Origin of the sequence: Streptomyces sp. NPDC088817 (assembly GCF_044750345.1) — a bacterium.
Lineage (GTDB): Bacteria > Actinomycetota > Actinomycetes > Streptomycetales > Streptomycetaceae > Streptomyces.
The window spans coordinates 112,375-169,052 of sequence record NZ_JBIVJN010000012.1 but is presented as its reverse complement, the minus strand read 5'-3'; the positions used below and the strand labels follow the sequence as shown (position 1 = coordinate 169,052).

At 72.4% G+C, this 56,678-nt stretch carries 47 protein-coding genes and 4 pseudogenes (2 of these 51 only partly in view); 20 read left to right on the top strand and 31 right to left on the bottom strand.

What is annotated here, in order from left to right; all coding sequences use genetic code 11:
* Positions 1-2,226: the 5' portion of a malto-oligosyltrehalose synthase gene (gene treY, locus ACIP4X_RS22825; RefSeq protein ID WP_358734515.1), read on the bottom strand. 129 nt of this gene lie to the left of the window's left edge; only the first 2,226 of its 2,355 coding nucleotides appear in the window; it begins with the start codon at positions 2,224-2,226; the stop codon falls past the left edge of the window.
* A 126-nt stretch (positions 2,227-2,352) separates the two neighbouring features.
* Positions 2,353-4,470 carry a glycogen debranching protein GlgX gene (glgX, locus tag ACIP4X_RS22820; RefSeq protein ID WP_358734513.1) on the bottom strand — a complete coding sequence of 706 codons (2,118 nt, stop codon included), beginning with the start codon at positions 4,468-4,470 and terminating at the stop codon, positions 2,353-2,355.
* Between the two features lie 399 nt (positions 4,471-4,869).
* Here glgX and ACIP4X_RS22815 point away from each other — a divergent pair, with 399 nt between their 5' ends.
* Together ACIP4X_RS22815 and ACIP4X_RS22810 are read left to right on the top strand one after the other, a co-directional pair.
* Positions 4,870-6,108, top strand: coding sequence for an SAV2148 family HEPN domain-containing protein (locus ACIP4X_RS22815; RefSeq protein ID WP_358734511.1), 1,239 nt, complete (start codon positions 4,870-4,872; stop codon positions 6,106-6,108).
* A 108-nt stretch (positions 6,109-6,216) separates the two neighbouring features.
* Complete coding sequence (locus tag ACIP4X_RS22810; protein ID WP_401350236.1) at positions 6,217-6,939, top strand: 3'-5' exonuclease; 723 nt, start codon at positions 6,217-6,219, stop codon at positions 6,937-6,939.
* A 457-nt stretch (positions 6,940-7,396) separates the two neighbouring features.
* Here the strand turns inward: ACIP4X_RS22810 and ACIP4X_RS22805 are convergent, their stop codons facing one another.
* Complete coding sequence (locus tag ACIP4X_RS22805; protein ID WP_358734507.1) at positions 7,397-8,260, bottom strand: aminoglycoside phosphotransferase family protein; 864 nt, start codon at positions 8,258-8,260, stop codon at positions 7,397-7,399.
* A gap of 144 nt (positions 8,261-8,404) precedes the next feature.
* On the opposite strand from ACIP4X_RS22805, the pseudogene mgt reads away from it, so the two are divergent.
* A pseudogene (mgt, locus tag ACIP4X_RS22800) lies at positions 8,405-9,644 on the top strand (macrolide-inactivating glycosyltransferase).
* A 21-nt stretch (positions 9,645-9,665) separates the two neighbouring features.
* Here mgt and ACIP4X_RS22795 read toward each other — a convergent pair.
* On the bottom strand, positions 9,666-11,918 hold the full coding sequence (locus tag ACIP4X_RS22795; protein ID WP_401350232.1) for an MMPL family transporter: 2,253 nt from the start codon (positions 11,916-11,918) through the stop codon (positions 9,666-9,668).
* A 260-nt stretch (positions 11,919-12,178) separates the two neighbouring features.
* On the opposite strand from ACIP4X_RS22795, the gene ACIP4X_RS22790 reads away from it, so the two are divergent.
* Entirely contained in the window at positions 12,179-12,742 is a 564-nt protein-coding gene (locus tag ACIP4X_RS22790; RefSeq protein WP_358734504.1) for a DUF1697 domain-containing protein, read from the top strand.
* Positions 12,743-12,772: 30 nt separating this feature from the next.
* Here the strand turns inward: ACIP4X_RS22790 and ACIP4X_RS22785 are convergent, their stop codons facing one another.
* Positions 12,773-13,600 carry an aldo/keto reductase gene (locus ACIP4X_RS22785; protein WP_401350361.1) on the bottom strand — a complete coding sequence of 276 codons (828 nt, stop codon included), beginning with the start codon at positions 13,598-13,600 and terminating at the stop codon, positions 12,773-12,775.
* 66 nt (positions 13,601-13,666) lie between these two features.
* Between ACIP4X_RS22785 and ACIP4X_RS22780 the strand changes: the two genes are divergently transcribed.
* Complete coding sequence (locus tag ACIP4X_RS22780; protein ID WP_401350229.1) at positions 13,667-14,680, top strand: ketopantoate reductase family protein; 1,014 nt, start codon at positions 13,667-13,669, stop codon at positions 14,678-14,680.
* A 198-nt stretch (positions 14,681-14,878) separates the two neighbouring features.
* On the opposite strand, the gene ACIP4X_RS22775 is transcribed toward ACIP4X_RS22780, so the two are convergent.
* The 13 genes and pseudogenes from ACIP4X_RS22775 to ACIP4X_RS22715 all read right to left on the bottom strand — a co-directional run.
* Complete coding sequence (locus ACIP4X_RS22775; RefSeq protein WP_358734500.1) at positions 14,879-15,625, bottom strand: sirohydrochlorin chelatase; 747 nt, start codon at positions 15,623-15,625, stop codon at positions 14,879-14,881.
* A gap of 6 nt (positions 15,626-15,631) precedes the next feature.
* Positions 15,632-16,522, bottom strand: a complete 891-nt coding sequence (locus ACIP4X_RS22770) for an ABC transporter permease (RefSeq protein ID WP_358734499.1) — start codon at positions 16,520-16,522, stop codon at positions 15,632-15,634.
* Positions 16,509-17,288, bottom strand: coding sequence for an ABC transporter ATP-binding protein (locus tag ACIP4X_RS22765; RefSeq protein ID WP_358734498.1), 780 nt, complete (start codon positions 17,286-17,288; stop codon positions 16,509-16,511). The genes ACIP4X_RS22770 and ACIP4X_RS22765 overlap by 14 nt, the downstream gene beginning before the upstream one ends.
* Positions 17,289-17,323: 35 nt before the next feature.
* Complete coding sequence (locus tag ACIP4X_RS22760) at positions 17,324-18,472, bottom strand: aliphatic sulfonate ABC transporter substrate-binding protein (RefSeq protein ID WP_391459523.1); 1,149 nt, start codon at positions 18,470-18,472, stop codon at positions 17,324-17,326.
* A gap of 222 nt (positions 18,473-18,694) precedes the next feature.
* Positions 18,695-20,023 (bottom strand): GTP-binding protein, encoded by a 1,329-nt coding sequence (locus ACIP4X_RS22755; protein ID WP_358734496.1) that lies wholly within the window; start codon positions 20,021-20,023, stop codon positions 18,695-18,697.
* 2 nt (positions 20,024-20,025) lie between these two features.
* Positions 20,026-20,970, bottom strand: a complete 945-nt coding sequence (cysD, locus tag ACIP4X_RS22750) for a sulfate adenylyltransferase subunit CysD (RefSeq protein WP_358734494.1) — start codon at positions 20,968-20,970, stop codon at positions 20,026-20,028.
* The gene (cysC, locus tag ACIP4X_RS22745) at positions 20,967-21,566 is read right to left on the bottom strand and encodes an adenylyl-sulfate kinase (RefSeq protein WP_358734492.1); all 600 of its coding nucleotides are present in this window, start codon (positions 21,564-21,566) and stop codon (positions 20,967-20,969) included. The genes cysD and cysC overlap by 4 nt, the downstream gene beginning before the upstream one ends.
* A 2-nt stretch (positions 21,567-21,568) precedes the next feature.
* Positions 21,569-22,279 (bottom strand): phosphoadenylyl-sulfate reductase, encoded by a 711-nt coding sequence (locus tag ACIP4X_RS22740; RefSeq protein ID WP_401350223.1) that lies wholly within the window; start codon positions 22,277-22,279, stop codon positions 21,569-21,571.
* A complete protein-coding gene (locus ACIP4X_RS22735) occupies positions 22,276-22,497 on the bottom strand; it encodes a hypothetical protein (RefSeq protein ID WP_391459513.1) in 222 nt (73 codons plus the stop codon). Before ACIP4X_RS22735 ends, ACIP4X_RS22740 begins: the two co-directional genes overlap by 4 nt.
* Positions 22,494-24,185 carry a nitrite/sulfite reductase gene (locus ACIP4X_RS22730; RefSeq protein ID WP_358734487.1) on the bottom strand — a complete coding sequence of 564 codons (1,692 nt, stop codon included), beginning with the start codon at positions 24,183-24,185 and terminating at the stop codon, positions 22,494-22,496. The genes ACIP4X_RS22735 and ACIP4X_RS22730 overlap by 4 nt, the downstream gene beginning before the upstream one ends.
* Positions 24,186-24,582: 397 nt before the next feature.
* Positions 24,583-25,155 carry a GNAT family N-acetyltransferase gene (locus ACIP4X_RS22725; protein ID WP_401350219.1) on the bottom strand — a complete coding sequence of 191 codons (573 nt, stop codon included), beginning with the start codon at positions 25,153-25,155 and terminating at the stop codon, positions 24,583-24,585.
* Positions 25,156-25,284: 129 nt separating this feature from the next.
* Positions 25,285-26,622, bottom strand: a complete 1,338-nt coding sequence (locus ACIP4X_RS22720; RefSeq protein ID WP_401350216.1) for a hypothetical protein — start codon at positions 26,620-26,622, stop codon at positions 25,285-25,287.
* Positions 26,623-26,853: 231 nt separating this feature from the next.
* Positions 26,854-27,522, bottom strand: a pseudogene (locus ACIP4X_RS22715) (helix-turn-helix domain-containing protein); the annotation flags it as partial.
* Between ACIP4X_RS22715 and ACIP4X_RS22710 the strand changes: the two are divergent.
* Positions 27,519-28,712, top strand: a pseudogene (locus ACIP4X_RS22710) (IS200/IS605 family accessory protein TnpB-related protein); the annotation flags it as partial. The pseudogenes ACIP4X_RS22715 and ACIP4X_RS22710 sit on opposite strands and share 4 nt — an antisense overlap.
* Here ACIP4X_RS22710 and ACIP4X_RS22705 read toward each other — a convergent pair.
* Both ACIP4X_RS22705 and ACIP4X_RS22700 read right to left on the bottom strand, forming a co-directional pair.
* Positions 28,711-29,262: pseudogene (locus ACIP4X_RS22705) on the bottom strand (transcriptional regulator); the annotation flags it as partial. The pseudogenes ACIP4X_RS22710 and ACIP4X_RS22705 sit on opposite strands and share 2 nt — an antisense overlap.
* Before the next feature lie 269 nt (positions 29,263-29,531).
* Positions 29,532-31,166: an acyl-CoA dehydrogenase family protein gene (locus ACIP4X_RS22700; protein ID WP_401350213.1), complete on the bottom strand. Its 1,635-nt coding sequence runs from the start codon at positions 31,164-31,166 to the stop codon at positions 29,532-29,534.
* A 219-nt stretch (positions 31,167-31,385) separates the two neighbouring features.
* Here ACIP4X_RS22700 and ACIP4X_RS22695 point away from each other — a divergent pair, with 219 nt between their 5' ends.
* From ACIP4X_RS22695 to ACIP4X_RS22680, 4 genes are all read left to right on the top strand, one after another.
* Entirely contained in the window at positions 31,386-32,465 is a 1,080-nt protein-coding gene (locus ACIP4X_RS22695; protein ID WP_358734477.1) for a YihY/virulence factor BrkB family protein, read from the top strand.
* 52 nt (positions 32,466-32,517) lie between these two features.
* A complete protein-coding gene (locus ACIP4X_RS22690; protein WP_358734475.1) occupies positions 32,518-33,171 on the top strand; it encodes a ThuA domain-containing protein in 654 nt (217 codons plus the stop codon).
* 129 nt (positions 33,172-33,300) lie between these two features.
* Complete coding sequence (locus ACIP4X_RS22685) at positions 33,301-34,872, top strand: carboxylesterase/lipase family protein (RefSeq protein WP_401350209.1); 1,572 nt, start codon at positions 33,301-33,303, stop codon at positions 34,870-34,872.
* 441 nt (positions 34,873-35,313) lie between these two features.
* On the top strand, positions 35,314-35,556 hold the full coding sequence (locus ACIP4X_RS22680) for a hypothetical protein (protein ID WP_358734471.1): 243 nt from the start codon (positions 35,314-35,316) through the stop codon (positions 35,554-35,556).
* Between the two features lie 94 nt (positions 35,557-35,650).
* On the opposite strand, the gene mmuM is transcribed toward ACIP4X_RS22680, so the two are convergent.
* Both mmuM and ACIP4X_RS22670 read right to left on the bottom strand, forming a co-directional pair.
* Entirely contained in the window at positions 35,651-36,577 is a 927-nt protein-coding gene (gene mmuM / locus ACIP4X_RS22675) for a homocysteine S-methyltransferase (RefSeq protein ID WP_358734469.1), read from the bottom strand.
* Positions 36,578-36,704: 127 nt separating this feature from the next.
* Positions 36,705-37,097 (bottom strand): hypothetical protein, encoded by a 393-nt coding sequence (locus tag ACIP4X_RS22670; RefSeq protein ID WP_358734467.1) that lies wholly within the window; start codon positions 37,095-37,097, stop codon positions 36,705-36,707.
* Positions 37,098-37,170: 73 nt separating this feature from the next.
* On the opposite strand from ACIP4X_RS22670, the gene ACIP4X_RS22665 reads away from it, so the two are divergent.
* Entirely contained in the window at positions 37,171-38,397 is a 1,227-nt protein-coding gene (locus ACIP4X_RS22665) for an MFS transporter (protein ID WP_401350358.1), read from the top strand.
* A 40-nt stretch (positions 38,398-38,437) separates the two neighbouring features.
* Positions 38,438-38,731: a hypothetical protein gene (locus ACIP4X_RS22660; RefSeq protein WP_401350206.1), complete on the top strand. Its 294-nt coding sequence runs from the start codon at positions 38,438-38,440 to the stop codon at positions 38,729-38,731.
* 81 nt (positions 38,732-38,812) lie between these two features.
* Here the strand turns inward: ACIP4X_RS22660 and ACIP4X_RS22655 are convergent, their stop codons facing one another.
* The 7 genes from ACIP4X_RS22655 to ACIP4X_RS22625 all read right to left on the bottom strand — a co-directional run bounded on the left by ACIP4X_RS22655 (position 38,813) and on the right by ACIP4X_RS22625 (position 44,731).
* Complete coding sequence (locus ACIP4X_RS22655) at positions 38,813-39,250, bottom strand: hypothetical protein (RefSeq protein ID WP_391459496.1); 438 nt, start codon at positions 39,248-39,250, stop codon at positions 38,813-38,815.
* A gap of 125 nt (positions 39,251-39,375) precedes the next feature.
* The gene (locus tag ACIP4X_RS22650; protein ID WP_401350202.1) at positions 39,376-39,840 is read right to left on the bottom strand and encodes a GNAT family N-acetyltransferase; all 465 of its coding nucleotides are present in this window, start codon (positions 39,838-39,840) and stop codon (positions 39,376-39,378) included.
* 454 nt (positions 39,841-40,294) lie between these two features.
* The gene (locus ACIP4X_RS22645; RefSeq protein WP_358734459.1) at positions 40,295-41,422 is read right to left on the bottom strand and encodes a lytic polysaccharide monooxygenase; all 1,128 of its coding nucleotides are present in this window, start codon (positions 41,420-41,422) and stop codon (positions 40,295-40,297) included.
* 49 nt (positions 41,423-41,471) lie between these two features.
* Positions 41,472-42,623, bottom strand: coding sequence for a cellulose binding domain-containing protein (locus tag ACIP4X_RS22640; protein WP_401350199.1), 1,152 nt, complete (start codon positions 42,621-42,623; stop codon positions 41,472-41,474).
* A gap of 162 nt (positions 42,624-42,785) precedes the next feature.
* Positions 42,786-43,235, bottom strand: a complete 450-nt coding sequence (locus ACIP4X_RS22635) for a hypothetical protein (protein ID WP_401350197.1) — start codon at positions 43,233-43,235, stop codon at positions 42,786-42,788.
* Positions 43,236-43,574: 339 nt separating this feature from the next.
* A complete protein-coding gene (locus ACIP4X_RS22630) occupies positions 43,575-43,880 on the bottom strand; it encodes a DUF397 domain-containing protein (RefSeq protein WP_358734454.1) in 306 nt (101 codons plus the stop codon).
* Complete coding sequence (locus ACIP4X_RS22625) at positions 43,877-44,731, bottom strand: Scr1 family TA system antitoxin-like transcriptional regulator (RefSeq protein ID WP_391459489.1); 855 nt, start codon at positions 44,729-44,731, stop codon at positions 43,877-43,879. The genes ACIP4X_RS22630 and ACIP4X_RS22625 overlap by 4 nt, the downstream gene beginning before the upstream one ends.
* An 84-nt stretch (positions 44,732-44,815) precedes the next feature.
* Here ACIP4X_RS22625 and ACIP4X_RS22620 point away from each other — a divergent pair, with 84 nt between their 5' ends.
* A complete protein-coding gene (locus ACIP4X_RS22620; RefSeq protein ID WP_391459487.1) occupies positions 44,816-45,349 on the top strand; it encodes an ATP-binding protein in 534 nt (177 codons plus the stop codon).
* On the opposite strand, the gene ACIP4X_RS22615 is transcribed toward ACIP4X_RS22620, so the two are convergent.
* A complete protein-coding gene (locus ACIP4X_RS22615) occupies positions 45,312-46,562 on the bottom strand; it encodes a D-arabinono-1,4-lactone oxidase (RefSeq protein WP_391459485.1) in 1,251 nt (416 codons plus the stop codon). The two genes, ACIP4X_RS22620 and ACIP4X_RS22615, sit on opposite strands and share 38 nt — an antisense overlap.
* 169 nt (positions 46,563-46,731) lie before the next feature.
* Between ACIP4X_RS22615 and ACIP4X_RS22610 the strand changes: the two genes are divergently transcribed.
* The 6 genes from ACIP4X_RS22610 to ACIP4X_RS22585 all read left to right on the top strand — a co-directional run bounded on the left by ACIP4X_RS22610 (position 46,732) and on the right by ACIP4X_RS22585 (position 55,652).
* Positions 46,732-48,072: a radical SAM protein gene (locus ACIP4X_RS22610; RefSeq protein WP_391459483.1), complete on the top strand. Its 1,341-nt coding sequence runs from the start codon at positions 46,732-46,734 to the stop codon at positions 48,070-48,072.
* A 215-nt stretch (positions 48,073-48,287) separates the two neighbouring features.
* Positions 48,288-49,859: a cellulose binding domain-containing protein gene (locus ACIP4X_RS22605; protein ID WP_391459481.1), complete on the top strand. Its 1,572-nt coding sequence runs from the start codon at positions 48,288-48,290 to the stop codon at positions 49,857-49,859.
* 195 nt (positions 49,860-50,054) lie between these two features.
* Positions 50,055-52,439 carry a phosphoketolase gene (locus tag ACIP4X_RS22600; RefSeq protein ID WP_391459479.1) on the top strand — a complete coding sequence of 795 codons (2,385 nt, stop codon included), beginning with the start codon at positions 50,055-50,057 and terminating at the stop codon, positions 52,437-52,439.
* A 143-nt stretch (positions 52,440-52,582) separates the two neighbouring features.
* Entirely contained in the window at positions 52,583-53,272 is a 690-nt protein-coding gene (locus ACIP4X_RS22595) for a response regulator transcription factor (RefSeq protein ID WP_358734443.1), read from the top strand.
* Between the two features lie 95 nt (positions 53,273-53,367).
* A complete protein-coding gene (locus tag ACIP4X_RS22590; protein WP_358734441.1) occupies positions 53,368-54,258 on the top strand; it encodes a pyridoxamine 5'-phosphate oxidase family protein in 891 nt (296 codons plus the stop codon).
* A 416-nt stretch (positions 54,259-54,674) separates the two neighbouring features.
* Positions 54,675-55,652 carry an Acg family FMN-binding oxidoreductase gene (locus ACIP4X_RS22585; protein ID WP_358734439.1) on the top strand — a complete coding sequence of 326 codons (978 nt, stop codon included), beginning with the start codon at positions 54,675-54,677 and terminating at the stop codon, positions 55,650-55,652.
* An 83-nt stretch (positions 55,653-55,735) separates the two neighbouring features.
* Here ACIP4X_RS22585 and ACIP4X_RS22580 read toward each other — a convergent pair whose 3' ends face one another.
* Positions 55,736-56,158, bottom strand: a complete 423-nt coding sequence (locus tag ACIP4X_RS22580; RefSeq protein WP_391459476.1) for a pyridoxamine 5'-phosphate oxidase family protein — start codon at positions 56,156-56,158, stop codon at positions 55,736-55,738.
* A 457-nt stretch (positions 56,159-56,615) separates the two neighbouring features.
* On the opposite strand from ACIP4X_RS22580, the gene narI reads away from it, so the two are divergent.
* A protein-coding gene (narI, locus tag ACIP4X_RS22575; protein ID WP_358734436.1) for a respiratory nitrate reductase subunit gamma crosses the window boundary here: on the top strand, positions 56,616-56,678 show its 5' portion. 708 nt of this gene lie beyond the right edge of the window; the window shows 63 of its 771 coding nt (coding positions 1-63); the start codon lies at positions 56,616-56,618; its stop codon lies off the right edge, out of view.

The window sequence follows — 56,678 nt, the reverse complement described above, 5'->3', positions numbered from 1 at the left end:
CCGCCAGCCGCCCTCCTTCGCCAGCCGCAGCGACAGCCGGGTCACGGCCGTGACCACCTCCCCGGAGCGCTCGAACGCCGCGCAGTGGGCCACCGCCGGACCCTCGGCGAGCAGTGGCGCGTACGTCGCCGCCGCACCGAAGACCTCCGGCCGCCGGGCGCGCAGCCGCAGCGCCGCCATCGTCACCGCCCCCTTGTCGCCGGCGTCGGCGGGCGGGAACCGCGCCGGGCGCCGGTTGTCCGGGTCGACCAGGGCCCGGTACTCGGCCTCCGTGCCCTGGTACACGTCGGGCACGCCCGGCATCGTCAGATGCACCAGGGCCGTGCCCAGGACGTTCGCCCGGATGTGCGGCCGGAGCGCGGTGCGCAGCGCGGTCACCGGGCCGGCGGGCGCCCCGCACGGCCCCTCGGCGACGAACCGCGCCACCGCCTCCTCGTAGTCGGGCCGCTGCTCGGTCCAGCTCGTGCGCAGGCCCGCCTCCCGCACATGCTTCAGCAGGGCCTGCCGCACGCGCTCACCGTCCGCGGGGCCGAGGCCGAACACCGTCTGCCAGGCCGCCCACGCCAGTTGCCTGTCCGGCACGTCCCCGCCGCCGCCGGTCACCATGTCCAGCAGGTCGGCCCAGACCCGCGGGCACTCGGTGAGCACGGCCAGCGCCGCCCGTACGTCGGCGCTGCGCTTGGTGTCGTGCGTGGACACCACCGTGCCGGTGGCCGGCCAGTCGCGCTGCACCCGGGCGCAGTACGCGTGGAAGTCCTCCGGGGGCACCGCCGGGTGGCCGGGGTCGCCGCCCACCTCGTTGGCCGACAGCAGCGGCACGTACCGGTAATAGGCCGTGTCCTCGACGGACTTGGCGCGCAGCGCGGAGGCGGCCTGCGCGAACCGGGTGCGGAACTCCAGGGCGCCGGGCCCGGATCCGGCCCGCCCGACGACCAGGTCGCGCACCACGTCGACGGCCTCGCCCTCCTCCGGCACCGTGAAGGCGAGCCGGGCCTGCGCGGCGGCCTCCTCCGTGACGACGGACGCCGGGTCCACGGAGGTGTAGGGCCGGTAGACCCGGAGGCGGACCAGCAGCTCCCGCAGCGCGGTGCGCAGCGCCCAGGGAGCGCGGTCGCGCAGCGCCGGGTCCGGCGAGCCGGCGCACACCCGGCTCGCGACCCGGGTCAGCCGCTCCGTCTCGGCGGCCAGCTCGTGCGTGATCACCGTGTACGCCGCCCGCCGTACGGTCGCCTCCCAGTCGCCGCCCTCGTCGTCGTGCGGAGTGGCGAACCTCCGGTACAGCTCGGCCAGCTCGTCCGCTCCGGCCGGGTCGGTGAACAGGCCGTCGACGTGCCGCAGGGCGTCGTAGCCGGTGGTGCCCGCGACCGGCCAGGAGGCCGGCAGGTGCTCGCCGTCGGAGAGGATCTTCTCGACGACCGTCCAGCGCCCGCCGGTCGCCTCGTGCAGCTGCCGCAGGTAGGCGTCGGGGTCGGCGAGCCCGTCCGGGTGATCGACGCGCAGCCCGTCGACCACGCCCTCCGCCAGCAGCTGGAGGATCTTGGCGTGGGTCGCCCGGAACACCTCGGGGTCCTCCACCCGCACCCCGATCAGCTCCGAGATGCTGAAGAAGCGCCGGTAGTTCAGCTCCGTGCGGGCCAGCCGCCACCACACGGGGCGGTACCACTGCGCGTCCAGCAGTTCGGGCAGGGGCAGCCTTTCGGTGCCCTCGCGCAGCGGGAAGGCGTGGTCGTGGTAGCGCAGGACGTCGCCGTCCGCCTTCAGCTCGCCGGTCACCCGGCCGACCGGGTGACCGAGCACGGGCAGCAGCACCTTGCCGTCCTGGGCCTCCCAGTCGATGTCGAACCAGCGCGCGTACGGCGACGAGGGGCCCTCCCGCAGCACCTCCCACAGGGCGTGGTTGTGCCGCGGGGCCATGGCCATGTGGTTCGGCACGATGTCCACGACGAGGCCGAGCCCGTGCTCCCGGGCGGTGCGCGAAAGCCTCCGCAGGCCCTCCTCGCCGCCCAGCTCGTCGCGCACCCGGGTGGGGTCCACGACGTCGTAGCCGTGCGCGGAGCCCGGCACGGCCTCCAGGACGGGCGAGAGATGCAGATGCGAGACGCCGAGCGATGCCAGATACGGCACGGCCCGCTGCGCGGCCGCGAACGGGAACTCGGGCTGGAGCTGAAGCCGGTAGGTGGCCGTGGGCACGACGGGCTCGGGACGCCCGGATGTCTCGGATGTCATGAAGAACTACGTACCCACCCGACCACCTTCACCGCCCCCCACCCACCATGCGCCCCACACCTGGCCCGGCCGGGCGCCCGCGTGCCCCCGTCCGGCCGGGTCGGCTGTCGCTCGGGTGGGTGAGGGTTACGCCGGGCGGCGTAGGACTGTCAGGCTGCGGTCCGGCAGGGTGAGCCGGTCTCCGGCTTGCACCGTGGGGCCGGTGCCCGGGGGGACCGGGTCCGTGCGGGCGGTGTCCACCACCACCTGCCACTGGCGCCCGTGATCGACCGGCACGGCGAAGTCCAGCGGCTTCGGCGCGGCGTTGAACATCAGCAGGAAGGAGTCGTCGGCGATCCGCTCGCCGCGCGTGCCCGGCTCCGAGATCGCGTTGCCGTTGAGGAACACGGTCAGCGCGGAGGCCCGCGCCGAGTCCCAGTCCTGCTGGGTCATCTCCCGGCCCTCGGGAGTGAACCAGGCGATGTCGGACAGGTCGTCGTGCGTGCCCTCCACCGGCCGTCCGTGGAAGAAGCGGCGCCGCCGGAAGACCGGGTGGTCCCGCCGCAGCGCCGCCATCGCCCGGACGAAGTCCAGCAGCTCGCCGTCCGGTTCGCCGGGCTCGGGCCAGCGCACCCAGGACAGCTCGTTGTCCTGGCAGTAGGCGTTGTTGTTGCCCCGCTGGGTGCGCGCGAACTCGTCGCCGTGGCTGACCATGGGCACGCCCTGGGAGAGCATCAGGGTCGCGACGAAGTTCCGCGTCTGCCGCGCCCGCAGCCCGAGCACCTCGGGGTCGTCGCTCTCACCCTCGGCGCCGCAGTTCCAGGACCGGTTGTGGCTCTCGCCGTCCCGGTTGTCCTCGCCGTTGGCCTGGTTGTGCTTGTCGTTGTACGACACCAGGTCGCGCAGGGTGAAGCCGTCGTGGCAGGTGACGAAGTTGATCGAGGCCAGCGGGCGGCGGCCGTCGTCCTGGTAGAGGTCGGAGGAGCCGGTCAGCCGCGAGGCGAACTCGGCGAGCGCCCGGGGCTCCCCGCGCCACAGGTCCCGCACGGTGTCGCGGTACTTGCCGTTCCACTCGGTCCACAGCGGCGGGAAGTTCCCCACCTGGTAGCCGCCCTCGCCGACGTCCCAGGGCTCGGCGATCAGCTTCACCTGCGAGACCACCGGGTCCTGCTGCACCAGGTCGAAGAACGACGACAGCCGGTCCACCTCGTGGAACTGCCGCGCCAGGGTCGCCGCCAGGTCGAAGCGGAACCCGTCGACGTGCATCTCGGTGACCCAGTAGCGCAGCGAGTCCATGATCAGCTGGAGCACGTGCGGGGACCGCATGAGCAGGGAGTTCCCGGTGCCCGTCGTGTCCATGTAGTAGCGCGGGTCGTCGGTCAGCCGGTAGTAGCGCGGGTTGTCGATGCCCTTGAAGGACAGCGTCGGACCCAGGTGGTTGCCCTCGGCGGTGTGGTTGTAGACCACGTCGAGGATGACCTCGATACCGGCCTCGTGCAGCGCCCGGACCGCCGACTTGAACTCCAGGACCTGCTGGCCGCGGTCGCCCCAGGACGCGTAGGCGTTGTGCGGGGCGAAGAAGCCGATCGTGTTGTAGCCCCAGTAGTTGTTGAGGCCCAGGTCGACCAGACGGTGGTCGTTCACGAACTGGTGTACGGGCATCAGTTCGAGCGCGGTGACGCCGAGTTCGGTCAGATGCTCGATGAGCGCCGGGTGGGCGAGCCCCGCGTAGGTGCCGCGCAACTCCTCGGGCAGCCCCGGGTGCCGCATGGTGAGGCCCTTGACATGGGCCTCGTAGATCACCGTCTCGTGGTAGCCGCGGCGCGGCAGCCGGTCGTCGCCCCAGTCGAAGTACGGGTTGACCACGACGGACGTCATGGTGTGCGGCGCCGAGTCCAGGTCGTTGCGCCGGCCGGGGTCGTCGAAGTGGTAGCCGTACACCTCCTCCCCCCATCGGATCGAGCCGCTGATCGCACGCGCGTACGGGTCGAGGAGCAGCTTCGCCGAGTTGCAGAGCAGCCCGCGCTCCGGGGCGTACGGGCCGTGCACCCGGAACCCGTACCGCTGTCCCGGCATCACACCGGGCACGTACGCGTGCCGGACGAACGCGTCGCTCTCCCGTAGTTCCACCGCCGTCTCCGAGCCGTCGTCGTGCAGCAGACACAGCTCTGCTCGGTCCGCGGCCTCCGTGAAGACCGCGAAGTTGGTGCCGGCGCCGTCGTACGTGGCGCCGAGTGGGTACGCCTCTCCAGGCCAGACCTGCATGGACCAGACTCTTTCAGGTGTGGGGCGCCGCGGGTGGCGCCTTGACACCGAGTCTCCACAAAAGTCGGGGAAGCACCTGTGACACACGTGCGTGTGCCGAACAGGTGAGGTGCAGGGTGTCCGCGGGTCAACGGGCGGCCCCGGCGCTCACCCGGCGGGACGGCGGACAGGGCGGACAGGGCGGCGTACGGCACCGCCCGGGCCGCGGACGGCGGCCGGTGCCGGTCACCGGCTATGAATCAGCTCACTCGGCGGCGGCCCGGTCGACAGAACGCGCAAGTAGCGTGGGGAAGTTGAGAAAGGAGCTGTGCATCCGGCTGCGTCGCGCGCCGCTCCCGGAGTACCCTTCCTTGATCGTTGGGACGGGGAGTGCCCGGGGGAGCGGAAGGCGGTGCACGGGTGGGCTCGGGAGGCCTGGAGCTACCCCCTGGTGACGAGGGTCACGAGGGGCACTCCGCAGACGTCCCCTCCGGCGCGGTGTCCCTGGCCCGGCCGATGGACGCGGGTGCCATCGGGCCGGAGCTGGACTGGGACGCGGGCGCCTGGCGCGAGGTGCGTACACGCGCCCAGCGGGCCGGTCGCGCCTACATCTGGCTGAACCTCGTCGAACAGCGGCTGCGCGCCGTCGTGGCCGCCGTGCTGCGCCCCGTCTACGAGCCCGTCCACGGCGACGACTGGGTGGTGGCCGCCGCCGGACCGGCCGGCCAGGAGTGGGTGCAGCGGGCCGTCGCGGTACGCGAAGTCAGCCGCCGCAAGGGCTACTTGCTCGACCCGGCCGACGACAACGTGATCAGTTTCCTCACCCTGCCGCAGCTGCGTGAGCTGGTGGTGCAGCACTGGCCGTGCTTCGCGCCCTACATAGACGAGCGCCGGGACGTCGAACTCGCCCTGGACGAGCTGGAGGTGACCCGCAACGTCGTCTCCCGCAACCGGGCGCTGTCCGAGGCGGTGCTGAACCAGGCCGAGCGGGCCTCCGCGCGGCTGCTCGACATCCTCGGCACCGGCGGGGACGTGCCCTCCGCCCGGCGGCTGCCGGTCGACGCGGTCGAGGACCTGGTCGGCGACCGGTACGCGGACGTGGTCGCGGTGCATCCGGACCGGGTGCGGCTCATGCGCCAGTTCCCGGCCGAGGACATGTTCGGCGGCGCCCGCCGGCTGGACGCCATCGGCATCGGCCTGAACCTGCTCGTGCAGAACTTCTCCGGCCGCCGCCTGGTGCGGCTCGCCGAGTCCGGCTGCCGGGTGCGGCTGCTGTTCCTCAACCCGGCCTCCAGCGCGGTGAAGCGGCGCGAGCGCGAACTCGGGCTCAAGCGCGGGGAGCTGAGCCGCGCGGTGGAGATGAACATCCTGCACATGCGCCGGGTGCGCGGCCGGCTGCGCGACCCGGGCGCCTTCGAGATCCAGGTCTACGACGAGACCCCCCGCGTCACCGCGTACCTGATGGACGGCGACGGCTCGGACGGCGTCGCGGTCGTGCAGTCCTATCTGCGGCGCAGCCGGGGCATGGAGGCTCCCGTCTTCGTTCTACGGAACGGGAACAAGGTGGTCAAACCCGGCGAGATCGACGAAAGTGGCCTCTTCTCCGCCTATCGCGAGGAGTTCGAGCTGATGTGGGCGGATTCGCGCCCGGTGTCCTGAAACGACCTCAGTCCCCGGGCGGTAAGCGGAACGTGGTCCTCGGATTGTCAGTGGCGCGTGCGATCGTGGTGCTCACTGGGGGAACGCACCACCGAGAAGGGGGCCGCCATGGGCTGGCACCGGGAGCTGCTGATCGGCTTCGACCTGGAGACGACCGGGACGGATCCGCGCGAGGCGCGCATCGTCACGGGGGCCGTGATCGAGGTCAGGGGAGGGGAGCCGGAGGGACGCCGGGAGTGGCTGGCGGACCCCGGCGTGGAGATCCCGGCGGAGGCGGTCGCGGTGCACGGGATCAGCAACGAGCGCGCGACCGCCGAGGGCGAGCCGGCCGACCGGGTCGCGAACGCCATCGCGGACGTCCTGACCGGCCACTGGAAGGCGGGCGTGCCGGTCGTGGCGTACAACGCGGCCTTCGACCTGACCCTGCTCTCCGCCGAACTGCGCCGGTACGGACTGCCGTCCCTGAGCGACCGGCTGGGGGGAGCGGAGCCGGGGCCGGTCGTCGATCCGTACACCATCGACCGCTGGGCCGAGCGCTACCGCCCGGGCAAGCGCACCCTCGAGGCGGTCTGCGCGGAGTACGGCGTCGTCCTGGACGCCGCCCACGACGCGTCGGCCGACGCCCTCGCCGCGGCCCGGCTGGCCGTCGCGATAGCCGGCCGCCACTCCAAGGTCGCGACCCTCGGCCCGGCGGAGCTGCACCGCCGCCAGATAGGGTGGCACGCCGCCTGGGCGGCGGACTTCCAGGCCTTCCTGCGCCGCAAGGGCGACCCGACCGCGGTGATCGACGGCGCCTGGCCACTGAGGCAGCCGACGGCCGAGGCGGCCTGACACCCGCGCGCGGGTCAGGCGCCCCGACCAGCCGGCTTCGCCGCTCCGGCCCCGCTCGTCGCACCTGCGGCCCGGCGCCCGTTCGCGGCGGCCGGCTTGCCCTGTCCGTCAAGGTCGTTGTGGCGTGGGAGGGGTTCAGCTCGTCGCCGCCGCGGGTTCGCCGGGTCGGTCGCGGTCGCCGGGGACGTGGTCCGGGTGAGTGACCGGCTCACCGGCCCTGTACGGTCGTCGTGCCTGCGGTCCAGGGCCCGTTCGCAGCGGCCGACCGTCCGGCCGGTCCCGGTCGTCGCGCCCGGGGTCCGGCTCCCCTCGCAGTGGCCGACTTGCCCCGCCGGCCAGGGATGTTGCGGCGCGGGCCGGGTTCCGTTCGTCGCCGCGTCGCGGTCATCGGAGACGTGGTCCGGGCGGCCGGCTCGCCGGCCCCGTCACGGTCGTCGCGCCCGGGGCCGGGTGAGGGTCAGAACGGGTACCAGCGCACCGACGTGTCCCCGTCCCGTAGGGACGTCACCCGGCGTTCGAACTCGGTCAGGGCCTTGGGGTTGGTGGGGGCGTGCTGGGCGACCCAGGCGCAGCTGGCCGTCTCGCGGGCGCCGCGCAGTACGGCGCAGCCCTCCCACTCCCGGACGTCCCAGCCGTAGGTCCGCGTGAAGGTGTCGTAGGCCTCGGCGGGCAGGCCGTAGCGGTCCCGGGACAGGGCCATGACCACCAGGTCGTGCTCGCGCAGGTCCGCGGAGAAGGTCTCCAGGTCGACCAGGACCGGCCCGTCCGGACCGATGTGCACATTGCGCGGCAGCGCGTCGCCGTGGATCGGGCCCGCCGGCAGATGCGGGGTGAGCGCGGCGGCGGCCGTCGCGAAGCCGTCGCGGCGCTCGCGTAGATACGCAGCGTCGGCCGGGTCGATTGCGTCGCCCGCGAGCCGCAGCCACCGTTCCACGCCGCCGAGCAGCTCACGGGGCGGCAACTCGAAGTCGGGGGCGGGCAGGGCGTGGACCAGCCGCAGCAGCTCCGCCAGGTCCGCCGGTCCGGCGGGCCGTACCGGATCGGGCAGCCGGTGCCACACGGTCACCGGATGCCCCTCGACGAGGACCGCCTCCGCGGCGGCGGCCCGCACCGCGGGGACGCCGGCCTCGGCCAGCCACAGCGCGGTCCGCAGCTCGCGCCGCGCCCGGTCCCACAGCTCCGCGTCCCGGCCCACCTTGACGACGAGGTCCCCGGCGGCGAACACCGCGTTCTCGCCCAGCGCGAGCAGCCGCGCGTCGCGCACCGGACCGGCCAACACCCCCGCCCCGTCCAGTGCCTCCCGAGCCCGCGCCTCGTCCATCCTCAGCCTCCGTGTCCTCGTCCGGACCCCGGCAACCACACCGGAGCCCCGCACTTTCGCCGGGTCAGTGTCGCATCCGCACAGGTCGGGGCCGGTGTCCGGTGCCCGGGCCGGAGAGGGTCGCCCACCTTCACCGAAACCGCACTGCACGAGACGTATCGTCTCGCCTAGGGTCCGGGACATGCCCACTCGCGCCCACATCGCCATGTTCTCCGTCGCCACCCACGGACACGTGAACCCCAGCCTCGAAGTGATCCGGGAACTCGTCGCCCGTGGACACCGGGTGACGTACGCCATCCCGCCCGTCTTCGCGGAGAAGGTCGCCGAGACCGGCGCCGAGGTGAAGCCCTGGAACTCCACGCTGCCCTCGCCCGACGACGACCCCTCCGCCTGGGGATCCACGCTGCTCGACCACGTCGAACCGTTCCTGAACGACGCGATCCAGGCCCTGCCCCAGCTCATCGAGGCCTACCGCGACGACGAGCCGGACCTCGTCCTGCACGACATCACCTCCTACCCGGCCCGCGTCCTCGCCCACCGCTGGGGCGTGCCGGCGATCTCCCTCTCCCCGAACCTCGTGGCCTGGGACGGCTACGAGAAGGAGGTCGCCGAACCGCTGTGGGCCGAGCCCCGGAAGACGGAGCGCGGCCGGGCCTACTACGCCCGCTTCGAGGCGTGGCTCGCGGAGAACGGGATCACCCTGCACCCGGACCCGTTCGCCGGCCGCCCCGACCGCTCGATCGTCCTGATCCCCCGCGCACTGCAACCGCACGCCGACCGCGTCGACGAGCAGGTCCACAGCTTCGTGGGCGCCTGTCAGGGCGACCGCTCGGCGGAGGGCGGCTGGGAGCGGCCCGCCGCGGCCGGGAAGGTGGTCCTCGTCTCGCTCGGCTCCGCCTTCACCAAACAGGCCGCCTTCTACCGGGAGTGCGTCGAGGCCTTCGGCCCACTCCCGGGCTGGCACACGGTGCTCCAGGTGGGCAAGCACGTGCGCCCGGACGAACTCGGCGAGGTCCCCACGAACGTCGAAGTGCGTTCCTGGGTGCCGCAGTTGGCGATCCTGCGCCAGGCCGACCTGTTCGTCACGCACGCCGGGGCCGGCGGCAGCCAGGAGGGCCTGGCCACCGAGACGCCGATGATCGCCGTACCGCAGGCCGTCGACCAGTTCGGCAACGCGGACATGCGCCAGGACCTCGGAGTGGCCTGCCACCTCCCCACGGAGAAGGCGACCGCCGGGAACCTGCGCGCCACCGCGCTCGCCCTCGTCGACGACCCCGAGGTGGCCCGGCGGCTGAGGGACATCCGGGCCGCCATGGACCGGGAAGGCGGCACCCGGCGGGCCGCCGACCTCATCGAGGCCGAACTGCCCGCCGGGTGGAGGTGACAAGCGCCGCCCGCCGAGGGCTCACACGCCCAGCGGCTCGCCCTTGCTCAGAGCGGGCGGAGCGGGCGGGGCAGCCGCCGGCTCCAGGGGCTCGTCGTGGGAGAGGTCCGGGAGGCGGTGCAGCCATCGGGGCAGGTACCAGTTGCGCTCGCCCAGCAGGGACATCACCGAGGGCAGCAGCACCCCGCGGATGACCGTGGCGTCGATGAGCACCGCGGCCGCCAGGCCCACGCCCATCTGCTTCATCGACTGCATCGACAGCGTCCCGAAGATCGCGAACACGGCGACCATGATGACCGCGGCGCTGGTGACGACACCCGCCGTGGTGACCACACCGTGCTGGATGGCGTCCCTCGTGCTGCGACCGCGCAGCCGCGCCTCGCGGATCCGGGAGACCACGAAGACGTGGTAGTCCATCGACAGGCCGAACAGGATCACGAACAGGAACAGCGGCAGCCAGGTGACGATCGCGCCGACACCGTGGGCGCCCACCAGGGACGCGCCCCAGCCGTGCTGGAAGACCGCGACGAGGATGCCGTAGGCGGCGCCCACGGACAGCAGGTTCAGCACGATCGAGGTGATCGCGACGGTCAGCGAGCGGAACGACAGCAGCATCAGCAGGAAGGCGAACACCACGACGAAGACGAACACCGGCACGACGGAGCCGATGAGCTGCGCGTTGAAGTCGTGCGAGCCGGCGACCTGGCCGGTGATCGGCGCCTGGACGCCGTCGACCTTGCCCAGCGTGGCGGGCCGCACCTCGTCACGCAGCTTCTCCAGGCTCTTGCCCGCCTTGTCGAGGTCCGAGCCGCCGACCAGCGGGACGGAGACGAGGGCGACGTTGTGGTCCTCGTGCAGCCGGATGTCGACCGGGCCGCGAGAGGCGCCCGAGGCGACGGCGCGCTCCTTGAACGCGGCCAGCGCCTGCCGCACCTCCGGGGCGTTGATGTCGTTCGCCTTCACGACCACCCGGGCCGGCTCGGAACCGCCGGGGAAGGCCTCGTTGAGCCGCTGGTACGTCTGCACGATGGGCAGTGAGTCGCCGAACTCCTGGTCCAGCGTGAGCTGCGAGGTCTTCATACCCAGCGCCGGGGCCGCGACGGCGAGCAGCGCGCCCACGGCCACCGCGGCCGACACCACGGGCCGGGCGAGCACACGCCGCAGTACGGCCGTCCAGAACCTGCTCTCCCCGTTGCCCTGCTCGCTCCGCCGCAGGAACGGCAGGCGCCCCTTCTCGACCCGCTCGCCCAGCAGCGACAGCAGCGCCGGGAGCACGGTCACCGAGCCGACCATGGCGACGGCCACCACCATCAGCGAGGCCAGGCCCATCGCCTCGAACTCGGCGACCCCGGTGAACAGCATGCCCGCCATCGCCACGCACACCGTGACACCGGAGACGATGATCGCGCGCCCGCTGGTCGCGGCGGCGATGCGCAGCGCGGTCCCCGGGTCCCGTCCGGCCATCCGCTCCTCGCGCTCGCGGCGCAGGTAGAACAGGCAGTAGTCGACGCCGACCGCCATACCGACCAGCAGCATCACGGAGTTGGCGGTGTCGCTCATCGGCTGGAGGTGGCTGACGATGCCCATCAGGCCCATCGTCGCCATGATCGCGGTGATCGCCAGCGCCACCGGCAGCAGCGCGGCCACCAGCGCGCCGAAGGCGATCAGCAGGATGCCGAGGGCCACCGGCACGGCGGAGAACTCGGCCTGCTGGAAGTCGTCCCCGAAGGCGTCGGAGTACTGCTTCTGCATGCTGGCGCCGCCGATCTCCTCGATCCGCAGCGAGGAGTGGTCCTTCTGCACGTTCGCGACGGCCTTGAGCACGGGCTCCACCCGCTCGCCCGCGGTGTCCGCCTCGCCGCGCAGCGAGAACTGCACCAGCGCGCTGCGGCCGTCCCCGGAGATGGTCCTCGTGTCGTACGGCGACGTCACGTCCGTGACCAGGCCGGTCCCCTCGACGGCCGTGATCACCTCGCCGACGGCCGCCCGGAAGCCGGCGTCCGTGGCCCTGCCGGAGCCGTCCTTCGCCTGGATCAGGACGGTCTCGCCCGCCGGTTCCTTGATCCCCGCGTCCTCGATGATCTTCGCCGCGGTGTGTGTCTCGCCCTTGAGCTGGTCGCTCTCCTTGACGTCCAGCCGGCCCGCCGCCGACCCAAGACCCATCGCCAGCACGACGAACAGCACCCAGATCCCGACGGCGGCCCATCGATGCCGGGCGCTCCAGCCGCCGGCCCGCGCGGCGAGGCCCCGCACCCGTGTCTCTGCGTTCACCATGACGGGCTTGCCCCTTCTTGAGAGGCCCTGCGGACCTCGTGCGCGGCGACGGCCCCCTGCCGTCGCCCTCCGCATCGAAGGTAGGTGCCGGGCGGTGCCCCACTCGTCGTGCTGACCGGTGAAGTGCCCCCGCCCGGGCTCCTCCTGCCGGACCCCGTTTCCTCCGCACTGGGGAGGACGCCGACCCCTTACACCTATCCGGGCTTATCGGGGGCGCGGATCAGGGGTGCCCGTTCCGCCCGCCGTTCTATCGTGGGCGGATGACGATGTACGCCGCGCTGCTGCGCGGGATCAACGTGGGCGGCAAGAAGGTCCCGATGGCCGAGCTGCGCACTCTGGTGGCGGAGCTCGGCCACACCCGGGTGCGGACCCATCTGCAGAGCGGTCAGGCCGTCTTCGCCGCTGGTCACGGAGCCGCCGGTCAAGGAGATGAAGAGTCGCTGGCCGCGGAGCTGACGGCGGCGCTGGAGAAGCGGTTCGGGTTCCCGGTGGACGTGATCGTGCGCGACCACGCCTATCTGCGGGCGGTCGCCGAGTCCTGTCCGTTCCCGGCCGCCGAGCTGGAGGGACGGCAGTTGCACGTGACCTACTTCTCCGCGCCCGTCGGGACGGAGCGGTACGCGGAGATCGACCAGGAGGCCTACCTGCCCGAGGAGTTCCGCCTCGGCGACCGGGCCCTCTACCTCTACGCGCCGGACGGGCTCGGCCGCTCCAAGCTCGCCGAGCACCTGTCCAGGAAGCGGCTGAACAAGGACCTGATCGCGACCAGCAGGAACTGGAACACGGTGCTCAAACTCGTCGAGCTGACCGCGCCGGACGCCTGACGCGCGCGTTCACGGCCCTCGCGGGCCCGCTCACCCGAGGGCGGACAGCCGGGACAGCTCGGCGGCGCCGAGGGACAGGCGCGCCGCGTCCAGGTTCTCCTCGAGATGGGCGAGGGTGCCCGTGCCCGGGGTCGGACAGAGCGCGGGGGAGCGGTGCAGCAGCCACGCCAGCGCCACCTGCCCGGGCGTGGCGCCGTGCGCGGCGGCGATCCGGGCGCACTCCGGGTGCCCGGTCAACGCGCCGTTGCCCAGTGGGAACCACGGCAGGAACGCGATCCCGCGCGCCTCGCACAGCTCCAGCAGCGGCTCGGACGCGCGGTCGGCGAGGTTGTAGCGGTTCTGGACGGAGGCGATGGAGGTCAACTCCAGGGCCGAGGAGAGCTGTTCGGCGGAGACGGTGTCCAGGCCGAGGTGGCGGATCTTGCCCTCCGCGCGCAACTCGTCGAGCGCGCCGAGCTGTTCGGCCATCGGCACGGCGGGGTCGAGCCGGTGCAACTGGTACAGGTCGATCCGCTCCAGCCGCAGCCTCCGCAGGCTCGCCTCGCACATCGCCCGCAGCCGCTCCGGCCGCCCGTCGACGTGCCAGGCGCTGTCGCCGGTGCGGACCACCCCGCCCTTGGTGGCGATCACCAGGTCCTCGGGGTAGGGGTGCAGGGCCTCGGCGACCAGTTCCTCGGCGACGGACGGACCGTAGTTGTCCGCGGTGTCGATCAGGGTCACCCCGCGCTCCACCGCCCGCCGCAGCACGGCCACCGCGTCCCGGGCGTCGCCGCGCGGACCCCAGTAGCCGGGGCCGGTGAGCTGCGCGGTGCCGTAGCCGAGGCGCCGTACGGGCAGGTCGCCGCCGAGCGTGAACATCTCCGGGGTCACACGGTCTCCTGGGTCGTCCGGGGGGCGTACGGAGTGCTGTGGGAGGCTCCTCCCATGCGGTACATCATCATCGGGGCAGGGGCGGTCGGCGGTGCTGTCGGGGGGCGGCTGGCGCAGAGCGGGCGCGAGGTCGTGCTGGTGGCGCGCGGAGCACACCTCGCGGCACTGCGCGAGGACGGACTGCGGCTGACGGTGCCGGAGGGCGAACTCCCGTACCGGCTGCCCGCCGTGGACGGGCCCGAGGCGCTCGGCGAACTGCGCGCCGACGACGTGCTCGTGCTGGCCGTCAAGACACAGGACACCGAGGCGGCGCTGGCGGTCTGGGGCCCGGCGCCGGTCGCGGGCGGCGGCACCGCGGAACGGAGACTGCCGCTGCTGTGCGCGCAGAACGGGGTGGAGGGCCAACGGCTCGCCCTGCGACGCTTCCGGCACGTGTACGGCGTCTGCGTCTGGCTGCCCGCGGCCCACGTCGAACCCGGCGCCGTCTCGGCCGCCGGCACCCCGCTCACCGGCATACTGCACCTGGGCCGCTACCCGGGCGGCACCGACGACATCCTGCGGCGGATCTCCGCCGACCTGGAGTCGGCGCACTTCGAGGCGCCGGTGGTGCCGGACGTGAGCCGGTGGCAGTACGCCAAGCTGCTCGGCAACCTCGCCAACGCGATCGAGGCCGTCAGCGGCCCGCTGGACAGCGAGGCGGCGCACGCGCTGTACGGGAGGGTGCGCGCCGAGGGCGAGGCGGTGCTCGCCGCCGCCGGGATCCCCTGGGCGGGCGCCGAGGAGCAGAAGGAGGTCCGCGGCGACAAGATCACCCTGGTGCCGCTGCCCGGCGCCCCGCGCGGCGGCGGCTCCTCCTGGCAGTCCCTCGCCCGCAGCACCGGTTCCATCGAGGCCGACCACCTCAACGGGGAGATCGTGCTCCTGGGCCGGCTGCACGGCGTCCCGACCCCCCTGAACGAACTGCTCCAGCACCTGGCCAACACCTTCGCCCGCGAACACCGGCCGGCCGGCTCACTCCCGCTGACCGAACTGGCACGACTGGCGGACGCGGCGGTTCGGGCGGGCTGAGCGGGCCTCGTGTACGGCATGGGCGGGATGATCCACATTCGGGACGCCGCCCACGGCAGGGCAGTGACACTTGCGCGTCGCCGCACGCTGAACTGGATGTCACCACCGCTCACCGGTCAACGGCGGGCGCTGGTGGGGCCGTTCGCGGACCGGCACCACGGGGGAGTGCCGGGCCGCGGACGGATCCCGTCCCGTCCGTCAGGCTCCCAGGGCCGCCGACAGCGGCAGCCGGGCGGCGTCGTAGCGCTCCAGCAGGACCCGGGCCACCTCCGGGGCCGGGCCGAGCACCCCGGCCAGTACGTCGGCGCCGGCCTCGGTCGCGCCGCGGGCGATGCGGTCGGGCAGGAAGCCCGGTGCAAGGACGTACGGGGCGACCGCGACGCTGGCGCAGCCCAGTTCGCGCAGTTCCCGCACCGCGTCCTCGGTGCGCGGTGCTGCCGCGGAGGCGAACGCAGGCCGCACGGCGCACCATCCGGTGTGCCGCCACTCCCGCGCGATTTCTGCGATCACTGCGATCGCCTCCGGGTCCGAGGACCCCGCCGAGGCCAGTACGACCCCGGTCGAGGACTTGTCGGCGGGGTCGAGCCCCGCCTCGTACAGACGCCTTTCCAGGGCGTCCGTCAGCAGCGGTGAGGGGCCGAGGACCTCCGCCTGCCGGATCCGCAGCCGCGACGGCGCCCGGCGCAGCACCGAGGGGATGTCCGCCTTGGCGTGGAAGGCCCGGGTCAGCAGCAGCGGCAGCGCCACGACGTCCCGCACTCCGTCGGCCGCCAGGCCGTCCAGCACGCCCGGCACGGACGGCACGTTGAAGTCCAGGAAGCCGGTCTCCACCCGCAGCCCGGGGCGCAGCGCCCGGACCCGGCGGACCAGGGCGTGGACGGTCGCGGCATGGCGCGGATCGCGGCTGCCGTGCGCGACGACGAGGAGAACGGGCTGGTGGATCATGGGCGTTCAGCTCTTCACGAGAAGACCGCGGCCGCGCAGCACCCGCCGCTCCAGCGGACTGAAGATCAGCAGGTCGATGGCGATGCCGACGAACAGGATCAGGATGATGGCCTCGAAGACCATGGCCATGGAGCTCGCGTTGCGGCCGTTCTCCAGCAGCGCGCCCAGGCCGATGCCCAGGTCCGGCGAGGAGGCGATGATCTCCGCCGCCATCAGTGACCGCCAGGAGAACGCCCAGCCCTGCTTCAGACCGGCCAGATAGCCAGGCAGCGCGGCCGGCAGGACGATGTGCCAGGCGCCCCGGGCACCCGTCGCGCCCATCGTTCGGCCCGCCCGCAGGAACAGCGGCGGCACCTGGTCGATGCCGGACACCAGTCCGTTGGCGATGGACGGGACCGCGCCGAGCAGGATCACCGCGTACATCATCGAGTTGTCCAGGCCCAGCCAGATCACCGCCGGCGGCACCCACGCCACCGACGGCAGCGACTGGAGGCCGGACAGGATCGGGCCGAGGGCCGCGCGCACGAACTTCACCCGGGCCACCAGCAGGCCCAGCGGGGTGCCGATGGCCAGCGCGAACAGGAAGCCCAGAAGCCCGCGCGAGACGGACGTCCAGATGAAGCCGAGCAGCTTGCCCTGCAACCAGGCGTCCTTGAACTCGCCGCCCACGTCGGCGGGCGAGGGCAGCCGGCTCGGGTCGTCGACCACCTTCAGGGAGATCAGCGCCTGCCAGACCACCAGGACCACCGCGACCGCCACGACCGGTGGCAGGACCTTGTCGACCAGGGTCCGGCGCAGCGGCGTACGGCCGGCCGCCGTGGTCTCCAGGGCGTCGAGACCGGCCTCGACGCCCGCCAGTTCGGCGCCCCGGGCCGTCTTCGTCTCAGTGCTGGCCATGGCGGCGGATCTCCCCACGCAGGACTTCGGTGATCTCCAGGGACAGTTCCGCCACGGGCGCGTCCTCGATGCGGCGCGGCTGCGGGATGTCCACCGTCCACTCGCGGGCCACCCGGCCCGGTCGGGAGGACAGCAGGACGACCCGCTGGGCGAGCCGCACCGCCTCGCGCACGTTGTGCGTGACGAACAGCACCGACACCCCGGTCTGCTGCCAGATCCGGGTCAGCTCGTCGTGCAGGACGTCCCGGGTGATGGCGTCGAGCGCCGCGAACGGCTCGTCCATCAGCAGCAGGTTGCTCTCCTGGGCCAGCGCGCGGGCCATCGCCACCCGCTGGCGCATCCCGCCGGACAGTTCGTGGACGCGCTTGCCGTACGCGCCCTTCAGCCGGACGAGTTCGAGCAGCTCCTCGGCGCGGCCGCGCCGCTCCGGCTTCGCCACCCCGCGCAGCCTGAGGGCGAGTTCGATGTTCCGGCCCGCGGTCAGCCAGGGGAACAGGGCGTGCTCCTGGAACATCAGGGCGGGGCGGCCGTCCGTCGTGATGGACCCGGCGGTGGGCTGGTCCAGCCCCGCCACCAGGTTCAGCAGCGTGGACTTGCCGCAGCCCGAGGCCCCCAGGAGGGTGACGAACTCGCCCGGAGCGACATCGAGGCTGATGCCGTCAAGGACGAGCTGCTGCCCGCCCGGTGCCGCGAATGACTTCGAGACGTTCTCGAGGCGGGCCGCGTGCTCTACGGTCTCGGCGGCCCTGGCGAGGGTCGTGGCCATGGTCGTCACCTCCTGGGAACTCTTCGGCTACGGATCTACTGGGCGCCGAGACCGGCGTCGTCGACGGTCGGCTCGCCCGCGGCCTTCAGCACCTTGTTCAGCGGGGCGAGGTCGTAGATGCCGGCCAGCCTCGGGCTCTTCAGCAGGCCCGCCTTGACCGCGTGCTGCGCCTCGGTGTCGAGAGTGGAGGCCAGCGGGTCGTCGGTGATCTGGATGGACTTCCACGCCGGGTCGAGGACGTTCCCGGGCAGCTCCTTGCCGGAGTCGGCCCCGAGCTGCTTGTTCGCGGCGGCCTTCGCCTCGTCCGGGTGGGCGTTGATCCACTTGTTGGTCTCCACGGAGGCCCTCAGCACCGCCTCGACGGCCTTCGGGTGCTCCCTGAGGAACTTCTGCGACACGATGATGTTCGTGATCACGAACTTCTTGCCGGGCCACAGGGAAGACTCGTCGAGGAGCACCTTGGCGCCCTCGGCGACCAGCTTCGACGCGGTCGGCTCCGGCACCCAGGCGCCGTCGATGGAGCCGGCCTTGTAGGCGTCCGGGGTGATCTTGTTGTCGGTGCGGACCACGGAGACGTCGCCCTTGCCGCTCTGCGCGTCGACCTTCCAGCCCTGCTCGGCGATCCAGTTGAGGAACGCCACGTCCTGCGTGTTGCCGAGCTGCGGGGTCGCGATCTTCTTGCCCTTGACGTCCTTCAGGGACGTGATCTTCTTCGGGTCGACCACGAGCTTGACCCCGCCGGAGGCCGAACCGCCGATGATGCGCAGGCTCTTGCCGTCCGACTTGGTGTAGCCGTTGATCGCCGGGGACGGTCCGATCCAGCCGATGTCGATGGAGCCGGAGTTGAGGGCCTCGATCTCGGACGGCCCGGCGTTGAAGACCGACGGCTTGACGACCGTCGCGCCCAACTCCTTCTGGAAGAAGCCCTTCTGGACTCCGACCAGCGCGGTCGCGTGGGTCAGGTTGCCGAAGTAGCCGATCCTGACCGAGTCGAGACCGTCGGTCTTCTCGGCGCCGGCGGCCACCTTCCGCTGGGCGCCGTCGTCGTCGGCCTGGGAGCCGTAGCCGCAGGCGGCGAGCGTGAGCAGGGGCAGGGCGGTGAGCACGGCGAGGCCGCGGCGGAGTACGGGCCCGGGGGAGCCCCCGGCCGGGCGGATGCGGAACGGGGGAAGGCTGGCAGGCACGGGAGGCTGTCCTCTCGCAGGCCCGGCGGTCACGACCGGTCTGGCCGTGGCCGGGAAGTCGGCAGGGTCAAGTGCGGGCGGTGGGGGGTGAGGGCGCGCGGGCAGTGCGCGTACGTCAGCGCGCACATCGCGCCACCCCGCCCTGTCCGCTGCCGAGGGCGCCGCTGCCGACCCGGCCGCCCTCCTTGGCGAACGTCGAGTAGAAGTCACGGGAGTTCATGGTCAGAAGTCCCAGCCGTCCTCGTCCGCCGCGTCCTTGACCGGTGCCGGCGCGGCGAACGACTCGCCGACCATCCCCGCGGTGAGCGTGGTGCCGTCGGCGGGGTCGATCAGGATGAACGAGCCGGTGCGGCGGGAGTCGGCGTAGGAGTCGACCGGCAGCGGCTCGGCGGTGCGGATCTTGACCCGGCCGATGTCGTTGGCGACGAGCTGCCCCGGATGCGGGTGCAGGGACAGGTCGTCCAGGGTGAGCCGGGACGGGATGTCCTTGACGAGCGCCTTGACCGTGCGGGTGCCGTGCTTGAGCAGCACCCGGTGGCCGACGGTCAGCGGCTGGTCGGCGACGTGGCAGACGGTCGCCTCCACGTCCTGGGTGGTCGCGGGCGCGTCCTTGGCCGGCACGATCAGGTCGCCGCGCGAGACGTCGACGTCGTCCCGGAGCAGCACCGTCACCGACTGCGCCGTCCAGGCCACGTCGACCGGCTCACCGAGCAGGTCGATGCCGGAGATCCGGCTGGTGCGGCCGGACGGCAGCACCGTCACCTCGTCGCCGACCCGGAAGCTGCCCGCGGCGATCTGGCCCGCGTAGCCCCGGTAGTCGGGGTGCTCGGCGGTCTGCGGCCGGATCACGTACTGCACGGGCAGCCGCGCGTGGCAGTGCGCCAGGTCGTGGGTGACCGGGACCGTCTCCAGGTGCTCCAGGACGGTCGGGCCGCCGTACCAGTCCATCGTCGCGGACGGCTCCACCACGTTGTCGCCGACGAGCGCCGAGATCGGGATGGCGGTGACCTCCGGGACGCCCAGTTCGGTCGCGTACGCCGTGAACTCCTCGGCGATCGCGGCGAACACGGCCTCGCGGTGGCCGACCAGGTCCATCTTGTTCACGGCCAGGACCACGTGCGGCACGCGCAGCAGCGCGGCGATCGCCGCGTGCCGGCGGGTCTGCTCCACCACGCCGTTGCGGGCGTCCACCAGGATCACCGTCAGCTCGGCGGTGGACGCGCCGGTGACCATGTTCCGCGTGTACTGCACATGGCCCGGGGTGTCCGCGAGGATGAACCGGCGGCGCGGGGTGGCGAAGTAGCGGTAGGCCACGTCGATGGTGATGCCCTGCTCGCGCTCGGCGCGCAGCCCGTCCGTCAGCAGGGCGAGGTCCGGGGCCTGCTGGCCGCGGCTCGCGGAGGCGCGCTCCACGGCCTCCAGCTGGTCGGCGAGGACCGACTTGGAGTCGTGCAGCAGCCGTCCCACGAGGGTGGACTTGCCGTCGTCGACGGAGCCTGCGGTGGCGAACCGCAGCAGGGTGGTGGACGCCAGGTCCGTGGTGGTGGTCATCTCTAGAAGTACCCCTCGCGCTTGCGGTCTTCCATCGCGGCCTCGGACAGCTTGTCGTCGGCCCGGGTGGCGCCGCGCTCGGTCAGGCGCGAGGCGGCGATCTCGGTGATCACCCTCTCGATGGTGTCGGCGTCGGAGTCGACGGCGCCGGTGCACGACATGTCGCCGACGGTGCGGTAGCGCACCAGCCGCTTCTCCACGCTCTCGCCGTCCTTGGGGCCGCCCCAGTCGCCGGCGGTCAGCCACATGCCGTCGCGCGAGAAGACCTCGCGCGTGTGGGCGTAGTAGATGCCGGGCAGTTCGATGCCCTCGCGGGCGATGTACTGCCACACGTCCAGCTCGGTCCAGTTGGACAGCGGGAACACCCGGACGTGCTCGCCGGGCGCGTGCCGGCCGTTGTAGAGGTTCCACAGCTCGGGCCGCTGGCGGCGCGGGTCCCACTGGGAGAACTCGTCGCGCAGCGAGAACACCCGCTCCTTGGCGCGGGCCTTCTCCTCGTCGCGGCGGCCGCCGCCGAAGACCGCGTCGAACCGCTCGGACTGGATCCTCTCGGTCAGCGGGAGGGTCTGGAGCGGGTTGCGGGTGCCGTCCGGGCGCTCCTTGAGGACGCCCCGGTCGATGTAGTCCTGCACGGAGGCGACGTGCAGCCGCAGCCCGTGCCCGGCCACCGTGCGGTCGCGGTAGTCGAGGACCTCGGGGAAGTTGTGCCCGGTGTCCACGTGCAGCAGCGAGAAGGGCACCGCGGCGGGCCGGAACGCCTTCAGCGCCAGGTGCAGCATGACGATGGAGTCCTTGCCCCCGGAGAACAGGATCACCGGGTTCTCGAACTCGCCCGCCACCTCGCGGAAGATGTGCACCGCCTCGGACTCCAGCGCGTCCAGGTGGGAGAGGGCGTACGGGCTGCCCGTCCCCTCGTCACCGGCCTTGGTCTTGGCGACGGTCGTCATGCCAGTCCCCTTTCGCTGAGCAGCGTGTGCACGGAACCGGCCGACTCCCGGACCGTCTGGTGCTGCGACTCGATGCGCAGGTCCGGCGCCAGAGGCTCCTCGTACGGGTCGTCGACGCCCGTCAGGCCCGTCAGTTCGCCCGCCGCCTGCTTGGCGTACAGACCCTTCACATCGCGTACGGAGCACACCTCGACCGGAGTGGCGACGTGCACCTCCAGGTACGCCGTGCCGTTCTTCGCGTGCCACTCGCGCACCGCGTCGCGGCTGTCGGTGTACGGCGCGATCACCGGGACCAGCGCCTTGACCCCGTTGCGGGCGAGCAGTTCGGCGACGAAGCCGATGCGCCGCACGTTGGTGTGGCGGTCGGCGCGGGAGAAGCCGAGGCCCGCGGAGAGGAACTCGCGGATCTCGTCGCCGTCGAGCACCTCGACGCGATGGCCCTCCGCACGCAGCCGTCCGGCCAGTTCGTGCGCGATGGTGGTCTTGCCGGCGCTCGGCAGACCCGTGAGCCAGACGGTGGCTCCGGTCGTCACGTGTGTCTCCCTGTGGGTGGAGGCTTTCGCCGACAGTGTCGAATGTCTCGGCGGTACGGTCATGGTCAGCCGTGCAGTCCGCACTCGGTCTTGGCGCTGCCCGCCCAGCGGCCCGCGCGGGCGTCCTCGCCCTCCAGCAGGCGCCGGGTGCAGGGCGCGCAGCCCACCGAGCCGTAGCCGTCCATCAGCAACGGGTTGGTGAGCACGCCGTGTTCGGCGACGTAGGCGTCCACGTCGTGCTGGGTCCAGCGGGCGATCGGGGAGACCTTGACCTTCCGCCGCTTCTCGTCCCAGCCGACGACCGGCGTGTTCGCCCGGGTCGGGGACTCGTCGCGGCGCAGCCCGGTCGCCCAGGCCGTGTAGCCCTTCAGGCCCTCCTCCAGCGGCTGCACCTTGCGCAGCCGGCAGCACAGGTCCGGATCGCGGTCGTGCAGCCTCGGGCCGTACTCCGCGTCCTGCTCGGCGACCGTCCGCTCCGGGGTGAGGGTGATGACGTGGACGTCCATCACGGCCTCGACCGCGTCGCGGGTGCCGATGGTCTCCGGGAAGTGGTAGCCGGTGTCGAGGAACACCACGTCCACGCCCGGCATCGCCCGGGAGGCGAGGTGGGCGACCACCGCGTCCTCCATGGACGAGGTGACGCAGAACCGGCGGCCGAAGGCACCGGCCGCCCACTGGAGGATCTCCAGCGCGGAGGCGTCCTCCAGGTCACGGCCCGCCTGTTCGGCCAGCTCCCTCAACTCGGCTTCTTCGAGTGCTTCCTGAGTGGCCGTCATATCCCCTCGTCCCCTTCGTGGCCGGTGCGCTGGACGCCCCGGGCGAGCAGGCCGAGGAACTTCAGCCGGAAGGCCCGGTTGCAACCCGCGCACTCCCAGGCGCCTCCCCCAAGCTCTCGGCTTCGCTCGAGCAGGGGGGACCCCCGTCCCTCCTCGCTGGGCCGAAGGTCCTCCTCGCCGCAGTACGGGCAGTAGAAGGGGGCGGCACGCTCGCTCATGACAGCTCCTCCTCGGAAGCCCGCGCGGCCCAGGCGGCGAAGCGCTCGCCGTCCTCGCGCCGCTCCTGGTAGCGGCTCAGGACCCGCTCGATGTAGTCGGGCAGCTCCGTGGCCGTCACCTTCAGTCCGCGCACCTTGCGGCCGAAGCCGGGCTCCAGGCCCAGCGCGCCGCCCAGGTGCACCTGGTAGCCCTCGACCTGCTCGCCGCGGTCGTCGACGACCAACTGGCCCTTGAGGCCGATGTCCGCCACCTGGATACGGGCGCAGGCGTTGGGGCAGCCGTTGAGGTTGATGGTGATCGGCTCGTCGAAGTCCGGCAGGCGCCGCTCGAGTTCGTCGATCAGCGTGGCGCCGCGCGCCTTGGTCTCGACGATGGCGAGCTTGCAGAACTCGATGCCGGTGCACGCCATGGTGCCGCGCCGGAACGTGGACGGCCGGGCGGTGAGGTCCAGCGCCTCGAGACCGGCGACCAGCGAGTCGACCTGGTCACCCTCGACGTCAAGGATGATCATCTTCTGCTCGACGGTGGTGCGGACCCGCCCCGAGCCGTGCGCCTCGGCCAGTTCGGCGATCTTCGTCAGGGTGGCGCCGTCGACGCGGCCGACCCGCGGGGCGAAACCGACGTAGTGACGGCCGTCGTTCTGCCGGTGCACCCCGACGTGGTCGCGCCACCGCTGGACCGGCTCCTCGGGGGCGGGCCCGTCGACGAGCGGCCGCTTCAGGTACTCGTCCTCCAGCACCTGGCGGAACCTCTCCGCGCCCCAGTCGGCGACCAGGAACTTCAGCCGGGCCCGGTTGCGCAGCCGCCGGTAGCCGTAGTCGCGGAAGATCGACAGAACGCCCTCGTAGACGTCCGGGACCTCCTCCAGCGGCACCCAGGCGCCCAGCCGCACGCCCAGCTTGGGGTTGGTGGACAGTCCGCCGCCGACCCACAGGTCGAAGCCGGGCCCGTGCTCGGGGTGGCGCACGCCCACGAACGCGACGTCGTTGATCTCGTGGACCACGTCGAGCAGCGGGGAGCCGGAGATGGCCGTCTTGAACTTCCGTGGGAGGTTCGAATAGGCCTTGTTGCCCAGGACGCGGCGCTGGATCTCCTCCAGCGCCGGGGTGGCGTCGATGATCTCGTCCTCGGCGATGCCGGCGACGGGGGAGCCGATCATCACGCGCGGGGTGTCGCCGCAGGCGGTGACCGTGGACAGGCCCACGGCCTCCAGGCGGTTCCAGATCTCCGGCACGTCCTCGATCCGGATCCAGTGGTACTGGATGTTCTGCCGGTCGGTGATGTCGGCGGTGCCGCGCGCGAACTCCTGCGAGACCTCGCCGATGACCCGCAGCTGCCGGGTGGTCAGCCGGCCGCCGTCGATGCGCACACGCATCATGAAGTAGCGGTCGTCCAGCTCCTCGGGCTCCAGGATCGCGGTCTTGCCGCCGTCGATACCGGGCTTGCGCTGGGTGTACAGGCCCCACCAGCGCATCCGGCCGCGCAGGTCGTTGGGGTCGATCGAGTCGAAACCGCGCTTGGAGTAGATGGTCTCAATACGTGTCCGCACATTGAGACCGTCGTCGTCCTTCTTGAACTGTTCGTTGCCGTTGAGCGGGGTCAGATGCCCCACGGCCCACTGTCCCTCGCCGCGGTGACGGCTCACCTTGCGGCGGGACGCGGCGGGGTTCTGCGGGGAGGCGGCCATGGTCGATACGTCCTTCGGGACAGCGGGAATACGGCTCTGGACCTGTGCGTGTGCAGGCGCACGGGCAGACACGCCAACGGGCGCGTCCGTGCGCAGGACGGGACAGCAGGAAAAGCGGTATGAACAGGGAAAACGGGAAAAGCCGGCGGCGCCGGGCTCGTGGCCGTCAGGCCACGGCGGGCCGGGTCAGCTCCCCGGACAGATGGCGCTGGACATGCGGCCGTGGTCGACGTGCCGTCGGCTCACCAAGGCGATTCCAGTTCCAGACATGCCGAAAGCCTGGCACGGCGATCTGGACAGCGTCCAGCATCGTCCGGCATGCGGACACCCCTGTCCCGTACTGCGGGACAGGGGTGTCGTGCGGCGCATCCGCCGCCGTCATGCGCCCACTTGGAGCTCAGGCCGGGTACGCCCCCGGCCACGGTCCCGGGGTGGCCACGTCCTGCTCCTCCTCGACCTTGGTGTCGAAGAGATTGAAGCCGCGGCGCTGGTAGTTGTCCATCGCGTACTCGCCGTCCTTGCTGCACGTGTGCAGCCACACCCGCTTCGTCGGCGTCCACCCGGGCCGGCGGTCGGCCAGGTCCCAGGCGCGGGCGGTGCCGCAGGAGAGCAGGTGGCCGCCGATCCGACGGCCGCGGAAGGCCGCGATCAGCCCGAAGTAGACGATCTCCACGACACCCTCGTCCTGCGCCTCCAACTCGACATAGCCCGCCGGAGTGCCGCGGTCGTACGCCACCCACGTCTCGACACCCGGACGTTCCAGATACTCCCGCCACCGCGGGTACGACCAGCCGAGCCGGTCCGTCCAGCGGATGTCGCCGCCGACCGAGGCGTACAGGAACCGGCTGAACTCGGGGGAGGGGATCTCGGAGCGGACGACCCGTACGTCCCCCTCGGGCACTGCGGCCGGAATGAGGTCGGTCGGGGAGGTCTGCTCCAGGGACCAGGTGGTCACGGCGATGCTCGTCATGCCGGTCAGGGAATCATCCGCGCCGGTCCGCTGTCGATCGGGGGTGCCGGGTCTCACTCGGGACGCGCCCGGCGGCCCGGCCCGGCGCGGCTGCCGGGCGCCCGCCCGGCGCTGCTCCCGTCCGCAGGCCTACCGCAGTTCCCGTTCCACCGCGGACAGCGGCAGCGCGAACAGCATCCGGCCCGACAGGGACCACACGTCGCCGGTCTCCTGCCAGTAGGACAGGGAGCCGGTGCCGTCGCCCCAGCAGCGATGGGTGTCCTCGGAACCGCACGCGGCGGCGTTCGCGCCGCGCTCGTCCTGCCGCCACAGCGTGCCGTGGGTGCCCTCGTCCGCGGGGCGGCCCAGATACCAGTCCGGCGACGCGAACGGCCCCGGGCGGTGCGACAGGACGCCCCGGACGTCCTCCGCCCTCGTCCTGTAGGCCTCGGTGGAGGTCACCGTGGCGCCGGAGTCGGTGTCCAGCAGACCGGAGCGGCCGGGGTCCCGGCTGAAGGAGTACCGCCACAGACGTGTGTGGTGGCCACCCTCCGTGGGCACGGCCTGGCTCGCGACCAGGCTGTCCGGCGTGGAGCTGCGGTCCAGGGAGAGGCCGTCCGGGCAGGGCGCCGCGGACAGGCCCGTGCCGGTCTCCCGTACGCAGTTGCCGTCGGCCGGGCGGTAGGAGGCGACCGCGGGCAGCACCCACCGGTAGCCGTGCGCCGACCAGCCGCCCGGTACCCGGCCCACCGCCTCGCCGCCGACCGTGGCGCGGTGGATGCGGCGCAGGTCGTAGACGTACAGCGCGTCGCTCTCGCCGCCGGAGGTGGTGACCAGCAGCTTGTCCCGGTACCAGACCATCCCCGACACGTGCGAGACGAGCCCGCGGAAGTCGCGTCCGCCATCGACCGGGACGGCGAGCAGGGCCCAGGTGTAGGTGAGGTGGCGCGGGTCGTCGGCGTCGACGAAGGCCACCCGGGCCAGACCGCGGCCGTCGTCGGCCTCGCGCGTCCAGCCGGAGAGGATCACCTGGTGTCCTGCCCACCGGCCGTCGCTCTCGGCGTCCCCCGAGGTGGTCACCGACTCCGGCCGCCACAGGTCGGTGGCGGAGTCCGCGGGGTCCCAGCAGTACGCGCGCGTGGCCGCCGGTTCGACGGGCAGGGCCTTCCTCTCCTCGGCGCCGCACTCGTCGGCGCCGCGCAGCGAGCGGTCGGCGCCGCTGAGCACGGTGCCGACACCGACCGGCCGTCCCATCGCCTTGGCGAGCCGGTCGAGGGACCGCTGGGGCACCGGCTGCTCGGTCAGCCGCAGCCGGTCGAGCTCGGCGGCCGAGGTGAGGGGCCTGAGGGCCCCTGGGTCGTCGGCGACCGTGGCCTGCGAGGTGCTGATCATCGTGGCGGCCGCGGTCAGCGCGAGGCCGGCCCCGGCCAGGGTGGCGCGCAGCGCCCTGCCCCGTCTGCGCCTGCGGTGTCTGCCGCGCTGCTTCATACAGCCCCCTTTTCAGGGCTCGGTCCGCCTCCGGGACGCCGGTTCCGCACCTACGGGCCAACTGCTACGGAAGGTCCGAGCGTTGACCGAGGAGCGGCTGGGACGGCCCTGCGGCGATGCTACGGCAGTCCGGCCCGCGACAGGTCGAAGACCCTGCAAATATGCGGAAGATGCCACCGGCGGCCGAACCCCTGACCTAACGGGGAGTGTGTCTTCACCCACCCGCGTCACTCACGGCACGGTGACGACTTGCTTCCCGTGAAGCGCCGGCGCCGCCCGAACAGCCGCCGCCCGGACCTCCGGTGCCGCGGAGTGGGGGAGGAGGTCGGCCGGGTCGTCCGGCAGGAGCAGTTCGACGTCGGTGTCCTCGCGGAAGCGGTAGGGGCGGTGTTCGAGGAACGGGCCCAGATAGCGCCGTACCCGCGACATCTCGGCGCGCACGGTCACCTTGCGGTCCGGGTCGCCGAACAAGGCCCCGGCGAGCTGCGAGGCGCTGTGGCCGGAGCGGTGCACGGCGAGCAGGTAGAGCAACTCGGCGTGGCGCGGGCTCAGTTCATGGACCCAAGTGCCTCCGTCGCCCAGCACGGTCACCGACCAGCGGCGCGGCCGGGTCAGGTCCAGCACGATCCGGGCGCCGTCGTACGGGGCAGGTTCCTCACCGGCCCGCACCAACCAGCCGTCCGCCAGCGGCTCCAGGGAGCACAGGCCGATCTCCGGCAGCCACACGGGGCCCGCCGAAGGGGACTTGGGCAGCGGGACCCGCGCCGTGTACGGCATTCCCGTCACCGCCACCGTCCAGCCGTCCGCGTCCACCACCAGCACCCGGCCGCCAAGCCGGGCCAGCACCGGCGCCGCGACGGCCCGCAGCCGCTCCAGCGAGGCCATGTGCAGCTCCCGCAGCGCACGACCAGTGGGCGCTGGCCCGGCGCGGGCAGCTCGCCCACCTCCAGAGTCTGCGGGCAGGCATCGACACGATCACGCACCGGCTCGCGCAGCCCATCGGGGCCAAGGGAACCAGGAACACGCCGGGCGGCTACGGTTCGCGGCGGGAGTGGTTCGCCAAGTCCCGGCGCCTGCATGTGCTTCAGGACCGGCTGGAGCAGGTACGGGCCGACTTTGAGGCCGGGCGGGCACGTGGTGCGCGGCGGCGGAAAACTGCTCCGGACCCGGCACCACCTGAGGGCCGCCCAGATCACGGAGGTGCAGTGGCGGTTGCGGTGGCAGGCCGAGCGGTGGTTCCTGCAGGCTGATGGCGAGTCCGGCAAGCGGTACGGCAACGAGACGATCCGCGTCACGCCGGAGGGTGAGGTGAGCACCCGGCTTCCGGCGTCGCTGGCCTACCTGGCCAACAGACCTCACGGCCGGTACGTACTCGCCTGCCGGATCGTCTTCCACCACCGGGGCGGGCAGTGGGCCGACCGCGTCGCGGCCCATCGCGCGGCAACCCCGTCGGCGCGCCCCGCAGATTCGACTACCGACTGACCGGCACCGCACACCACCGCGACGCCCAGGTACGCCACGCCCTGATCCGCCTGCACTGGACCGCACGCCACGGCCTGGCCCTCGCGATCGAGGACCTGGACTTCGCCGCCGAGAAGACCCGGGAGAGGCACGGCCGCCGCAAACGGTTCCGCAAACTGATCTCCGGGATGCCCACCTCCCGGCTGCGGGCCCGGCTGGTGTCCATGGCGGCCGAGCTGGGCGTCGCCGTTGTCGCGGTCGACCCGGCCTACACCAGCCGCTGGGGCGCCCAGCACTGGCAAAAACCCCTCACCAGCGAGAACAGGAAGACCACGCGGCACGACGCTGCCGCCGTGGCGATCGGACGACGCGCCCTGGGACACCCGATCCGGCGTCGGACGGCACCGCCCCCACACGACCGGAGCGATCGTGTGGGGCATCGGACCGTCCAGGCCCGACCGGGAAGCCCGGGACGTGAGGGACCCCGCCCCCGCGTTCCCGGACCACGGACACGATCCGTGCCGCCCGGACGCGGAGCGAAAGCGGGCGACCAGTGTGCCCACAACCGTTCGGGGCACACGGCTGAGCACGAGCCCTGGACCCAGGACTCACTCCAGCTCAGTCCATAGGAACGGTCCGTGACGGGCGCCCCGGCACAGGTCCACGAGGCGTGCGCCCGCAGGAAGTGCTCGGAGCCGAAGACCTGCACCGGCCGGCGCAGCACCACCACCGTGCCCACCCCGTTGGTGCCGGCCACGTCCTCCCGCCAGTCGGCGCCGACCTCGAAACCCAGCCCGTCGGCCCGGCGCAGCACCCGCGTACCGCCCTCCCGCCACAGCACCCGGCCCTCCGCGTCGGCGACCACGGCGACATGCGGGGCGGCGTCCGCGGCCGGCAGCAGCCCCTCCCACAGCGCGGGCAGCACCTGCCGCAGCGGGGACGCCTCCCGCCGCCGCTTCACCTCCTCGCGGGCCAACAGCCCGGACCGGGCGTCCTGCTCGGGATCGAGACCGCCGCGCAGCAGCCGCTTCCAGGACTGCCCGATCACCTGACGCGGTGCCACCCCACCCGCGCCCGCTGCCCGGCGAGCGTCGCCGCGCGCGTCTCGCCGAGCACCCGTGCCGCCTGCGCCGGATCGACGGCGACGAGTCGCGCCACGTCCACCGGCGCCTTCGCCACTGAGTCCTCCCATGAAAGAGGTCGGGGCAACCGACTTCCCCACGGCGCCGGGGCCATGCCCACCCGGCCGCCCTGTCCACCGGGCCGGCCGGCCGGGCCGGAGGGCCGCGGTCCGCTCACGCGGACGCGCATGTTGCAACCCCTTGCAACCCTGGTGAACGGCTTTGAGTTCATTGAAGATTGTTCAACGCCGCCGCGTGCGGCGCGCACGGCCTGGAACGGGCCGGAAAGCGGGGGTGGTGCCGTGTCGGCGCAGCACCACCCCCGCGTCAGGGCGCGGGGCGTGCCCGCTCCACCACCGCCGCCAGGTTCAGCGTGTGCGGCAGCGTCCCGAACGTCGCCCCCCACTCGCCGCCGAGCCGTGAGGCGCAGAACGCGTCGGCGACGTCCGACGGCGCGAACCGCACCAGCAGCGCCCCCTGGAGCACCAGCGCCAGCCGTTCGGCCAGCCGCCGGGCCCGGGCCTCCATGCCCTCCAGATCGGCGAGTTCGGTGAGCAGCTGCTTGATCGCCGCGTCGAGACGGTGGTCGGCGCCGCGCGCCGCACCCACCTCCCGCAGATAGGCGTCGAGCGCCCCCGGCTCCCGCGTCAGCGCCCGCAGCACGTCCAGCGCCTGTACGTTCCCGGCGCCCTCCCAGACCGAGTTGAGCGGCGACTCGCGCACCAGGCGGGGCATCCCGGACTCCTCCACGTACCCGTTGCCGCCCAGGCACTCGGAGGCCTCCACCGTCAGCGGCGCGCACCGCTTGGTGACCCAGTACTTGGCGGCCGGCACCGCGATCCGCAACAGGGCCCGCTCCTGTTCGCCCCCGTCGTCGCAGGCGGCCGCCAGGCGCAGCGCGAGCGTGGTCGCCGCCTCCGACTCCAGCGCGAGGTCGGCCAGCACGTTGCGCATCAGCGGCTTGTCGACGAGCCTGCCGCCGAACGCCTCGCGGTGCTCGCAGTGATGCACCGCCTGCGCCACCGCCTGCCGCATCAGACCCGCGGAACCGAGCACGCAGTCGAGGCGGGTCGCCGCGACCATGTCGATGATGGTGCGCACCCCGCGTCCCTCCTCGCCGACGCGGCGCGCCCAGGTCCCGTCGAACTCGACCTCGGCGGAGGCGTTCGACCGGTTGCCCAGCTTGTCCTTGAGCCGCTGGAGCAGGAACACGTTGCGCGTGCCGTCCGGCAGCACCCGCGGCACCAGGAAGCAGGTGAGCCCGCGGGGCGCCTGAGCGAGCACCAGGAACCCGTCCGACATCGGCGCCGAGCAGAACCACTTGTGCCCGGTCAGCTCGTAGGCGCCGTCCTCGGCGAGCGGCCTGGCCGCGGTGGTGCCCGCCCGTACGTCGCTGCCGCCCTGCTTCTCGGTCATGCCCATCCCGAACAGCACCCCGGCCTTCAGGTGCGCGGGCCGCAGTTCGCGCTCGTAGATCACGGACGTCAGCCGCGGCTCCCACTCGGCGGCCAGTTCCGGGTCGGTGCGCAGCGCGGGCACGGCCGCGTGGGTCATCGACAGCGGGCAGCAGGTGCCCGCGTCGGCCTGCGTCCACACCAGGAAGGCGGCCGCCCGCCGCACATGCCCGGCCGGGCGGTTCCAGGCCGCGGTCAGCCCGGACGAGACGCCCTTGCCGAGGAGCCGGTGCCAGGCCGGGTGGAACTCGACCTCGTCGACACGGTGGCCGTAGCGGTCGTGGGTGCGCAGCCGCGGCGGGTTCTCGTCGGCCTGCGCTCCCCACTCCCGCACCTGGGCCGATCCGGCGGCCTGCCCGAGCGCCGTCAGTTCCCCGCGCACCTCGTCGAGCAGCCCCGGTTCCACGTGCCGTACGACCGCCTCGGCCAGGGCCCGGTCGGCGGCGAAGACGTCGTAGCCGACCAGCGGCGGCGGCTGGTTGGTCACGGTGTGCGTGCTGGGTGCCATGGAACGGAACCTACCGCGCGGTACGGCCGCGGGCATCACGCGGACGCCGGGGAGCCCCGGGGCCCTGCCCGGTGGCCGACTCCCCTGGCGGGTGAGGGGGAGGGTGGCCGACGGAGATACCTTTGGGTCGTGCAGCAGTCAGCCAGCGAATCCTCCGAAAGGCCCTCCGGCCGCCTCCACCGGGCACGAGCCCTCTACCGGAACGTATCCAAACGCAGGATGGCCTGGCTGCTGCTGAAGGACACGGTCAACTCGTGCATGGAGTACCGGATCCTGGGCCTGGCGGCCGAGGCGGCGTTCTTCTCCCTGCTCTCCGTGCCGCCGCTGCTGCTGAGCCTGATCGGACTGCTCTTCTACGTCGACTCCTGGACCGGCGCGCACACCATCGCGAGCCTGGAGCGCAACATCCTGGACGCCTCCCGCACGGTCCTGTCCGACCAGGGCGTCAAGGAGATCACCGAGCCGATCCTGCGGGACGTCATGCAGGGCGGCCGGCCCGACGTGATCTCCATCGGCTTCGTGTTCGCCCTGTGGTCGGGCTCGCGCGCGGTGAACGTCTTCATCGACACGATCACCGTCATGTACGGCCTCGACGGCGTGCGCGGCATCGTCAAGACCCGGCTGCTGGCCTTCGGGCTGTTCATCGTGGCCCTGCTGATCGGTTCGATCGCGCTGCCGCTGATGGTGGCAGGACCGGACGCGGTGGTGCGGATCGTGCCGTGGTCGACGACGGTCGTCCAGATCCTGTACTGGCCGGTCGTCATCGTGCTGTCCGTCGTCTTCCTGACCACCCTGTACCACGTGTCCGTGCCGGTGCGCTCCGCGTGGATCGAGGACGTGCCCGGGGCGCTGGTCGCCCTCGCCATGTGGGTGGTGTGCAGCTTCCTGCTGCGCATCTACCTCACCAGCACCGTGGAGGGCCCGACCATCTACGGCTCGCTGGCCGCGCCGGTCGCCGTGCTGCTGTGGATCGGTGTGTCCGCGTTCGCGGTGCTCGTCGGGGCGGCGGTCAACGCCGCCATCGACCGGGTCTGGCCGACCGCCGGCACGGCCTCGGCCCGCGCCGCCAACGAGCGGGTGCGCGAGGCGCAGATCGCCGAGTACGTCGCCCGCGCCGCCGCGACCCGCGACAACGAGCCCGACGACCCCGAGGACCCCGACATGCCCGCGGAGTTCCCCGAACGCTGGTCGCGCTTCCTGCCCCCGGAGGACGTGACGGCCCGGCTGCGCTCCCATGTGCGGACCACGCACGCGCGCAGCCCGCACAAGGACGACCAGAACGGCTCGTCCAAGGGGTGACCGGACGCCGCCCGGTGCCGCCGTACGGGCCCGGGGCGTAGGCTCGTTCGCCATGGGCCGCCGACTTCTCGTCCACACGCGTACCGCCGACTACCGCCACGACTCCATCCCGGACGCCGTCGCCGCGCTGCGCGCCCTCGGCGGGTTCGAGGTCGAGCACACCGAGGACCCCGAGGCCCTCGCCCGGCCCCTGGAGCGGTACGCCGCCGTCGTCTTCCTCTCCACCAGCGGTGAGGTGCTCACACCGGCCGGCCGGGAGCGCCTCGCGGCCTACGTCGAGCGGGGCGGCGGGTTCGTCGGTGTGCACGCGGCGGCCTGCACGGAGTACGACTGGCCCCACTACGGCGAACTGCTCGGCGCCCGGTTCGCCCGGCACCCGGAGTACCAGCCGGGCCGGGTCCTGGTCGAGGACCCGGACCATCCGGCCACCCGGCACCTGCCCGCCGAGTGGGCCTTCACCGACGAGTGGTACGACTTCCGCACCAACCCGCGCGGCACCGTAAGGGTCCTGGCCCGCGCCGACGAGTCGTCGTACCGCGGCGGCGGCATGGGCGCCGACCACCCCCTGGTGTGGTGCCGCGAACAGGGCCGGGGCCGCGTCTTCTACACGGCCCTCGGCCACGCCTCCGAGGCCTACGCGGACCCGGACTTCCGCGCCCATCTGCGCGGCGGCATCGAATGGGCGGCGGGGCTCGCGGCCGGCTGAGGCGGCGGCACCGGGACTCGGCGGCTCCACCGGCCGGCGGTGCCCGCGCCCCGCGCGCCGGGAATACCGGGGGGTGACGGGACGCTTCCGTGATGCCGGTGTCGCACGCGGCGAAGGGCTGGTGGACGTATGAGGGCCGACAGAGCCGACAGACCGGACCCCGTGGTCACCACTCCCCACGGGGCGGTGCGAGGCCGGCATGAGCACGGTGTGGCCGTGTTCCGCGGCATTCCCTACGCCGCGCCCCCCTTCGGCCCCCGGCGATTCCGCCCGCCGGTGCCGCCCGAGCCCTGGGACGGGGTGCGCGACGCCGCCTCCTTCGGCCCGACCGCGCCGAAGCCCCCGTACTCCGAGGCCTTCGCCCGCTACCTGTCCGACCCGGTCGTCCCCGGCGACGACTGCCTCAACCTCAACGTGTGGACACCCGACCCGCACCCGGGCGCCCGGCTCCCCGTCATGGTGTGGCTGCACGGCGGCGCGCTGACCCGCGGCTCCTCCGCCGTGCCCGTGTACGACGGGCGGGCCTTCGCCCGTGACGGCGTCGTCCTGGTCTCCGTCAACTACCGGCTCGGCGTCGAGGGCTACGGACTCTTCCCGGACGCCCCCGCCAACCCCGGCCTGCGCGACCAGCTCGCCGCCCTGCGCTGGGTCCACGAGTCCATCGGGGCCTTCGGCGGCGACCCGGACCGGATCACCCTGTGCGGCCAGTCGGCCGGAGCCATCAGCATCGGCGCCCTGATCGCCGCCCCGCAGGCCCAGGGCCTGTTCCGGCGCGCGGTCCTGCAGAGCGGGCCGCCGGAGGCCGCCGACCGCGGCAACGTACGGCGGATGGTGCGCCGCATGGCGAACCTGCTGAAGGTGCCCGCCACCGCGGAGGCGTTCGCCGCCGTCGACCGGGCCCTGCTGCTGCGCGCCCAGGCCGAGGTCGGCCGGCTCAGCAGCCCGGTCCTCGGCGGACCCGCCTTCGGCATCGTCGTGGACGGCGACCTCGTCCCGAGCGACCCGCTCAAGGCGCTGGTCGAGGGCGACGCGGCCCGGGGAGCGGACCTCCTCATGGGCTGGACCCGCGACGAGTACCGGCTGTGGCTGGTCCCCGGCGGGCTGCTGGAGCGCGTCGACCGGCTCGGCGCGGTCGCGCTGGCCGGGGCCATGGCCCGCTGCCACTGCGGGCACGAGGTGGTCCGCGGCTACCGGGCGCTTCTCCCCGGCGCCGGAACCGCCGAGATCGTCGGCCAGATGGTCACCGACCACCTGCTGCGCCGCCCGCTGCACCGGCTGGCCGACGCGCGCCCCGGCTCGTCGTACGTCTACGAGTTCGCCTGGCCCTCGCTGCTGCCCGACCTCGGCTCCTGCCACGCCCTGGAACTCGGCTTCGTCTTCGATACCGGCGACACCCCGGACTCCCGCAGGCTCGCGGGCGAGGGCGCCCCGCAGGAGCTGGCCGACGCCCTGCACACGGCCTGGGTCCGCTTCGCCACCGACGGCGACCCCGGCTGGCAGCCCTGGGACGCCACCCACCCGGTACGCGTCTTCGGTGACGGCCCCGCACACACGACCCACGGCCCACGCGACGCCGAACTCGCCCTGTGGACGGCACCTCCCGAACCGCTCACCGTCCCCGACGGCGCCCGGCCCCGCGCCGGAGAACTCCGAGCGGTCGTACGCCGCCTGCGCCGCCCGGGCGGCGTGGCGGGCCGCTGACGAGCCCCTGCCGGAGGGAGCCGTGTCCGGAACCGGTTCGACAGCAGGCGGGCCACCGCCGTGTCTCGCCGGCCCGCAACCAGGGCTCGCCCCCATGGACAGGCCCTGGTCCCGGACGTCAGCGGATCACGGCGAGGGGCTGACCGTTGTGCGGTCCGATGGCTCCTGCGAGGCACCAGCCGTCGAAGGCTGGGCCGGGGGCACGGTAGGCCTCGCTGCATTCTTCGGGTCCCATGGACCTGTTGTCGGCACCGACTCGCTCAAACCGCCGGCCGGAGTCAGCGCCAATTCACGCCAGTAGTAGGTCCCGTCACAGATCGTGTCGGTCCGGATGAGCGTGGTCGTCGTGCTCTGGTCGACGCTGGGCGAGTGCGCTCCGGGTGCGGTGAGGCGCAGCCGGACGGTGACGGTGCGAGCTCCCACGTCGCTCGGGAGGAACACGTGGGTACTCAGAAGCGACGCCGGCTGGAGTTTCCCGCGGGCGCAGTGGCTTGCGGCGCACAACTGGAAGGTGCCGCCCGCGAGATCCGGGTAGTCGGCCCTAAAAGCAGGTTTATGACCACGGAGGAGCCGGCCTGGGCCACCGTGCAGGAACTTCTTGTTCCGCATGCGGAGGTCAGCATGAGAACTCCGCATGCGGCCAGCAATGCGGTGCTCCTCGTTGCGGCGGTCACCACTTCTTGACTCCTTCGGGGAGGGCTTTCTCGACGAGTGCGATGTCGGTTTCCGGCCGCGCGGCCGATCGACCGCGCGGCCCTGTGAGGGTGCCGTGGGACCGCTACGGGGTCGCCAGTACGCGGGCGATCTGCGCGATCGCGTCCGGTCCCACCCGGCAGCAGCCCCCGATGAGGCGGGCGCCCGCGGCGTGCCAGCTTGCCACCTGGTCAGGGGTGAAGGTGGAGCGGCCGGTCCAGGCGCGGGACTCGGCGTCCCAGGATTCACCGCTGTTGGGGTAGACCACGACCGGCTTGCCGGTGACGCGGGCGGCCGTGCGCGCCGCGGCCGCCGCGTCGCCGGGAGCGCAGCAGTTCACGCCGACCGCGATCACCTCGTCCGCGTCGGCGGCCAGGGCGAACGCCTCCTCCAGCGGCTGCCCGGCGCGCGTGCGGTCACCGGCGACGGTGTACGACAGCCAGGCCGGCACCCCCAGCCCGCGCACCGCCCGCAGCAGCGCCCGCGCCTCCTCCGTGCCGGGCACCGTCTCCAGTGCCAGCACGTCGGGCCGGGCGGCGGCCAGCACCTCGAGGCGGGGCCGGTGGAAGCGCTCCAGCTCGTCCACGGTGAGCCCGTACCGGCCGCGGTACTCGGAGCCGTCGGCGAGCATCGCCCCGTACGGTCCCGCCGACGCGGCCACCCACAGCGGCCGCACCACTCCGAGCGCGCGCGCCCGCCGCGCCGCCTCCCGTGCCGACTCCACGCTCAGCCGCATGAGCCCGGCCGCCCGCTCCCGCCCGATCCCCCGCCTCGCGAACCCCTCGAAGGTGGCCTGGTAACTCGCGGTGATCGCGACGCTCGCCCCCGCCTCGAAGTACGCCAGATGCGCCCGAGTGACCGCCTCCGGCCGCTCGTCCAGCAACCGCGCCGACCACAGCTCGTCCCCCAGGCGGTACCCGGCCGACTCCAACTGGTTGGACATCCCGCCGTCCAGCACGACCGCCCCACCGGCGAGCGCGTCGGCGAGGGCGGGGGAGGTGACGCTGTCCATGCCACGACGCTAATCGATGATCCGGCGTCGCGGGACGGGGGCGGAGCATCGGCTCCCGGGACTGTGCGAGCCTGACCGCGGCTACGGCGCTGCTCGCTGAGCTGGGCGAGTAGGTGAGGGGCGTCGCTCAACGGGCTTGTTCATTCCGGTGGCGGCGGTAGGCGAGGACCGCCAGCGTCAGCAGGCAGCCGGTCAACGTGGCCAGGCAGGTGAACAGGAGTGGGTTGACCCAGCCGCTCACGAGTTCCTTCTGCTCACCGTTGTCCCAGTAGCAGGTGGCCTGCACGGGGAAAACGCTGTTCTCGTAGCGGTCGAAGTGGACGATGGAGAACCTGTGCAAGAGTTCGGGACACGCGTGCGACGGGAAAGCGAAGACGACCTGAAACCAGCCGAACAAGCAGCACAGGGTTCCCGTGGCGGTGGAAGCCTTGACCAGGCCGACAAGACGTCGGCCCTTCCGGAGACGTACGAAGGCCAGCCCGAAGCCCACAAAGAGCACCGCCAGGAACCAGGAATCCAAAGGGATTCTCGTGCCGTTCGCTTCCTCCGATGTATCCGCTGCTTCCGATTCCGCTCGGCCTGTTTCGTCGAGTCTGTGGCGGGACGGCGACTTCCGCAGACTCTGGGTGGGTCAGACGGTCTCCCAACTCGGCGAGCATACAAGTCTGGTGGTGCTGCCGCTCTTCGCCGTCCTGACGCTCGACGCCGGTGCCGGTCAGTTGGGCGTGCTGCGCGCGGTGGGGCAGGCGCCGATCCTGCTGCTCTCGCTCTTCGTCGGCGCCTGGGTCGACAGGTGGCGGGCGCGCACGGTGATGGTGCTGACGGACGCCGGCCGGACCCTGGCGCTGGGCGCCGCCGCCGTGGCCGGCTTCCTCGGTTGGCTCGGTCTGCCCGCGCTGCTCGTGGTCGCCTTCGCCGTCGGCGCCCTGTCCGTGTTCTTCGACGTGGCGTACCAGGCGTCTCTCGTACGGCTGGTGAGACGCGATCAGTTGGTGCGGGGCAACAGCGCGCTCGAAGGCAGCCGGTCCGCGGCGCAGATCGGCGGTCCCGCCCTCGGTGGTGCGCTGGTGTCACTGCTGTCGGCGCCGATCGCCGCCGCCTCCAGCGCGCTGTTCTTCGCGTTGTCGTTCCTGTCGGTCCGCCGGATCCGCCGGACCGAATCGCTCCCGCAGCGCCCGGAACGTCAACCTCGGGTCTGGCGGCGCATTTACGAGGGCCTTCGTTTCGTCGCCGGCGACACCTCGTTGCGGACCGTGTGCCTCGCCTCGGCCGCCTTCCAGTTCTTCCTGTCGGCCACGATGACCGTCTATCTGCTCTTCCTGCCGCGAGAGTTGCACCTGTCGGGGGCCGCCGTCGGCCTGGCGCTCGCTGCGACGGGGCCGGGCGCACTCCTGGGCTCGGTGCTGGCCGCCCGCCTGCCGCGCCGGTTCGGTCATGGCGCGGTGCTCGTGTCCGCGGCGGCACTCGGCGACGGCGTGTTTCTGTGCGTGCCCGCGGTGCACGGCTCCTCCGCGGTGACTGTTCTCGCGCTGCTCGCGATCAACTTCGTGTTCGGTGCCGGCGGACAGTTGGTGAACGTCACGGTCATGGCTGTCCGGCAGGCCGTCACTCCGGACGGGATGCAGGGCCGCGCGGCCGCGACGATCACATTCGTCGGCATGGGGCTGACCCCACTCGGCTCGCTGCTCGGCGGATTCCTCGCGGAGGAGTGGGGGTTGCGCACCAGCCTCCTGGTGACGGCCGCGGGCATGCTGCTCTCCCCGGCGCTGATGGCCCTGTCCCCGCTCGCCCGCCTGGGGCGGTCGCTTCCGGCCACGTAGGCTCTCGCGAACGGACCCTGAGCAGATTGCGAGCCGCGCAGTGATACGAGACCTCTACAACGTCCGGCTGCTGCCTGCGGAGGACACCACCACACCGCTCACCGAGGAGGAAGAACAGCGAGCCCGCGCCGTGCTGTTCAGCGAACTCGGCAACACGATCGCCGACCAGGGCTGGGTACGTTTCCCGGCGTACACACCGGAGGAGCGCCGGCGGCTGGTTGCTGTCGCCCAGCGTCTCACCACCCACTGGGGGCAGCAGGTGTTCGTCCAGGCCGAAGACCATTGCCGTGTCAGGCTCTTCCTCGCCGGGTACGAAGCCCTGCCGAAACCGTAGCGGCGGCATGCGTGGCGGTGGACGAGACCTCGGGATGACCTCCGAACCGGACGGCTCGGCGTCGTCGACTCCCTGTGCCGGCTACCAGGAGAACCAGCCTGGGGTGGCGGTGTAGACGTCTGGTGTGTAGTCGCATTGGTCTGCGGGAGCTGATGCGTAAGCCCGCTCCGCTTCTGCCGCGACCCGTTCCCCATGGGCATCCACCCTGTCGGCCGCTATCAGAAGAGCACTGACGATCAGCAAGCAGGCGACGGGGAGCACGCGGCGGGGACGCCTGGTCCGCGCCGCCATGACTGCCCCGAGTGTTGACGCCAGGAACGCGCCGCCGATCAGGGCGAGCGCGGTACTCGTGAACGGATTCAGAGCCGGCACGGGATGGCACAGCCCGTACTCGCGGCCATGTCCGATCAGCGGCACTCGCTCAATCAGAGAGGCCAGCCCCAGCAGCCACCCGAGCCCGAAAACAAAGAGCGGATGCACGCTGAAGCCGGTTCTTACCTCGTTGCTCTGGTCGATCATCGTGCTTCCCTCAAGAGTGGCCGCAGTTGAGGCGCACCCTACCGAGTGGGCGGTGGAGCGGCTTCGGAGAGCAATGCCCGACGAACGCCTACGCGAGGTCGTCGCCAGGGCAGTTGTCGCCTGAATCAGGTGACCGCCCGGCGATAGATCTGCCGTGAACCGCCCTCCGGACCCGGATCAGTGGCTTCGGCAGGGGTGAAGCCGAGACGTTCGTAGAAGGCGCGTGCGCCGCTGGCAACAGCGCCCGGGTGGTCGGCCCCGAAGGTGACCACCTCAATGCTGCCCGGGCCGAGCACGAACCTGCGCGTCGCGTCGGCCATCAGCGCCCCACCGACGCCCTTCCCACGCGCCTTCTCAGAGACGACGAGCCAGTGGACGTGGTAAATCGGGGGCTTCGCACCAAAGAGCAGGCCGCCGAGGAGTACCGATTCCGGGGAGACGGCGACGAGCGCGGCGGACCGGCGAATGTGCTTGTCCACGGCGCTATGGAAACCAGGGTCCTCGACCATCGGGCCGAACCAGTGCTCGACCTGGGCTGCCAAACCGAGAAAACCAGGCAAGTCCTGCTCGCGCGCGAGTCTGACGATCACCCGAGCAGTCTGACAGACGAGGCAAACGTTGCGTGATGCAGCACTGGTTTGGAAGATCGCGTCCCGGCCAACGATCGGGCTCGTGCGGGGCATGCTCAGTTCTGCGCGTCCTCGGGCTCTGAGCGGCGGGACAGTCGCTCAAGCTCTGCGACTCGGCTTCGCAAGTCCTTGAGCTCCTGATCGAGACGCGGCGAGACGCCACGGCCGAATCGGGAGATCTTAGGATCTCCGGGACGGCGCTCGCCGCCTGGAGCATGGGTGAGACCGAGCGCCGTGGTTATCCGTCTCAGCTTGGACGGTTTCGATGCAGTCACGGGCATCAACCTAGTGGGAAAGTATCAGGTCGGCGGGGCGACCTTGGCCGGGAACTTCAATGACCGAGTCAAGGTCATGAGCAGCCGAGCCGCGGAGGAGAGGGCGCGCCGGTGGAGTGCCGGCGCGCCCGGGGTATGCGTCAGCTCGCGGTGCAGCTGATCGAGCCGATCGGATAGTTGTTGCCTGTGGATGTGGCCGTGAATCCGAAGAAGACACTGGCGTTGGGCGGTACGGTCCGGTTGTAGTCGGCGTTCTTGACCGTGATCGTGCCGTCCCCGGCCGTGGTCAGGTTGCCGTTCCAGGCACTGCTGATCTTGGTGCCGGTGCCGGGCTTCCAGGTCACCGTCCAGCCGTTCAGCGCTGCCGTGCCGTGGTTCATCACCTCCACGGAGCCCTGGAAGCCGCCGCTCCAGGCGTTCTCCACGTTGTACACGGCCATGCAGGAGCCGGTCTGCGGACCGGTCGGGGTCGGCGTCGGGGTCGGGGTGGGAGTGGGGGTGGGGGTCGGTGTGGGCGTGGGCGTCGGGGTCGGCGTCGGAGTCCCCGAGCCGGAGTTCCGGATGCCCGTCACCTCGCCGTGGCCGCCGTCGAACGCGATGTCCGAGCAGGAGAAGAAGTTCTCCTGGCTGTCCGAGCGCACCCACTGGATGAACAGCAGGGCGTTGCCCGAACGGCCGGACGGCAGCGGGAGGTTCCAGTAGTAGTGGCCGCCGTCGGTGCCCGGCGACCCCACCTGCGGCGGGTTGCTGACCGTCTGGATCAGGTCCAGGTCGGCCCAGCGCAGCTGGGACGTGGGCGTCCAGGACGGCTTGGTCAGGTAGACCCGGAAGTCACCCGGGTGCGCCGCCCAGTTGCTGTACTGGAGCTGCATCGTGGACCCGGACGTCAGATGGGTCCTGGGCCAGTCGGCGCGGACGGCGTTGTAGGCGGAGAAGTCGTACGGCGAGCGGTCTCCCGCGCTGCACAGGGTGCCGTCCGGCACGTAACCCGAGTTCCGGCCACCGGCGTTGGAGTCGAGCACCGCGAACCAGTTGTACAGCGGCGTGGCACCGCTCTTGTTCAGGGCGTCCCGGCACGCGGGGTTCGTCGGGTCGAGGCTGCCGGTCGCCGTACGGGCGTCCACGTAACACAGATAGGTGCGCGAACCGGGCATCATCGCCACACCGTGCGCCTCGGCGCGGCCCTGACCGAGAAGGGTCAGGCCCAGTGCCGCGAGGAGGGTGGCGAAGGCCGCCGCCACCGACAGAAGTCTGCTGCGTCGAGCCACGTTCGGTACTTCCTTCCTGCTGAGGTTGATCGGGTTGTCCGTGTGCGTGTCAGGCCGTGGTGCAGGCATTGCCGTTCAGGGTGAAGGCGCCCGGCGCGGCGAACGTGCCGCTGTAGGTGCCCTGGAAGCCGAACGTCTGGCTGCCGCCCGGCGCTATCTGCGCGTTGTGCGACAGGGCGGTCGCGGTGACGGCGCCCGAGGACGGGTTCACCGTCGCGTTCCAGGCGCTGGTGACGCGCTGCCCCGAGGGCAGGGTGAAGCCGAGCTGCCAGCCGTTCACCGCCGCCGAACCGGTGTTGCGGACGGTCACGTCGGCGGTGAACCCGCCCGCCCAGACGTTCGTGGCGTACGTCACCGAACAGGCCGTCTGGCCACCGGGGTTGCCGCCCCCACCGCCTCCGCCGTTCCCGCCGCCGCTGCCGCCCGTGCGGATCTCCGAGGAGAACGACGTCACGGCGAGCCCGGTACCGTTCTGCCAGGGCTCGAAGCCGGCCTGCACGCTCGTCAGGTACCAGTTGCTCGACGCCAGTTGGCGGGAGACGGCCTGCTGGACGAAGTCCATCACGTCGAAGTTCCAGCTGCTCATCGCCGACGGGGCGACGAACGACAGCACGTTGTTGGAACCGTTGCTTCCGGACCACACCTGCCAGGAACGCCCGGCGACCGTGGCCGTGCCGGTCTGCGAGCCCACCGGCTGGATCGAGCCGACCTTGTTGAACCAGACCATGATCTCGGTCCGGTTCACGCCGTCCTTGCGGGCCGTCGGGTCCAGCCAGATGTCGTACGCGGCGTCGTAGACCGCGTCGCTGACATAGCTGTACGAGATGCTGGTGGGCGCGCTGGAGATGGTGTCCAGCCGGGCCGGGAGTGCCGTGCCCGGCGAGCAGTTGGTGTAGTGGCAGCCGTTGTAGACGGACGGGTACGACTTCGGCGCGCCGTTGGTGGCCACGGAGCCGTCGGCCCGGTTGATCCGGAATCCGGAGTCCGTCACGGTGATGCACTGGGCGGCGTCGGTGCCCCAGCGGTTGTTCTGGACCACGTAGCGGCCCTGGATCGTGGTCGTTCCGTAGGCGTCGCAGATCTGGGTGTCCGCGTGCGCCGCCGGAGCGGCCGCCAGGAAGGCGGCGACCAGGGCGAGAGCGGTGAGCAGCGCGCACAGGACACCGCGCGCGGTGTCGAGCCGATGGGGCAGCAGTCGCATAGGGGGGCCTCTTCGAGGGGCGACGTCGTAGGGGAGGAGGAGTGCTCCCGTTCGCGCTTCTGTGGGAGCGCTCCCATCGTTTAGAACCGGACTATAGAAGCGATGCATGTCCCTGACAAGCCTGTGGGTGAGACAAAAAAGAGGATGCGGGAGCGGGCTGTTTCAGCCCTCCACGCCCGTGCGGCCGGCCCCCAGCGCCTCCGCGAGGCGGTCCGCGAACGCCTCAGGGTGCTGGACGGCGCCGATGTGTCCCCCGGGGAACTCCGCGAAGCCGCCGCCGTACCGCTCGGCGAGGAACGCGGCGGTGCGGTGCAGGAGTTGCCCGCGGGAGTCGGCGCCGGCAGCGAGCGTCAGAGGTGCCGAGAAAGGCGCCGGGTGCGGCACGTACGAGGTGAACGGAACGAGCACATGAGCGAGGAAGAGAGCCATCGGAGAGGACAACTCCTCGTCGCGGGAGAGAGGTTGGCCGCCCGGACCGTCCTCTTCCGCCTCCCGTTCCTCCAGCACAGCGGCGAGCCGCGCTCCCGCGGCCTGCGGCCCCGCCGCCCGGTACGTGTCGTACACCTCCCGGAACCGCTCCCGCTGCCGTGCGCCGTCCGGCAGCGCCGCCAAGCACGGAGGCTCGTGGGCGACGACGTGCCGCAGCCGTTCGGGGTGACGGGCCAGCAGGTCCAGGGCGGCGATGCCGCCGGAGCTGGTGCCGCGTAGGCCGACTCCCCGTCGGACAGTACCTCGTCGAGTACCCGGCGCGCCCCGTCGCTCCACTCCTCGGCCCGCTGGTCGGCGACGGGCTGCCCGAGCCGTCCGTGGGCGAGGCCGAGGGGGTCGTAGGTCACGGCGGTGAAGCGGCGGCCGAGACGCGCCGTCATCCGGTCCAGCCCCATGGGATGCCCGGCCCCACCGGGGAGGACGAGCAGCACGGGCCCGCTGCCGGACACGTCGAAGCAGAGGTCACTCATGCGCGGCGAACCCTATGAACTCCGACCAGGAGGTGGGGGAGAGGGCGAGCTGAGCGCCGGCGGTGTTCTTGGAGTCGCGGACATGGACGGTGCCGGGGCAGGCGGCCACCTCGACGCAGTCGCCTGAACTGTCGCCGCTGTACGTCGATTTACGCCAGGCGAGGGCCACTTCGACGCAGTCGCCGTCGGTGCCGCTGCTGTAGCTGCTCTTGAACCAGGCGAGGGCTACTTCGACGCAGTCGTCGCCGTCGGTCCCGCTGTAGCTGCTCTTGAACCAGGCCAGTTCATCGGTGCTCATGGCGCTCCTCGCATCTGCTCCAGCAGGCTCCGGGAGTCCTCCGGAGTGAGGGCCTGCGAACGCAGTTTCGCATAGCGCATGTGGAGCACGCTGATCGTTTTGGGAGTGATGATGAGCTGCCCGCTTTCCTGGCCTTCGCAGTAACCGAACCACTCGTTCTCCGGGGTCTCCAGCAACTGCATGGGGCCGTTGAGCCCCGCGTGGACGTCGCGATCCATCGGCATCAACTGAAACTCCACGTTCCGGAGTTCCGCTGCTTCCAGGATGTGGTCGATCAACTGGTTGGTGACGTCGGTGCCGCCGGTCCGCCGTCTGAAGACGTGCTCCTCGACGATGAAGCTGTACGCCGTGGCCGTTCGCTCGGCAAGCAGGCACTGGCGCTCCATGCGAGCCGTGATCATCGCCTCGATCTGCGAGTCGGTGAGCAGCGGAAGACGTTCGCTGAACAGCCTCCGCGCATACGCCTCCGTCTGCAAAAGCCCCGGCACCAGCCGGTTCTCGAAGGTGTACAGACTGATCGCCTGCTCCTCCAGCTCCGCCCACTGGCGGAACCAGGACGCCAGGCCCTTCTCCCGGCCGACGTGCTTGTACACGCCCTTCAACGCGCCGAAGGCGTCCAGGACCTCCTCCGCGCGCTCGACGAACACGCGGGGCGGGAAGCGTCGGCCCTGTTTGATCGACGCCACGGTTCCCGGCTGGTAGCCGACGAGCGGGGCGTAGTCCTCCTGGGTGTAGCCCGCCCGTTTGCGGAAGGCCTTGTGCGCCGCGCCGAACGCCTTCATGCTGTCCGACGGTTCGGGCTCGCCGGTGGTCGTCGTCGTGGCCGTGTTGGTGCTGGTGGTTTCGGTCATGGCAGGTAACCCCCGAGTCCGCTGAAGTTCCCAACTCCGCGAGGGCACCCAGGGTCACGCCCCGTGACACCCACTGTCCATGGCGTGAACTCCTACAGTGTGCGGCGTACGAGCGCCGTGCCTGGTTCGGCCCGTGTGACCTGCGCGACCGTCGGGCCATGCACGTCAGACCACCGGCTCCAGGAGCCCGTCACCGTACGTATGTTCAGCCAGTTGTTCAGTTGCACCCCGCGCGGTGCCCGGCTCGCGCGGCGGCTCGTGGCGCATCGGATGGACGCCTGGGGTTTCCCGTACGGAAGCGAGGCGGGCGAGGACGTGACCCTGGTGGTCGCCGAACTCGCCGCCAACGCCGTCCGGCACGGCCGCGTCGCCGGGCGGGACTTCCGCGTCCGGCTGTTGTGGGAGGGCGCGGTCGTCCGGGTGGAGGTGGCCGACGCGCGGACCGAACGGCTCCCGGTGGTGCGGGAGCCGGACGGCGAGGGCGGGCGCGGACTCGTGCTGGTGGCCGCCGTGTCCGAGCGGTGGGGCGTGGAGCGACGGGCGGGCCGTGCCTACAAGGTGGTGTGGGCGGAGGTGCGGGTCACGGAGCCAGGAGGTCCGCGAGGAAGGCGTTCGTGAACTTTCCGGCCGGGTCCAGCTCCCGGGCCAGCGCGCGGAAGTCGTCCAGGCGCGGGTAACGCTCGCGCAGTACGGCCGACGGGGTGGTGAACACCTTGCCCCAGTGCGGGCGGGGTTCGAGGCCGGCCAGCGCCTCCTCCAGACGGCGCACCACCGGCAGCACCGTGGCCGTGTCCTCGACCCAGGTGAAGTGCGCGGCGATGGTGTCCCGGCCGTAGGAGGGGCTCAGCCACTGCTCGTCGGCGGCGACGGTGCGGATCTCGCACGTCTGGAGCACCGGGGCGACCGTCTCCCGGATCGCGTCGAGCGCGTGCAGGAGGTCGAGGGCGTACCGGCGCGGCAGCAGGTACTCGGACTGGAGCTCGGCGCCGCTGCTCGGGGTGAACTCGGCGCGGAAGTGCGGCAGTCGCTCGTGCCAGGGGCCGGGCACGCCGAACTGCCGGGTGCAGTTCTCCGCGGGCATGCCCGGCACCGGGTGCAGCGCGACCTTGGCGGGCACCGCCCAGGGGAAGGCGGGCAGCGGCTGGTCGGTGCGCCGCTTGAGCCACACCTGGCGGAAGCCCGGGTCGCGCCAGTCGGTGAACAGGCTGACGCTGTACGCGGCGGCCGCCACCGTCTCGTAGTCCAGCCCCTCCAGGGGGAGTTCGGTGAACAGGTGCTGTTCGACCTCGTAGGCGGGCTCCAGGTCGAGGGTGAGGGCGGTGACCACGCCGAGCGCGCCGAGGGAGGTGACGGCGCCGCCGAACCGCGGGTCGCCGCGGCCGATGACGGCCGTCGAGCCGTCCGCGGTGACGATCTCCACCTCGCGCACGGGCGCGGCCAGCGGTCCGTTGCCCACGCCGGAGCCGTGGGTGCCGGTCGCCACCGAGCCGGCCACCGAGATGTGCGGCAGGGAGGCCATGTTGGGCAGGGCGAGGCCGTGCGCGTGCACCCGGCGGGCGAGTTCCGCGTACCGCAGACCGCCGGCCACCCGGACCGTGCGGGCCGCCGTGTCGACGTCGGCCTCGGCGGGCATCGCCTCCAGGGACAGCAGGGTGCCCCCGGCGCCCGGGTCGGCGATCTCGTTGAAGGAGTGCCCGCTGCCCAGCACCCGCACCCGCGCACTGCGGGCGACCAGCTCCCGCACGGCGTCGAGCGAGCCCGGCCGTTCCACCTCCGCGGCGCTGTAGGTGATGTTCCCCGCCCAGTTGGTCACGGTTCCAGTCCCGGTCATCCCGCTCCGCCTCACCCTCACACCACGGCCCACAAGGTCACGGGGGAACGTACCCGACGGCCACCCGACAGAGGTTCACGGCCTCCGTGCGGGGGACCCGGCACGACCTGCGCGCGAGCGTAGGCATACCGTGAGAAGTCGTACACCCGAGTCGGGAGGAGTCAACGGGATGGGCAGCCGTACCGAGCTGGTCGAGGATCTGATGGAGCGCTTCCCGCACGTGCCGCGGGAGGCCGTCTTCAAGGAGGATCTGCTCCGGGGCGGCGTGGCCTTCGACCCGTCCGCGCTCAGTGACAACGAGAGCGGCGAGGTCAAGCCGAAGTCGTACTTCATCTTCTCCTTCGACCACGGCACCCTGCCCGAGCTGGGCGAGGCCGCGCTGCGGCGGCCGCCGGAGGAGATCATCCTCACCGGCGGACCGTACGACCTGCGGCGGACCGTCGTCTCCGTACGGGTGAATCCCGCCTCGCCCTACCGCGTCGCCGCCGACGGCGAGGGGCTGCTCGGGCTCTACCTGGACGGGAAGCGGATCGCCGACGTCGGTGTGCCGCCCATGCCCGAGTACTACCGGCACACGCTGTCCAACGGGAAGTCCGTGATGGAGGTCGCCCCGACCATCCAGTGGGGCTACCTGATCTACCTCACCGTCTTCCGGGTCTGCCAGTACTTCGGCGCCAAGGAGGAGTGCCAGTACTGCGACATCAACCACAACTGGCGCCAGCACAAGGCGGCCGGCCGGCCCTACACCGGCGTCAAGGACGTGGACGAAGTCCTGGAGGCGCTGGAGATCATCGACCGGTACGACACCCAGAAGGCGTCCACCGCGTACACCCTCACCGGCGGCGCCGTCACGTCCAAGGTGGCGGGCCGCGACGAGGCCGACTTCTACGGCCACTACGCCAAGGCCATCGAGGAGCGCTTCCCCGGCCGCTGGATCGGCAAGGTCGTCGCGCAGGCGCTGCCGAAGCCGGACGTGCAGCGGTTCAAGGACTACGGCGTGCAGATCTACCACCCCAACTTCGAGGTGTGGGACCGCCGTCTGTTCGAGCTGTACTGCCCGGGCAAGGAACGCTACGTCGGCCGCGACGAGTGGCACCGCCGCATCCTGGACTCCGCCGAGGTGTTCGGCGCGCGCAACGTGATCCCCAACTTCGTGGCGGGCGTGGAGATGGCCGAGCCCTTCGGCTTCACCACCGTCGACGAGGCCATCGCGTCCACCACCGAGGGCCTGCGCTTCTTCATGTCGCACGGCATCACGCCCCGCTTCACCACCTGGTGCCCGGAGCCCACCACCCCGCTCGGCAAGGCCAACCCGCAGGGCGCGCCGCTGGAGTACCACATCCGGCTCCTCGAAGCCTACCGCGCGACGATGGACGACTTCGGTCTCTCCTCGCCCCCCGGCTACGGCCCGGCCGGCCCCGGCAACGCGGTGTTCTCGGTCAGTTCCTTCATGGACAGCCTGTCGGCGGCGGAGGAGACGTCCCCGGAGGCCGAGGGGGCGGCGCGGTAGCCCTCAGCCGCGCGTTTTCGGGTCCCGTGAGTCGATTGGGGACTTCGGTCCGTACTACGGAGCGGAGTCGAGGACCACGGGATCCGTCACGACAATTGCATACGTGGCTTGTCAGTTGTGTCAAAGGCGTGAAAAGCTCGTGCTCTACCCCGAGGTGCCCCCCAACTTCTCCCTGAGCGCAGAGAGTTGACCTCGCCCGTGGATGCAGGAGACCCATGCCCGACCTGCCGAGCCCCAAGGACGCGACCGAGGCCGCGCTGCTTGCCGAGTGCTGGGACGCCGTGCTCTCCTACGCCGACCTGTGCACCGCCGGCTCGGAGGCGGCCGGGCAACTGGCCGCGGAGGCCTTCGCGGCGGGTGTGCGCGAGGTCCGGGCCGCGGAGGCCGGCGCGTCCCGGGGCCGCCGTACGCCCCGGCTGCCCGCGATCCCGCTGACGCTGGCCGCCGTGCGCACCACCGCCGCGTCCTGGGAGGCCGACGGACTGGGGGACCGGCTCGCCCCTGACCTGCGTCTGTGGCTCAACTCCGACCAGGCCGCACGCTGGAGCGGCCCGCCGCCTCGGCGCCCGCTCGCACTGCGCACCCTGCGGGACCTCCAGGAACCGGACGCCAGGCTCCTGTGGCTGGCCGAGGTGGAGGCGCTGCCGTCGACCGTGGTGGCCCGCCGGCTGGGCCTGGACCCCGCGCGGATGTCCGAGGAACTCGACCAGGTGCGGACCCTGTTCCGGGACCGCTGCCGCCGCAACCACCTCGACACCCCGATGGACGTGGAGTGCCGCGGCTACGCCGGGCTGCTGGACGCGGTCACCCGTTCCGCGTCGGCCACGGAGACCCCGGAGGACCTCTCCCGGCACCTCGCCACCTGCGAGGGGTGCGCGCAGGCCGCCGCCTGTCTGCGGCCGCACGGCGGCGGACTGCCCGCCGCGCTGGCCGGCGGCGTCATCGGCTGGGGCGGCCTCGCCTACCTGGAGCGCCGCCGCCGGGCCGCCGAGGTGCGCCTCGGTGCCCGCCGCCCCGCGGTGGCGGACAACGGCGGGGAGCCGCAGCAGGGCGCCGCCCGTGCGCGGATCGTGCGCGGCGGTCTGCTCGCCGCCGCGGTCGCCCTGTCCGGGCTGGCGCTGGCCGTGTCGATGATGCCGTTCGGCGGTTCCGCCAACGACGACACGCGCGACGACGCCGCCCGCCTGCCGGTCACCGACGGTCGCCCGGCCCTCGACCCGGATGCCGGTCCGCCGGCCGCCGAGCCCCTGCCGTCCGCATCCGTCCCGGCCTCGGTGTCCGCGGTCCACGAGTCGTCCGCGAGCGGCGCGGCGACCCGGTCGGGGCGTGAGAACCCCGACCCGGAACCGCAGGGCACCGCCTCGGCCACCGCGTCCGGCGGCGACTCGCCCGACCCGGCGAAGGACGGGGACGGGACGGGCGGCCCGGAGCCCGGCGGCACGGGAACCGGCGGGCCGGACAGCGGCGGGACGGGGATCTGCCGGGTCGACTACGACCGGACGTACCAGTGGACCGACGGCTTCCAGGCCAAGGTGACCGTCACCACCGCACGCTCCCTGGACACCTGGCGCGTCGCCTGGTCCTTCGCGGACGGGCAGCGGGTGGGCCAGATGTGGGACGCGACCGTCGTCCAGAACGGCTCCCGCGTCACCGCCACCGCCGCCGAGTACAACAAGTCCGTCCCCGCGAACGGCACGCTGTCCTTCGGCTTCCTCGGCACCTGGCAGGGGCACAACTCCGCGCCGTACGACTTCACGCTCAACGGGCACAGCTGCGCGACGGGCTGACCCCGGACCCGCGAACGGCCCCGCGGGCCCGGCGCCCCGGCGCCCGGCCCGAGGAGTGACCCGAACGGCCCTGTCGGGTACCCGGGCGGGACATGGAGGGTGGGACCGTGTGCCACCGGCACGCGGTATTCCCACCCGTACACCCCCACCCGTACGCCGTACCCCGACCGCTGTCCCGACCCGGAAGGAAACCCGATGTCCGTCGAGACGCAGCAGGCAGCCGCCGGGCTCACGGACGAGGAGCTCGCGACGCTGGACGCCCACTGGCGTGCCGCGAACTACCTCTCCGTCGGCCAGATCTACCTCATGGGCAACCCGCTGCTGGCCGAACCGCTGCGCCCGGAACACATCAAGCCGCGCCTGCTCGGCCACTGGGGCACCTCGCCCGGCCTCAACCTGGTCCACACCCACCTCAACCGCGTCATCAGGGCCCGCGACCTGAACGCCCTGTGCGTCTGGGGCCCCGGCCACGGCGGGCCCGCCGTGCTGGCCAACTCCTGGCTGGAGGGCTCGTACACCGAGACCTATCCGGACATCACCCGGGACGCCCCCGGCATGGCGCGGCTGTTCAAGCAGTTCTCCTTCCCCGGCGGGGTGCCCAGCCACGTCGCCCCCGAGACACCGGGCTCCATCCACGAGGGCGGCGAACTCGGCTACTCCCTCTCCCACGCCTACGGCGCCGCGCTCGACAACCCGGACCTGGTCGTCACCTGCGTGATCGGCGACGGCGAGGCGGAGACCGGCCCGCTGGCCGCGTCCTGGCACTCCAACAAGTTCCTCGACCCGGTCCACGACGGAGCGGTCCTGCCGGTCCTGCACCTCAACGGCTACAAGATCGCCAACCCGGCCGTCCTGGCCCGCCTCCCCGAGGCGGAACTCGACGAACTGCTCCGCGGCTACGGCCACGACCCGATCCACGTCACCGGCGACGACCCCGCCGCCGTGCACCGCGCCATGGCAGCGGCCATGGACACCGCCCTCGACCGCATCGCCGCCCTCCAGCGCGCCGCCCGAACCGACGGCGCCACCGAGCGGCCCCGCTGGCCCATGATCGTGCTGCGCACCCCCAAGGGCTGGACCGGTCCCGCCGAGGTCGACGGGGTGCCCGTGGAGGGCACTTGGCGCGCCCACCAGGTCCCGCTGGCCGGCGTCCGGGACAACCCCGAGCACCTGCGGCAACTGGAGCGGTGGCTGCGCTCGTACCGCCCCGGGGAACTGTTCGACGAGCACGGCGCCCCGCGCCCCGACGTGCTGGCCTGCGTCCCGCACGGCACCCGCCGCCTCGGCGCCAACCCCCACGCCAACGGCGGCCTCCTGCTGCGCGAACTGCCGCTGCCCCCGCTGGAGAAGTACGCCGTCGAGGTCGACAAGCCCGGCGCCACCCTGCACGAGCCCACCCGCGTCCTCGGCGACCTGCTCGAGGACGTCATGGCCGCCACCACCGACCGGCGCGACTTCCGGCTCCTCGGCCCCGACGAGACCGCCTCCAACCGCCTCCAGGCCGTCTACGGCGCCAGCGGAAAGGCCTGGCAGGCCCTGACCCTGCCGGTGGACGAGCACCTCGACCCGCACGGCCGGGTGATGGAGATCCTGTCCGAACACACCTGCCAGGGCTGGCTGGAGGGCTACCTCCTCACCGGCCGGCACGGACTGTTCTCCTGCTACGAGGCCTTCGTGCACATCGTCGACTCGATGGTCAACCAGCACATCAAATGGCTGCGCACCACCCGCAGGCTGTCCTGGCGGGCCCCCATCGCCTCGTTCAACTACCTGCTGACCTCGCACGTGTGGCGCCAGGACCACAACGGCTTCTCCCATCAGGACCCCGGCTTCGTCGACCACATCCTCAACAAGAGCCCCGAAGCGGTCCGGGTCTACTTCCCGCCGGACGCCAACACCCTGCTCTCCGTGGCCGACCACACGCTCCGCAGCCGCGACTACGTCAACGTGATCGTCGCCGGCAAGCAGCCCTGCTTCGACTGGCTCTCCATGGAGGAGGCCACCGTGCACTGTGCGCGCGGCGCCGGCATCTGGGACTGGGCCAGCACCGAGGACGGCACCCGCGAACCGGACGTCGTGCTGGCCTGCGCGGGCGACGTGCCCACCCAGGAGGTGCTGGCCGCGGCCCAGCTGCTGCGCCGGCACCTGCCCGACCTGGCCCTGCGCGTGGTCAACGTCGTCGACATCGCCCGGCTGCTGCCCAGTGAGGAGCACCCGCACGGGATGACCGACTTCGAGTACGACGGGCTGTTCACCCGGGACAAGCCGGTGATCTTCGCCTACCACGGCTACCCGTGGCTGATCCACCGCCTGGCCTACCGGCGGGCCGGCCACCCCCACCTGCACGTGCGCGGCTACAAGGAGATCGGCACCACGACCACGCCGTTCGACATGGTGGTCGGCAACGACCTGGACCGCTACCGCCTGGTCATGGACGTCATCGACCGCGTCCCCGGCCTCGCGGTGCGCGCCGCCGCCGTCCGCCAGCGCATGGAGGACACCCGGCTGCGCCACCACGCCTGGATCCGGGAGCACGGCGTGGACCTGCCCGAGGTGGCGGACTGGTCCTGGGACGGCTGACCGGGACGCCCTCCCCGGCGCACGGGCGGCGGACAGGATCCCATCGAGGGCGTGTGCGGACCAGGGCCGACCGGCCCTGGTCCGCACACGTGCTTCGGGGAAGGATCCTTGAGGAAAGCCGACACATTCACAAGGAGCGACCGATGGCGGACCGCGAGCAGGCCGGACCGGACACCCCGATCCGGGTCTTCCTCCTCGACGACCACGAGGTGGTGCGGCGCGGGGTGCACGACCTGCTGAACGACGAACCGGACATCACGGTGGTGGGCGAGGCCGCCACCGCCGACCAGGCCCTGGTGCGCGTCCCCGCCCTGCGCCCGGACGTGGCGGTGCTCGACGTCCGCCTGCCGGACGGCGACGGCGTGACCGTCTGCCGCGAGCTGCGTTCCCGCCTGCCGGAACTGGCCTGTCTGATGCTGACCTCGTTCGACGACGAGGAGGCACTGCTGGACTCGATCATGGCGGGCGCCTCCGGCTACGTGCTGAAGCAGATCCGGGGCTCGGACCTGGTCTCGGCGGTGCGCACCGTGGCCGGCGGCCAGTCGCTGCTCGACCCCAGCGCCGCCACGAAGCTGATGGCCCGGCTGCGCGGCGGACAGCAGCCGCAGGAGGAGCCGGACACGCTGCCCGGACTGACCGACCGGGAACGGGAGATCCTGGCCCTGATCGGCGAGGGCCTGACCAACCGCCAGATCGGCCAGCGCCTCTACCTGGCCGAGAAGACGGTGAAGAACCACATCTCCCGCCTGCTCGCCAAGCTCGGCGTGGAGCGGCGCATCCAGGCCGCCGTCATCGCCACCCAGGCCAAGGACCGGCTGCGCGGAACCTCCTGACCGGGGCCTCGCGCGGCCGGGCCCCCGGGCCCGTTGGTGCGGGCGCCGGGGGCGGGGGATCCTGGAGTGCGGACCCCCTTGAGGGAGGCATCGCCATGCACGCTCAGCTCGGCGACCGGCTGGTCGTCGAAAGCCCGGCCACCGGAGACCTGCGGCGCGACGGCGAGATCGTCGGCCTGCACCACGAGGACGGCACCCCGCCGTACGACGTGCGCTGGTCCGACACCGGGGAGATCACGCTGGTGTTCCCCGGCCCGGACGCCCACGTCCGGCACCCGGCCGAGGACGGGGAGACCGCGGTCGGCGGACCGGCCCCCGAGGAGCCCTCCAGCACGGGGCGCGCCCGGCCGGGGGACTTCGGCCGGCGTCTGGCGGCCGCCCGTCGAGAGCGGGGACTGAGCCTGGAGGAGACGGCGGGCCGGGCCCGGATGTCCCCGCAGTACCTCGCGTATCTGGAGCAGCGCCCCTCGGCGCCCGGGACGGGGACCGTCGTGCGGCTGGCCGACGCGCTGGACACCACGCTGCTGACGCTGAGCGGCGGCGACCAGGACCTGCCACCCGGGCAGGGGCAGGCACTGCTCCACCCCCGCCTGACCGACCTCGGCCCTGACGAGTGCCGGACGCTGCTGTCCACGCACGGAGTGGGACGTGTCGCGCTGACCGGCCCGGACGGGCCCGCCGTCTTCCCGGTCAACTACGACGTGGTGGACGACGACCTCGTCTTCCGCACCGAGCCCGGCACGGTCGCCGCCTGCGCCGTCGGCCACGAGGTGGCCTTCGAGGTGGACCACGTCGACGAGACGACGAGCCAGGGCTGGAGCGTGCTGGCGGTCGGCCGCGCCGAGGCGGTCACGGAGGCCGATGCCGTACGCCGGCTGGGGGAGCGGGCCCACTCCGACCCCTGGGCGGGCGGGCCCCGGACCCTCTGGGTGCGCATCCGCCCCGCCCGTCTCACAGGACGCCGCATCACCCCCGCGGACCGGTGAGCGGGCCGGTGCAGGGACCGGGCCCGGGCTCCGGCCGGACACGAAGGGACGGGCGCGACGGACACCGGGCCAGGACGTCTCCGGGCGCGGCGCACACGAATGCCGGGGAGCGACGCACGCGAATGGCCCGGGTGCGGCGGGCAGGAATGGACGGGAAGGACAATCCACTTCTCGCGGATCCTGATTGCGCGGTGCGCGGCCTCTCGCCGCTTCCCCGCGTCTTCCGATCCTTCCCGTCACTCCCATGACACCACACGGGCCGTCGCGGCACCAGGGCCGTCCGGCCCCGGCGGCCGGCCGCGGACCGGGTCGGGACCTGCGGCCCCACCGAGGGCCCGCTGAGCCCTTCCGGCCCGGCCCGCCGGCGGCGGAGGGTGGGCGGGGAAGCGACAGGGGAGCCCACGGGAGGAGCCGTCATGCGGACACCGGTAGTCGACGCGACCACCCTGGAGAGCCTGCTGTACTCGGCCGTGGCGGCTCCGTCGATCCACAACACCCAGCCCTGGCGGTTCGGCATGGACGCCGGCACCCGGACCGTCCACGTCCGCGCGGACTCACGGTCCCTGCCACTGACCGATCCGGTGCAGCGTGCCCAGCACCTCTCCGTGGGCGCGGCCGTCCTCAACCTGCGGGTCGCCGCGGCCCACCTCGGCTGGGACCCCCTCGTGACGCTCCTGCCCGACCCGGGCGACCCCGGCCTGCTGGCCACCGTCCGGCTGTTCGTGGCGGCGCCGGACACGCGGCCGTCGTACGACGGCCTGTACGACGCGATCGCGCGCCGGCACACCAGCCGGATGCCGTTCACCGGACGGCCGGTGCCGGAGCACATCGTGCTGGAGATGGTCAAGGCGGCCCGGACCGAGGGGGCCCACCTGGACGTACCCGACTTCGCGGGCACCCGGCACCTGCTGGGCCTGACCGCGCGAGCCGAGGCGCGCAACGCCGCCGACCCGGCCCGCACCGCCGAGAGCAGGGCCTGGGTCAACGCGCCGGACACCCCCTTCCCGCACGGCATCCCGCTCACCTCGCTGGGCCCGCGGGACACGGCCGGGCGGATGCCCGTGCGGGACTTCACCGGCCCGCTGCCGGGGCTGCGTCCGCCCGCGCTGCGTTTCGAACGGCACGCGCAGGTGGCCCTCCTGTGGACCCCGCACGACCGGCGGGAGGACTGGCTGCGCGCGGGCCAGGGGATGCAGCGGGCCCTGCTGGTGGCCACCCGGTACGGGGTGCGCACCTCGATGCTGCACCAGGCGATGGAGTGGCCCGACCTGCGGGCGGCGATGGCCGCGCCGCGACTCCGCTGCCGCCCCCACCTGCTGATCCGCTTCGGCTACGGCCCGGACGGCGGCCGCACCCCGCGCGCGGCCGGCGCATGGGCCGAAGGGACGGGGTGAACGCACACGACGGGCGGGCCGGGCGGCGTCCCGCACGCCTGCCCCGGCCCGCCCGGGTCGTCGAACCGTCGTCGCGCGGCCGCTCAGCCCGGGACGCGCAGATCCGTGAGTTCCCGTCCGGTGACCATGGTGGCCTCGATGCGGACGAAGACGTCCTCCTCGATCGGCATCCAGGAACGCGGCCCGGTGCGCAGGAGACGCTCGTGCTCGACCGGATCGGTGACCACGGTGGCCCGGCCGGTGACGACCACGCTCCAGCCCGACCGGCTCTCCGCGTCGAAGGCGTCCGCCTCGAAGGCGACCACGACCCCGTCGACGGCGCGCACGAGGTCCGATCCGGCGGAGGTGCGCAGCAGCACGGACGCGTCAGCCGCCAGGGCGAAGTTGACGGGGAGCACCGCGGGCAGCGCCTGCCGCGTGTAGACGACACGGCCCACCGGTACCTCGGCCATCAGGCGCAGGCACTCCTGCCGGTCCATCGAGCGAAAGCCATCGTTGTCGGACACCCTCCCATGGTCGCCGCGCACCCGGCCCGCCGTTAGGGCCTGTTGGCCCCCTCTTCGGCGGGGTCCCGCCGGGCGCCTCAAGTCCCGCCGCCTCGGGGGGCGGGACGGCCCGGTCGGTGGAATCCTTTGGTGCGCGGGTGCGGTCGTGCCGTTCGTGAACGGGCGGGCGCCGTCCGCCGGGGAAGCGAGCGACCAACGGGCGGGACCGGACCCGGAAGGGAGCGGCGCGGCTCACCGAGCACCGCGCCGGTCTCGAACTGCTCCGCCTGGCCCTGCACGCCGAGGACTCGCCCTGGACGGCCTTACTGGAGTCCGTCTCCGCCACGCTGCCGCCGCTGAAGGGCGACGAGCAGCGGGCGGTCGCCCGGCTCGCCGCCGAGGGCCCGCCCGAGGAACAGGTCGGCCTCGCCCCCTACACGCCACCCCAGTTCATGGCCGGCCCGGCAGGAGGCCCGCGATGACGACCGCACCCGCGCAGCCCCTCTCCACGGCGGCCCAGACCGGCACCGGCGGCATCCTG

Coding starts and splice junctions, on each gene's coding strand:
- ACIP4X_RS22695 (WP_358734477.1), top strand. CDS start 31,386: ATGGCCTGGCTGCTGCTGAAGGACACGGTCAACTCGTGCATGGAGTAC.
- ACIP4X_RS22690 (WP_358734475.1), top strand. CDS start 32,518: ATGGGCCGCCGACTTCTCGTCCACACGCGTACCGCCGACTACCGCCAC.
- ACIP4X_RS22725 (WP_401350219.1), bottom strand. CDS start 25,155: ATGACGAGCATCGCCGTGACCACCTGGTCCCTGGAGCAGACCTCCCCG.
- ACIP4X_RS22700 (WP_401350213.1), bottom strand. CDS start 31,166: ATGGCACCCAGCACGCACACCGTGACCAACCAGCCGCCGCCGCTGGTC.
- ACIP4X_RS22630 (WP_358734454.1), bottom strand. CDS start 43,880: ATGAGCACCGATGAACTGGCCTGGTTCAAGAGCAGCTACAGCGGGACC.
- ACIP4X_RS22795 (WP_401350232.1), bottom strand. CDS start 11,918: ATGGTGAACGCAGAGACACGGGTGCGGGGCCTCGCCGCGCGGGCCGGC.
- ACIP4X_RS22590 (WP_358734441.1), top strand. CDS start 53,368: ATGCACGCTCAGCTCGGCGACCGGCTGGTCGTCGAAAGCCCGGCCACC.
- ACIP4X_RS22640 (WP_401350199.1), bottom strand. CDS start 42,623: ATGCGACTGCTGCCCCATCGGCTCGACACCGCGCGCGGTGTCCTGTGC.
- ACIP4X_RS22595 (WP_358734443.1), top strand. CDS start 52,583: ATGGCGGACCGCGAGCAGGCCGGACCGGACACCCCGATCCGGGTCTTC.
- ACIP4X_RS22600 (WP_391459479.1), top strand. CDS start 50,055: ATGTCCGTCGAGACGCAGCAGGCAGCCGCCGGGCTCACGGACGAGGAG.
- ACIP4X_RS22780 (WP_401350229.1), top strand. CDS start 13,667: ATGCGGTACATCATCATCGGGGCAGGGGCGGTCGGCGGTGCTGTCGGG.
- ACIP4X_RS22585 (WP_358734439.1), top strand. CDS start 54,675: ATGCGGACACCGGTAGTCGACGCGACCACCCTGGAGAGCCTGCTGTAC.
- ACIP4X_RS22805 (WP_358734507.1), bottom strand. CDS start 8,260: ATGGACGAGGCGCGGGCTCGGGAGGCACTGGACGGGGCGGGGGTGTTG.
- ACIP4X_RS22685 (WP_401350209.1), top strand. CDS start 33,301: ATGAGGGCCGACAGAGCCGACAGACCGGACCCCGTGGTCACCACTCCC.
- ACIP4X_RS22740 (WP_401350223.1), bottom strand. CDS start 22,279: ATGACGGCCACTCAGGAAGCACTCGAAGAAGCCGAGTTGAGGGAGCTG.
- mmuM (WP_358734469.1), bottom strand. CDS start 36,577: ATGGACAGCGTCACCTCCCCCGCCCTCGCCGACGCGCTCGCCGGTGGG.
- ACIP4X_RS22730 (WP_358734487.1), bottom strand. CDS start 24,185: ATGGCCGCCTCCCCGCAGAACCCCGCCGCGTCCCGCCGCAAGGTGAGC.
- ACIP4X_RS22655 (WP_391459496.1), bottom strand. CDS start 39,250: ATGATCGACCAGAGCAACGAGGTAAGAACCGGCTTCAGCGTGCATCCG.
- ACIP4X_RS22785 (WP_401350361.1), bottom strand. CDS start 13,600: ATGTTCACGCTCGGCGGCGACCTGCCCGTACGGCGCCTCGGCTACGGC.
- ACIP4X_RS22615 (WP_391459485.1), bottom strand. CDS start 46,562: ATGACCGGGACTGGAACCGTGACCAACTGGGCGGGGAACATCACCTAC.
- ACIP4X_RS22735 (WP_391459513.1), bottom strand. CDS start 22,497: ATGAGCGAGCGTGCCGCCCCCTTCTACTGCCCGTACTGCGGCGAGGAG.
- glgX (WP_358734513.1), bottom strand. CDS start 4,470: ATGCAGGTCTGGCCTGGAGAGGCGTACCCACTCGGCGCCACGTACGAC.
- ACIP4X_RS22625 (WP_391459489.1), bottom strand. CDS start 44,731: ATGACCGAAACCACCAGCACCAACACGGCCACGACGACGACCACCGGC.
- ACIP4X_RS22605 (WP_391459481.1), top strand. CDS start 48,288: ATGCCCGACCTGCCGAGCCCCAAGGACGCGACCGAGGCCGCGCTGCTT.
- cysD (WP_358734494.1), bottom strand. CDS start 20,970: ATGACGACCGTCGCCAAGACCAAGGCCGGTGACGAGGGGACGGGCAGC.
- ACIP4X_RS22755 (WP_358734496.1), bottom strand. CDS start 20,023: ATGACCACCACCACGGACCTGGCGTCCACCACCCTGCTGCGGTTCGCC.
- ACIP4X_RS22810 (WP_401350236.1), top strand. CDS start 6,217: ATGGGCTGGCACCGGGAGCTGCTGATCGGCTTCGACCTGGAGACGACC.
- ACIP4X_RS22720 (WP_401350216.1), bottom strand. CDS start 26,622: ATGAAGCAGCGCGGCAGACACCGCAGGCGCAGACGGGGCAGGGCGCTG.
- ACIP4X_RS22770 (WP_358734499.1), bottom strand. CDS start 16,522: ATGGCCAGCACTGAGACGAAGACGGCCCGGGGCGCCGAACTGGCGGGC.
- ACIP4X_RS22610 (WP_391459483.1), top strand. CDS start 46,732: ATGGGCAGCCGTACCGAGCTGGTCGAGGATCTGATGGAGCGCTTCCCG.
- ACIP4X_RS22790 (WP_358734504.1), top strand. CDS start 12,179: ATGACGATGTACGCCGCGCTGCTGCGCGGGATCAACGTGGGCGGCAAG.
- ACIP4X_RS22775 (WP_358734500.1), bottom strand. CDS start 15,625: ATGATCCACCAGCCCGTTCTCCTCGTCGTCGCGCACGGCAGCCGCGAT.
- cysC (WP_358734492.1), bottom strand. CDS start 21,566: ATGACCGTACCGCCGAGACATTCGACACTGTCGGCGAAAGCCTCCACC.
- ACIP4X_RS22765 (WP_358734498.1), bottom strand. CDS start 17,288: ATGGCCACGACCCTCGCCAGGGCCGCCGAGACCGTAGAGCACGCGGCC.